50 protein-coding genes (1 of these 50 running past the window's edge) are annotated in these 57671 nt (G+C 69.4%); 28 read left to right on the forward strand and 22 right to left on the reverse strand.

Annotation, left to right across the window (positions count from 1 at the left end):
- Window positions 1-56 precede the first annotated feature (56 nt).
- Entirely contained in the window at window positions 57-1952 is a 1896-nt protein-coding gene (locus ACWGKS_RS22620) for a serine/threonine-protein kinase (protein ID WP_452523977.1), read from the reverse strand.
- Window positions 1953-2214: 262 nt separating this feature from the next.
- Between ACWGKS_RS22620 and ACWGKS_RS22625 the strand changes: the two genes are divergently transcribed.
- From ACWGKS_RS22625 to ACWGKS_RS22645, 5 genes are all read left to right on the forward strand, one after another.
- A complete protein-coding gene (locus ACWGKS_RS22625; protein ID WP_358510455.1) occupies window positions 2215-3162 on the forward strand; it encodes a 4-(cytidine 5'-diphospho)-2-C-methyl-D-erythritol kinase in 948 nt (315 codons plus the stop codon).
- Between the two features lie 83 nt (window positions 3163-3245).
- Entirely contained in the window at window positions 3246-3950 is a 705-nt protein-coding gene (locus tag ACWGKS_RS22630; protein WP_358510452.1) for a thiamine pyrophosphate-dependent enzyme, read from the forward strand.
- Window positions 3951-3970: 20 nt separating this feature from the next.
- Complete coding sequence (locus ACWGKS_RS22635; RefSeq protein ID WP_358510450.1) at window positions 3971-4870, forward strand: transketolase family protein; 900 nt, start codon at window positions 3971-3973, stop codon at window positions 4868-4870.
- A 106-nt stretch (window positions 4871-4976) separates the two neighbouring features.
- Window positions 4977-6764: an ABC-F family ATP-binding cassette domain-containing protein gene (locus ACWGKS_RS22640; protein ID WP_358510447.1), complete on the forward strand. Its 1788-nt coding sequence runs from the start codon at window positions 4977-4979 to the stop codon at window positions 6762-6764.
- A 14-nt stretch (window positions 6765-6778) separates the two neighbouring features.
- On the forward strand, window positions 6779-7264 hold the full coding sequence (locus tag ACWGKS_RS22645; RefSeq protein WP_358510444.1) for a glutathione peroxidase: 486 nt from the start codon (window positions 6779-6781) through the stop codon (window positions 7262-7264).
- Here the strand turns inward: ACWGKS_RS22645 and ACWGKS_RS22650 are convergent, their stop codons facing one another.
- The 5 genes from ACWGKS_RS22650 to ACWGKS_RS22670 form a co-directional block, all read right to left on the reverse strand.
- Window positions 7265-8206, reverse strand: coding sequence for an aldo/keto reductase (locus ACWGKS_RS22650; protein ID WP_358510441.1), 942 nt, complete (start codon window positions 8204-8206; stop codon window positions 7265-7267).
- Window positions 8207-8303: 97 nt separating this feature from the next.
- Window positions 8304-9302 carry an SGNH/GDSL hydrolase family protein gene (locus ACWGKS_RS22655; protein ID WP_358510438.1) on the reverse strand — a complete coding sequence of 333 codons (999 nt, stop codon included), beginning with the start codon at window positions 9300-9302 and terminating at the stop codon, window positions 8304-8306.
- An 88-nt stretch (window positions 9303-9390) separates the two neighbouring features.
- Window positions 9391-9900, reverse strand: a complete 510-nt coding sequence (locus ACWGKS_RS22660; protein WP_358510435.1) for a MarR family winged helix-turn-helix transcriptional regulator — start codon at window positions 9898-9900, stop codon at window positions 9391-9393.
- Window positions 9901-9976: 76 nt separating this feature from the next.
- The gene (locus ACWGKS_RS22665; protein ID WP_358510432.1) at window positions 9977-10633 is read right to left on the reverse strand and encodes a TetR/AcrR family transcriptional regulator; all 657 of its coding nucleotides are present in this window, start codon (window positions 10631-10633) and stop codon (window positions 9977-9979) included.
- A gap of 14 nt (window positions 10634-10647) precedes the next feature.
- Window positions 10648-11628 carry an acyl-CoA desaturase gene (locus tag ACWGKS_RS22670; protein ID WP_358510430.1) on the reverse strand — a complete coding sequence of 327 codons (981 nt, stop codon included), beginning with the start codon at window positions 11626-11628 and terminating at the stop codon, window positions 10648-10650.
- A gap of 549 nt (window positions 11629-12177) precedes the next feature.
- Between ACWGKS_RS22670 and glmU the strand changes: the two genes are divergently transcribed.
- The 4 genes from glmU to pth all read left to right on the forward strand — a co-directional run bounded on the left by glmU (window position 12178) and on the right by pth (window position 16352).
- Entirely contained in the window at window positions 12178-13644 is a 1467-nt protein-coding gene (glmU, locus tag ACWGKS_RS22675) for a bifunctional UDP-N-acetylglucosamine diphosphorylase/glucosamine-1-phosphate N-acetyltransferase GlmU (RefSeq protein WP_358510427.1), read from the forward strand.
- Between the two features lie 17 nt (window positions 13645-13661).
- Window positions 13662-14630, forward strand: a complete 969-nt coding sequence (locus tag ACWGKS_RS22680) for a ribose-phosphate diphosphokinase (RefSeq protein ID WP_358510424.1) — start codon at window positions 13662-13664, stop codon at window positions 14628-14630.
- 393 nt (window positions 14631-15023) lie between these two features.
- Entirely contained in the window at window positions 15024-15611 is a 588-nt protein-coding gene (locus ACWGKS_RS22685; protein ID WP_452523980.1) for a 50S ribosomal protein L25/general stress protein Ctc, read from the forward strand.
- A gap of 105 nt (window positions 15612-15716) precedes the next feature.
- Window positions 15717-16352, forward strand: a complete 636-nt coding sequence (pth, locus tag ACWGKS_RS22690) for an aminoacyl-tRNA hydrolase (RefSeq protein WP_452523982.1) — start codon at window positions 15717-15719, stop codon at window positions 16350-16352.
- A gap of 56 nt (window positions 16353-16408) precedes the next feature.
- On the opposite strand, the gene ACWGKS_RS22695 is transcribed toward pth, so the two are convergent.
- Complete coding sequence (locus ACWGKS_RS22695) at window positions 16409-17542, reverse strand: endo-1,4-beta-xylanase (protein ID WP_358510416.1); 1134 nt, start codon at window positions 17540-17542, stop codon at window positions 16409-16411.
- A 173-nt stretch (window positions 17543-17715) separates the two neighbouring features.
- Here ACWGKS_RS22695 and ACWGKS_RS22700 point away from each other — a divergent pair, with 173 nt between their 5' ends.
- Window positions 17716-18735, forward strand: a complete 1020-nt coding sequence (locus ACWGKS_RS22700) for a LacI family DNA-binding transcriptional regulator (RefSeq protein ID WP_452523984.1) — start codon at window positions 17716-17718, stop codon at window positions 18733-18735.
- 6 nt (window positions 18736-18741) lie between these two features.
- Here the strand turns inward: ACWGKS_RS22700 and ACWGKS_RS22705 are convergent, their stop codons facing one another.
- On the reverse strand, window positions 18742-19293 hold the full coding sequence (locus tag ACWGKS_RS22705; protein ID WP_358510410.1) for a TetR/AcrR family transcriptional regulator: 552 nt from the start codon (window positions 19291-19293) through the stop codon (window positions 18742-18744).
- A gap of 59 nt (window positions 19294-19352) precedes the next feature.
- On the opposite strand from ACWGKS_RS22705, the gene ACWGKS_RS22710 reads away from it, so the two are divergent.
- From ACWGKS_RS22710 to ACWGKS_RS22735, 6 genes are all read left to right on the forward strand, one after another.
- The gene (locus tag ACWGKS_RS22710; RefSeq protein WP_452523986.1) at window positions 19353-20333 is read left to right on the forward strand and encodes a DsbA family protein; all 981 of its coding nucleotides are present in this window, start codon (window positions 19353-19355) and stop codon (window positions 20331-20333) included.
- A gap of 342 nt (window positions 20334-20675) precedes the next feature.
- Entirely contained in the window at window positions 20676-22241 is a 1566-nt protein-coding gene (locus ACWGKS_RS22715; protein ID WP_358510404.1) for a sugar transferase, read from the forward strand.
- 3 nt (window positions 22242-22244) lie between these two features.
- Window positions 22245-23036: a 3'(2'),5'-bisphosphate nucleotidase CysQ gene (locus ACWGKS_RS22720; RefSeq protein WP_358510402.1), complete on the forward strand. Its 792-nt coding sequence runs from the start codon at window positions 22245-22247 to the stop codon at window positions 23034-23036.
- 59 nt (window positions 23037-23095) lie between these two features.
- Window positions 23096-24028: a sulfate adenylyltransferase subunit CysD gene (gene cysD, locus ACWGKS_RS22725; protein ID WP_452523988.1), complete on the forward strand. Its 933-nt coding sequence runs from the start codon at window positions 23096-23098 to the stop codon at window positions 24026-24028.
- A 91-nt stretch (window positions 24029-24119) separates the two neighbouring features.
- Window positions 24120-25388 carry a sulfate adenylyltransferase subunit CysN gene (gene cysN, locus ACWGKS_RS22730; protein ID WP_358510396.1) on the forward strand — a complete coding sequence of 423 codons (1269 nt, stop codon included), beginning with the start codon at window positions 24120-24122 and terminating at the stop codon, window positions 25386-25388.
- Between the two features lie 454 nt (window positions 25389-25842).
- On the forward strand, window positions 25843-27003 hold the full coding sequence (locus ACWGKS_RS22735) for a S8 family peptidase (protein WP_358510393.1): 1161 nt from the start codon (window positions 25843-25845) through the stop codon (window positions 27001-27003).
- 104 nt (window positions 27004-27107) lie between these two features.
- Here ACWGKS_RS22735 and ACWGKS_RS22740 read toward each other — a convergent pair whose 3' ends face one another.
- Complete coding sequence (locus ACWGKS_RS22740; protein ID WP_358510390.1) at window positions 27108-29339, reverse strand: alpha-glucosidase; 2232 nt, start codon at window positions 29337-29339, stop codon at window positions 27108-27110.
- A 148-nt stretch (window positions 29340-29487) separates the two neighbouring features.
- On the opposite strand from ACWGKS_RS22740, the gene ACWGKS_RS22745 reads away from it, so the two are divergent.
- Window positions 29488-30414 (forward strand): sulfotransferase, encoded by a 927-nt coding sequence (locus ACWGKS_RS22745; RefSeq protein ID WP_358510387.1) that lies wholly within the window; start codon window positions 29488-29490, stop codon window positions 30412-30414.
- A gap of 129 nt (window positions 30415-30543) precedes the next feature.
- Entirely contained in the window at window positions 30544-31665 is a 1122-nt protein-coding gene (locus ACWGKS_RS22750) for a glycoside hydrolase family 26 protein (RefSeq protein ID WP_358510476.1), read from the forward strand.
- Here ACWGKS_RS22750 and ACWGKS_RS22755 read toward each other — a convergent pair.
- From ACWGKS_RS22755 to ACWGKS_RS22795, 9 genes are all read right to left on the reverse strand, one after another.
- Window positions 31662-32246 (reverse strand): GNAT family N-acetyltransferase, encoded by a 585-nt coding sequence (locus ACWGKS_RS22755; protein WP_358510473.1) that lies wholly within the window; start codon window positions 32244-32246, stop codon window positions 31662-31664. The genes ACWGKS_RS22750 and ACWGKS_RS22755 overlap by 4 nt on opposite strands.
- 139 nt (window positions 32247-32385) lie before the next feature.
- Entirely contained in the window at window positions 32386-33888 is a 1503-nt protein-coding gene (locus ACWGKS_RS22760) for a glycosyltransferase (protein ID WP_358510384.1), read from the reverse strand.
- Entirely contained in the window at window positions 33885-34343 is a 459-nt protein-coding gene (locus ACWGKS_RS22765; RefSeq protein WP_358510381.1) for a UDP-N-acetylglucosamine--LPS N-acetylglucosamine transferase, read from the reverse strand. Before ACWGKS_RS22765 ends, ACWGKS_RS22760 begins: the two co-directional genes overlap by 4 nt.
- A 70-nt stretch (window positions 34344-34413) precedes the next feature.
- Window positions 34414-35961 carry a lipopolysaccharide biosynthesis protein gene (locus ACWGKS_RS22770; RefSeq protein WP_452523992.1) on the reverse strand — a complete coding sequence of 516 codons (1548 nt, stop codon included), beginning with the start codon at window positions 35959-35961 and terminating at the stop codon, window positions 34414-34416.
- Window positions 35931-36806, reverse strand: a complete 876-nt coding sequence (locus ACWGKS_RS22775) for a sulfotransferase family protein (RefSeq protein WP_358510376.1) — start codon at window positions 36804-36806, stop codon at window positions 35931-35933. The genes ACWGKS_RS22770 and ACWGKS_RS22775 overlap by 31 nt, the downstream gene beginning before the upstream one ends.
- 64 nt (window positions 36807-36870) lie before the next feature.
- On the reverse strand, window positions 36871-38094 hold the full coding sequence (locus ACWGKS_RS22780) for a phosphotransferase (protein ID WP_358510373.1): 1224 nt from the start codon (window positions 38092-38094) through the stop codon (window positions 36871-36873).
- Window positions 38091-39452: a ligase gene (locus ACWGKS_RS22785; RefSeq protein ID WP_452455209.1), complete on the reverse strand. Its 1362-nt coding sequence runs from the start codon at window positions 39450-39452 to the stop codon at window positions 38091-38093. The genes ACWGKS_RS22780 and ACWGKS_RS22785 overlap by 4 nt, the downstream gene beginning before the upstream one ends.
- 41 nt (window positions 39453-39493) lie before the next feature.
- Complete coding sequence (locus ACWGKS_RS22790) at window positions 39494-41158, reverse strand: chain length determinant family protein (RefSeq protein ID WP_452455210.1); 1665 nt, start codon at window positions 41156-41158, stop codon at window positions 39494-39496.
- 257 nt (window positions 41159-41415) lie between these two features.
- A complete protein-coding gene (locus ACWGKS_RS22795) occupies window positions 41416-41808 on the reverse strand; it encodes a DUF4190 domain-containing protein (protein ID WP_358510367.1) in 393 nt (130 codons plus the stop codon).
- Window positions 41809-42104: 296 nt separating this feature from the next.
- Here ACWGKS_RS22795 and purN point away from each other — a divergent pair, with 296 nt between their 5' ends.
- Genes purN through ACWGKS_RS22810 form a run of 3 tightly spaced genes read left to right on the forward strand, consistent with a single transcriptional unit; the run spans window position 42105 to window position 45148 of the window.
- On the forward strand, window positions 42105-42716 hold the full coding sequence (gene purN, locus ACWGKS_RS22800) for a phosphoribosylglycinamide formyltransferase (RefSeq protein ID WP_452455356.1): 612 nt from the start codon (window positions 42105-42107) through the stop codon (window positions 42714-42716).
- Complete coding sequence (gene purH / locus ACWGKS_RS22805; protein ID WP_452455211.1) at window positions 42713-44278, forward strand: bifunctional phosphoribosylaminoimidazolecarboxamide formyltransferase/IMP cyclohydrolase; 1566 nt, start codon at window positions 42713-42715, stop codon at window positions 44276-44278. The genes purN and purH overlap by 4 nt, the downstream gene beginning before the upstream one ends.
- A gap of 9 nt (window positions 44279-44287) precedes the next feature.
- Complete coding sequence (locus ACWGKS_RS22810; protein WP_452455212.1) at window positions 44288-45148, forward strand: bifunctional methylenetetrahydrofolate dehydrogenase/methenyltetrahydrofolate cyclohydrolase; 861 nt, start codon at window positions 44288-44290, stop codon at window positions 45146-45148.
- A gap of 33 nt (window positions 45149-45181) precedes the next feature.
- On the opposite strand, the gene ACWGKS_RS22815 is transcribed toward ACWGKS_RS22810, so the two are convergent.
- Window positions 45182-45784, reverse strand: a complete 603-nt coding sequence (locus ACWGKS_RS22815; RefSeq protein ID WP_452455213.1) for an FHA domain-containing protein — start codon at window positions 45782-45784, stop codon at window positions 45182-45184.
- A gap of 525 nt (window positions 45785-46309) precedes the next feature.
- Between ACWGKS_RS22815 and ACWGKS_RS22820 the strand changes: the two genes are divergently transcribed.
- Window positions 46310-46663 carry a DUF3017 domain-containing protein gene (locus ACWGKS_RS22820; protein ID WP_452455214.1) on the forward strand — a complete coding sequence of 118 codons (354 nt, stop codon included), beginning with the start codon at window positions 46310-46312 and terminating at the stop codon, window positions 46661-46663.
- A gap of 187 nt (window positions 46664-46850) precedes the next feature.
- Window positions 46851-48068, forward strand: coding sequence for an NADP-dependent isocitrate dehydrogenase (locus ACWGKS_RS22825; protein ID WP_358510352.1), 1218 nt, complete (start codon window positions 46851-46853; stop codon window positions 48066-48068).
- Between the two features lie 623 nt (window positions 48069-48691).
- Here the strand turns inward: ACWGKS_RS22825 and ACWGKS_RS22830 are convergent.
- Together ACWGKS_RS22830 and ACWGKS_RS22835 are read right to left on the reverse strand one after the other, a co-directional pair.
- Window positions 48692-49945 carry an LCP family protein gene (locus tag ACWGKS_RS22830; protein WP_452523997.1) on the reverse strand — a complete coding sequence of 418 codons (1254 nt, stop codon included), beginning with the start codon at window positions 49943-49945 and terminating at the stop codon, window positions 48692-48694.
- 136 nt (window positions 49946-50081) lie between these two features.
- On the reverse strand, window positions 50082-51203 hold the full coding sequence (locus tag ACWGKS_RS22835; protein ID WP_452523999.1) for a galactokinase family protein: 1122 nt from the start codon (window positions 51201-51203) through the stop codon (window positions 50082-50084).
- A gap of 196 nt (window positions 51204-51399) precedes the next feature.
- Between ACWGKS_RS22835 and ACWGKS_RS22840 the strand changes: the two genes are divergently transcribed.
- From ACWGKS_RS22840 to ACWGKS_RS22860, 5 genes are all read left to right on the forward strand, one after another.
- The gene (locus ACWGKS_RS22840; protein ID WP_358510343.1) at window positions 51400-52533 is read left to right on the forward strand and encodes a YihY/virulence factor BrkB family protein; all 1134 of its coding nucleotides are present in this window, start codon (window positions 51400-51402) and stop codon (window positions 52531-52533) included.
- A gap of 136 nt (window positions 52534-52669) precedes the next feature.
- Window positions 52670-53842, forward strand: a complete 1173-nt coding sequence (locus ACWGKS_RS22845) for a glutamate--cysteine ligase (RefSeq protein WP_358510340.1) — start codon at window positions 52670-52672, stop codon at window positions 53840-53842.
- Window positions 53843-53872: 30 nt separating this feature from the next.
- The gene (locus tag ACWGKS_RS22850) at window positions 53873-55108 is read left to right on the forward strand and encodes a M20 family metallopeptidase (RefSeq protein ID WP_358510337.1); all 1236 of its coding nucleotides are present in this window, start codon (window positions 53873-53875) and stop codon (window positions 55106-55108) included.
- Window positions 55109-55198: 90 nt separating this feature from the next.
- Window positions 55199-56296 (forward strand): adenosine deaminase, encoded by a 1098-nt coding sequence (locus tag ACWGKS_RS22855; protein WP_358510335.1) that lies wholly within the window; start codon window positions 55199-55201, stop codon window positions 56294-56296.
- Complete coding sequence (locus tag ACWGKS_RS22860; protein ID WP_358510332.1) at window positions 56296-56943, forward strand: PH domain-containing protein; 648 nt, start codon at window positions 56296-56298, stop codon at window positions 56941-56943. The genes ACWGKS_RS22855 and ACWGKS_RS22860 overlap by 1 nt, the downstream gene beginning before the upstream one ends.
- Window positions 56944-57420: 477 nt before the next feature.
- On the opposite strand, the gene ACWGKS_RS22865 is transcribed toward ACWGKS_RS22860, so the two are convergent.
- Window positions 57421-57671: the 3' end of a purine-nucleoside phosphorylase gene (locus tag ACWGKS_RS22865; RefSeq protein WP_358510329.1), read on the reverse strand. 568 nt of this gene lie beyond the right edge of the window; the window shows 251 of its 819 coding nt (coding positions 569-819); its start codon lies off the right edge, out of view; the stop codon is at window positions 57421-57423.

The raw sequence follows: 57671 nt of genomic DNA on the forward strand, positions 1-57671 counted from the left end.
ACCGAGGGGGGGGTCCGGCGCGTGTGCGCCGGACCCCGCCCTCGTTCGCGTGTCCGTTATTCGGTGACGGGAAGCCTGATGCTGGTCGGGTCCTGTTCCGGGTCGTGGAACAGTTCCAGGGTCTCGGGGAGTTCGTCCACGGCCAGGATGAACACCAGCGGACCCACACCGGCCTCACCCGGATCGATCGTCCCCCACAGACTGGACGTGGCCTCGGCGGCGGTCGGCGACTCGGAGGTGAGCCAACGCTTGTCGTCCGTCACCAGCTTCTGGCTGTCGGAACCGAAGTCGATCGGGGTGTCGCCCCTGTTCTCCACGGTCAGGTCGATCACGCAGTAACGGCCGCCGGAGGGGGTCGAACGTCCGGGCAGCTCCTTGTCGCAGGAGAGATCCTCGACCTGGTAGCGGACCGATTCGTCGGCGGAGAACGCAGCGCCGTTCTCGTCGGTGGGCGCGGGTTCGTCCGGGGCCTGCCCGGCCTGGGAGTCCCCTTCCCGTTCCGGGCTCTCCGCCGCGGCCCCGGGATCGTCGGTCCCGCCTTCCTGGTTCCGGTCCGGGGAGAAGGCGCCGTTCATGGCGAGCAGGAACAGCAGGGCGAGGGCCACCGTCAGGGCGATGGCCGCCGCGATGACACCCCAGTAGAAGGTGCCGTGCCTGCCCGGGGCGGTGGGGCGGTGTGGCGGCGGGGGCACCGGCGGAACGTACGGCTGCGGGCCCCGCTGTTGTTCGGGCGGCGGCACCATCGGGATGGGCCCGGTGGAGGCCGGGTGATGCGCGGGCGGAGGTCCCTGTGGCCCAGCGGGCCCTGACGGCGCGGGGTGACCGGTCGACGGGTGCGCCGCGTGCTGCTGCTGAGGAGCCTGCTGCGGCTGTCGGGGCGGCTGGTGGGGCGCCTGCTGCGGCGGGTGGGTGAAGTTGCCGGTCTGGTGCGCGGGCGGGGCCATGGGGGCCGCCGCCTGGTACTGGCCGGGGGCGGGATGGCGCATGCCCGTCGCGCTCTGGTGCGCCGGATGCGGCATGCCCGGAGGCCCGGGCGGCCCCGGCGGCATCGGCGGCAGGTTGGGTCGCCACGACTGGTGCAGGGCGTGCGACACCATGTCGTTGGGGTTGCCGGCCTCCTCACCACCGGCGAGTTCCAGCAGGAGGTCCTGCGCGGTGGGCCTGCGTCCGGGTTCCTTGGCCAGGGCCCGGGCGACCAGCCGGTCCAGCGGCGGGTCCAGGTTGCTGATCTGGGGTTCGGCGAACAGCACCCGCTTGCCCAGCGTCATGGCGTCGCCGTTGCCGAAGGGGTGCGTGCCGTTGCCGGCGAAGGCCACCAGACAACCCCAGGCGAAGATGTCCGCCGAGGTGGTGACCTTCTCCTCCAGCAACTGCTCGGGAGCCATCCAGCCGGGGCTGCCCATGACGATGCCGGTCTGGGTGTGGTTGGTGGCGGTGTTCATCGCCCGCGCGATGCCGAAGTCGATCACCCGGGGACCGGAGATGGACAGCAGCACGTTGGCGGGCTTGAGGTCGCGGTGGACCAGCCCGGTGCGGTGGATGGCCGCCAACGCCGCGGCCACGCCCAGGGCGAAGCCGTGCAGCGTGGAGGAGTCCAGGGGACCGTTCTCCGCTATGTGCTCGGCCAGGGCCGTGCCCGCGATGTACTCGGTCACCATGTAGGGACGGTTCTCGAACGTCCCGTGGTCGAGCACCTTGGCGGTGCAGAAGGAGGCGACCTTGCGGGCGTTCTCCATCTCGTCACGGAAACGCGCCCGGGTCTGCTCGTCGAACGCGAGTTCCGGGCGGATCACCTTGATGGCTACATGGGTGTTCTTCTCGGGCGTGCTGCCCAGGTAGACGGTACCCATGCCGCCGCTGCCCAGCTTCCCGGACAGCACATAGGGACCGATGGTGGCCGGATCTCCGGCGGCCAACGGTTCCAGGTTCTTCGGGAGCCCATCCGACGGCAAGCGACCCTCCCCGACGGTGTCCAAACTCCGCCTTGCCCCAAGGTAGCGGTGTTTGTGCCCGGATTCCCACTCGTAGGCCGGATTGGGCCGCTTCGAGGGCGGGCGGAAACTGACATGACAGTGGTAGCGAGTCCATGGACATGGATTTCGGTCGAACTCCGAGGCGCGGATCTTCGCGCTGATCGAAGCCGGTGAACACCCTGGGCCCCGTTCCGGGGTGTGTGTTCACGCAAGGTGGGGGTTCCTTTACGATTGGGGACTCGTGACCGTTAATACCACCGTAACCGTGCGGGTCCCCGCGAAGGTGAACCTCCAGTTGGCGGTAGGGCCCGGCCGCGAGGACGGATTCCACGACCTCGTCAACGTGTTCCACGCCGTCTCGCTGTTCGACGAGGTTACCGTCAAGGATGCGTACCCGCGTCGGCAGAGTCCCCTCGTAACCCTCACCGCGGGCGGTGAGTTGGGATCTCACCTGGCCAGGGTGCCTTTGGACGAGAGCAACCTCGCCGCCCGCGCCGCCCTTTCGGTGGCGCGGGAGACCGGCAGAGGTGGGCCGGTCGACATCCACCTGGAGAAGAACATCCCCGTGGCGGGCGGCATGGCCGGGGGAAGCGCGGACGCCGCGGCGGCGCTGATCGCCTGCGACCGCCTGTGGGGTTGTGAGCTGCCCCGTGAGCGCCTGTTGGAGCTGGCCGCCCGACTGGGCAGTGACGTCGCGTTCGGCCTGGTCGGAGCCACCGCGGTGGGCACCGGCCGTGGCGAGATCCTGGAGCCGATGGCGAGCCCTGGCCGTTACCGCTGGGTGTTCGCCCTGTCCAAGCGCGGGCTGTCCACCGCGGACGTGTTCGCCGAGTACGACCGGTTGCGACCGGACGCGCCCACCCCCCGAGCGGACCCGGAGTTGGAGAAGGCGCTGGCCGCGGGGGACGCCGTGGCGCTGGGTCGGTCGCTGAGCAACGACCTGGAGCCCGCGGCCCTGTCGTTGCTGCCCGAGCTGGAGCGGACCCTGGCGGCCGGGCGTGGCGTGGGGGCACTCGGTGCCCTGGTGTCCGGTTCCGGCCCGACCTGCGCGTTCCTGGTGGGCGGGGACGAGGATTCGTCGGTGGTCGCCGAACGTGAGGCGGCGGTGGTGGCGGCGTTGCGGAGCACCGGACTGTGCGAGCAGGTCGTGGCGGCCGATGGCGACGTCCCCGGCGCCACGATTCTGTGACGCAAATCATGTGAGGTTTTTCGGGGGTCGGGCCCTTCGTTCGGGTTGACCTCAACCATTGTTGAGGTCGAACACTGGGTCGCATGACGATCACAGCCACGTTCTCCAGGTACGCCGACCTTCCGGCGCTCATCGGGCTGATGGAGGGGGACGAGAAGCACAACGGGGCTTCCTCGTCCACCCTCGACGTCCTGTGGGTGCTCTACGACCGTGTCCTCGACGTCACGCCCGACACCGCCGAGGCACCGGACCGCGATCGCTTCCTGCTCTCCAAGGGGCACGGGCCCGCCGCCTACTACGCGGTGCTCGCCGCCAAGGGCTTCCTCGACGTACCCACCCTGCGGGGTTGGACCACCTTCGACTCCCCGCTGGGTCACCACCCGGACCGCGTCCTGGTGCCCGGGGTCGAGATCGGCAGCGGCTCCCTCGGGCACGGGATGCCGCTGGGACTGGGCATGGCCCTCGGCCTGCGCGCCCAACGGATCCGTCGGGCCGACGGCACCGAACCACGAGTGGTGGTACTGGTCGGCGACGGCGAACTCGACGAGGGCAGCAACCACGAGGCCATCGCCGCCGCGGGCCGACTCGGTGTCGACAACCTCACCGTCGTGGCCATCGACAACGGCTCCGCCACCCACGGCTGGCCCGGCGGGATCGGCCGTCGCTTCGAGGTCGAGGGCTGGGAGACCCGTGAGGTGAACGGGCGCGACCACACCGCCCTGCACGACGCCTTCGTCCCGTCCCGGATCGGTCGGCCCCTGGCCGTCGTCGCACGCGTCCGCAACTGAGAAGCCGAGGAGCCCAAGACATGCGTGAGACCTTCGCCGCCACCGTCAACGAGGCCATGGACGAGGACCCCCGCACCGCGGTCGTCCTCGCCGACATCTCCGCCGGGATGTTCCGCCGTTCGTCGCTCAAGTACCCGGGCCGGGTGATCAACCTGGGCATCCGGGAACAGGCCCTGATCGACGTGGCCGGGGGACTCGCGCTCACCGGCATGCGCCCGATCGCGCACAGCTACGCGCCGTTCCTCATCGAGCGCCCCTTCGAACAGCTCAAGATCGGTCTCGGCCACCAGGACGCGGGCGCGATCCTGGTGAGCATCGGCGGATCCTACGACGCCGCCGAGGAGGGCCGCACCCACCAGGCGCCCGAGGACGTCGCCGTCCTCGACACCCTCCCCGGCTGGACCGTGCGGGTGCCCGGTCACCCCGACGAGGTCCGAGACGCCCTTCAACAGGACATCCCCGGGGACCACCGCGTCTACCTGAGGCTGTCGAACACCTCGAACCGGGCCGCGCTGCCCGTACGGTCTCGACTGCACGTGGTGCGCACAGGATCGCCCCGCTCCGCCGGCGTCGTACTGGCGGTCGGCCCGATGCTCGACCGGACCCTGGAGGCCACCGCCGACCTCGACGTCACGGTCGCCTACACCTCCACCGTGCGCCCCTTCGACCGTGAGGGGCTCGGTGTGCTGGCCGCCACGGCGGGCAACGCCGACGTGCTCCTGGTGGAGCCCTACCTGCGGGGAACGTCCGCGCACGAGGTCTCCGAGGCACTCGCCGACCGGCGACACCGCCAGCTGTCCCTGGGAGTGCCCCGGGACGCCGAGTTGCGCGCCTACGGGACCCCCGCCGAGCACGCCCGCGCCCACGGCTTGGACACCGAGGGAATCGCCAAGTCCGCCAGGGAGTTCTTCTTGGTGTGAGGGGTCCTTCCCCCGTGAACCCGCCCGGGGCCTCGCGTGGTGCGGCCCCGGGCGTTCCCCGGTGCGCGGTCCGCGCACCTTCGCGGGGGCAGCACAATGGAGGGTGATGACGAATCTGGTCAACCTTCAGGACGTGTCCCTGGCCTACGGGCCGCTCGTACTCCTCGACAAGGTGTCCCTTGGCGTGGACGAGGGCGAACGCATCGGCGTGGTCGGCCGCAACGGCGGTGGTAAGTCCACGCTGATCTCCGTGCTGTCCGCGATCACCGAGCCGGACTCCGGCCGGGTCGTGCACAACCGCGGACTACGGGTCGGTTTCCTGCACCAGCGGGACGACTTCCCCGAAAGTACCGTCGGCGAGTTCGTGCTCGGCGGGCTGGCCGAGCACGAGTGGGCGGGCAACGCGCGCATTCGCGACATCCTGAAGGGGCTGCTCGGTGGTTGGGACCTGAACCTGCCGATGTCGGGCCTCTCCGGTGGTGAGCGCCGCCGTTCCGGACTGGCGCGCCTGCTGGTCGACGACCACGACCTCATCGTGCTGGACGAGCCCACCAACCACCTCGACATCGAGGGCATCGCCTGGCTCGCCGCGCACCTGCGCGCACGCCCCGAGGCGCTCGTGGTCGTCACCCACGACCGCTGGTTCCTCGACGCCGTCACCACCCGCACCTGGGAGGTCGGGCGCGGCTCCGTCGAGCGCTACGAGGGCGGGTACGCGGCCTACGTGCTCGCCAAGGCCGAACGCGACCGTCAGGCCGCCGCCGCGGAGGACCGCCGGCAGAACCTGATGCGCAAGGAACTTGCCTGGCTGCGCCGCGGCGCCCCCGCGCGCACGTCCAAGCCCAAGTTCCGCATCGAGGCGGCCAACCAGCTCATCGCGGACGAGCCGCCGGCCCGCGACACCGTCGAACTGACGCGCTTCGCCACCTCCCGGCTGGGCAAGACCGTCATCGACCTCAAGGACGTGTCGTACTCGATCCCCGGCCGCACCCTGCTGGACCACCTCACCTGGCAGCTGGGCCCCGGCGACCGGGTCGGTCTGGTGGGCGTGAACGGCGCGGGCAAGTCCACGTTGCTCAAGATCCTCGCCGAGGAGCGCGACCCCGACTCCGGGACCGTGCGGACCGGTCGCACCGTCAAGCTCGCGCACCTGTCCCAGAACGTCACCGAACTCGACCCCACCGCCCGCCCCCTCCAGACCGTGATGGACGTGCGCGAGCACATCACCATCGGCAAGCGGGACTACACCGCGAGCCAGATGCTGGAGAAGTTCGGTTTCCGAGGCGAACGCCAGTGGACCCCGATCGGTGACCTGTCCGGTGGTGAGCGCCGCCGACTCCAGCTACTCCGTCTGCTCATGGACGAGCCCAACGTGCTGTTGCTGGACGAGCCCACCAACGACCTGGACATCGAGACGCTCACCGAGCTGGAGGACCTGCTCGACGGTTGGCCCGGTTCCCTCGTGCTGGTCAGCCACGACCGGTACTTCCTGGAGCGCATCACCGACCGTGTGCTCGCCCTGATGGGCGACGGTTCCCTGGCGTTCCTGCCCGGCGGGGTCGACGAGTACCTGGACCGCCGCGCCGCCGGCGCCGGTGACGTCACCGTGCCGTTGGGCGCCTCCGAGACGGCCGCCGCCGAGAAGCGGACCGAGGACGAGACACCGGCCGTCTCCGCGGCCGAGCGTCGCGCCGCCCAGAAGGAGATGCAGCGCGTCGAGCGGCGGATGGACAAGATCGCCAAGCAGGAGGCCCGGCTGCACGAGCAGATGGCCGCGGCCGCCGAGGACTACACCAGGCTCGCCGAGCTCGACGCGGAGGCCAAGGCCCTCGCCGGCGAGAAGGACGAGCTGGAGATGGTCTGGCTGGAACAGGCCGAACTCGTGGGCGACTGACGAGAGGGAGCGACATGGCGGAACTGGACGACATCCCGGTGACCTTGATCGACGGGCGCGAGACCACCTTCGGCGAGTGGGCCGGGAAGGTGCGCCTGGTGGTGAACGTCGCTTCCCGGTGCGGTCTCACCCCGCAGTACGGCGCGTTGGAGGAGCTCCAGAAGCGCTACGCCGACCGTGGCTTCACGGTCCTGGGTTTTCCCAGCAACCAGTTCCTCCAGGAGTTCGGTGGTGACGACAAGATCGCCGAGTACTGCTCGATGACCTGGGGCGTGACGTTCCCCATGATGGGCAAGGTCAAGGTGAACGGCCGGGGCCGGCATCCTCTCTACGCCGAGCTCACGGAGGTCCCCGACGCCGAGGGCAAGGCGGGGAAGGTGAAGTGGAACTTCGAGAAGTTCCTGGTGCTGCCGGACAACACCGTCCACCGCTTCCGCCCCACCACGGTCCCCGACGCCCCCGAGGTCGTCGACCTCATCGAGGGCGCGCTGCCTCGCTGATCAGGCGAACGGGCTGGACACCGCGTCGAGGGAGGCGACCTCCGCCTCGGTGAGCTCCAGCGACGTCGAGGCGACCAGGGCGGGCAACTGGTCGACGTTGCTGGCGGAGGCGATCGGGGCGGTGACGCCCTTGGCCGGCAGCCAGGCGAGGGCGACGGTCGCGGGCTCGCAGGAGCGGGCCTCGGCGATCTCCACCAGGGTGTCCACGACCTTGAGGGCGTCGTCGGTCAGCAACCCCTCGGCCATGCCCTTGCGCGCCTTGCCCTCCAGGTCGGCGGCCGTGCGGTACTTGCCGGTCAGCATCCCGGACGCCAGCGCGAAGTAGGGGAGCACCGCGACGTCGTACTCGCGGGCGATCGGGGCGTAGCCCTGCTCGTAGTCCTTGCGGTGGATCAGGTTGTACTGCGGCTGGATCGCCACCGGCAGGGTCAGGCCCTCTCGGGTCGCTACCTCGAACCACTCGCGCGTGCGCTCGGGGGAGTGGTTCGACAGGGCGAAGTGGCGGACGCGCCCGGACTTCACCAGGTCATGGAAGAGGCGGGCCTGGTCCTCGATGGAGACCTTCTCGTCGTCGTAGTGCGCGTAGTAGAGGTCGACGTGGTCGGTCCGAAGACGCGCGAGCGATTCGTTCAGCGCGGCGTCGACGTTCTCGGCCGACAGCCCCGGGCGGGTGGGCAGGCCGCCGACCTTGGTGGCGATGAAGACCTGGTCGCGGTTGCCGCGCGCGGCCGCCCACTCGCCGATGATCTTCTCGGACACGCCGCCCTCGTTGCCCTCGACCCACACCGAGTAGCTGTCGGCGGTGTCGATGAAGTTGCCGCCGGCGGCGACGAACGCGTCGAGCACCGCGAACGAGGTCTCGCGGTCGGAGGTCCAGCCGAAGGTGTTGCCGCCCAGTTGCAGCGGGAAGACGTCGATGTCGGTGCGCGGGATGCGGTTCATGGAAATCCCTTTCAGGAGGTCCCCACGGGAGACCTCGAACCATTGCTTGCGAATACTGCTGTCGCGGACCACGGCGGTGCCGTCGGGCGAAGAGGTACTACCGGACCCGCTCGCGGAAGACCTCGGCGATCTCCTGGGCCCCGGCGAGGTTGGTGTGGATGTCCGGACCCTGGGCGGTGTTGCACATCCAGGTCAGGTCGCAGACGTTCTGCAGGTTGACCGGCATCCCGGTGCCGCTGTCGTCGGGCACGGTGGTGTTGGAGCCGTCGAACACCTCATCGACGTCGGCGACGTCGATCCCGGCCGCCTGATAGGTGGTCGTGAGGGAGTCGTTGACGTCCTCCATGATTTCGACGGTGCCCTCCGCCACACCCGCCTCGGCGTCCTCGGCGACCTCGTCCGCGTTCTCCCGGGGGATGTCCTCGGAGACGTCCTCGGACTCTTCGGCGTCCCCGCCGCTCTCCTCGTTCTCCTCCAGCAGTGAGAGGGCGAGGAAGGGGTTGTAGTAGGTCATCGCGACGATCTGGGTTTGCGGACCGGCCGCGTCGGTGAGCCGTTCGGCGATCACCGGGACCTCGGTCTCCAGCCGTTCGAGGCCGTCGTCGACGCAGTCCCGGTCCAGGCCGACATCGTCGATGTCGAGCTCGGTCCTGCTCCCGGTCTCGGGGGCGATGCCCTCCACGCAGTCGGTGAAGTTGTTGGCGCCGATGGTGAGGGTGACCAGACCGACCCGGCCCTCGTGCTCCTCAAGGAAGTCCACGGCCTCATCCAGCTGGGAGCCCTGCTCGTAGCGGGTGTCGCAGTCGGCGATCCCGCCCTCGATGAACGTGGTGGTGTCCTCACCGCCACAGCCCATCCGCTCGTGCTGGAGCGTGGAGTCGGCGTCCTTCAGCGTGCGGTACAGGACGTCGGTGTACCCCTCCGGGGTCTCACGCTGGATACCGGACTCGTCGGGCTGCACACCGACGGTCAGCGAGTCTCCCAGGGAGAGGTAGTGACTCTGCGTGGAGGTGCTCGTCTCCTCCTCGCCACCCCCTCCGGAACATCCCGCGACCACCAGGACCGCGGCGACCGCGGCCGTCCACCGGATTCTCACAATGCTCTCCAACCAAGACCCTGTAGTGGCAATTGACTCGCGCGCCCAGAGGCGGATCCCCGGTGAGAGGACGGATACCGCCGAGTAACTAGCCTTGCTGGCCCGAGGGCGTCCTGTCGAGGGGGGCCAAGAGGCTTCTCAGTAACGATGCCAACTGCTCGCGTTCGGCGGCGGGCATGGGGGCGAGCAGGGTCTCCTCGTAGCTGAGCAGGGACGCCAGCGCGGCGTCGATGCGTTCGGCGCCCTTGTCGGTGAGCCGCACCAGCACACCGCGTTTGTCGGCGGGGTCGGGGCGGCGGCGCACCAGGTCTGCGGCGGTCAGACGATCGACCCGGTTGGTCATGGTGCCGGAGGTGACCAGGGTGGCGCGCAGCAGTCGGCCGGGGCTGAGTTCGTAGGGTGGCCCGGAGCGGCGTAGTTCGGCGAGGACGTCGAACTCCCAGGGTTCCAGGGCGTGCTCGGTGAACACGGTGCGCCGGGCACGGTCCAGGTGGCGGGCGAGCCGGGACACCCGGCTGAACACCTCTAGCGGTGACACGTCCACGTCCGGCCGTTGGGAGCGCCACGCCTCCAAGAGCCCATCCACCTCATCGCGCATGGGACACAGCCTATCTCTTGACATCAAGATAGTGGGGCGGGTACACGAAACGTACCCGCCCCACCGTCGATGTCCTTCAAACCGAGCGCTTGCGGCGCGTGTCCAACCTCGGCTTGGCCTCCAGCGCGGAGAGCCCGTTCCAGGCCAGGTTGACCAGGTGGGCCGCGACCACCTCGCGCTTGGGCTTGCGCACTTCCAGCCACCACTGGCCGGTCAGCGCCCACATGCCCACGAGTGCCTGCGCGTACATGGGAGCGAGTCCGGGATCGTAACCGCGTTCGTCGAACTCGTCGGCCATGATGTGTTCGACCTGGCTGGCGATGTCGTTGATCAGGCTGGCGAAACTGCCCGTCCCGGAGGCCACGTGGGAGTCGCGGGTGAGTACCCGGAAACCGACGCTGTCCTCCTCGACGTAGCGCAGCAGGGCCAGGGCCGCCTTCTCGATCTTGTTCCGTGCGTTGTCCGCGGTGAGGGCCTCGCCCATCATGTCCAGGAGCGTGCGCATCTCCCGGTCCACGACGACGGCGTAGATGCCCTCCTTGCCGCCGAAGTGCTCGTACACCACGGGTTTGGACACACCGGCCCGCGCGGCGATCTCCTCAACGGAGGTCGCGTCGAACCCTCGTTCGGCGAACAGCTCCCGGCCGATCCCCAACAGCTGTTGCCGACGCTCCTTGCCCGTCATGCGCTTGCGGCGCACGCGGGTCCCCTGTTCGCTGTCGGCTGCTCCCATGATGGTTACCGATCCTAGACCTTGACCCGCTTGGCGGCGAGTCGTTCGTTGTTGGGCCAGCGCACCTTGGTGGCCCAGCCGAACTTCTCGAACGCCCAGATGACCCGGGCGGAGATGTCGATCTGGCCCTTGAGTACACCGTGGCGGGCGCAGGTCGGGTCCGCGTGGTGCAGGTTGTGCCAGGACTCGCCGAACGACGGGATGGCCAGCCACCACACGTTGCGGGAGCGGTCGCGCACCTCGAAGTTCTCCTCGCCGATGGTGTGGCAGATGGAGTTGACCGACCAGGTGACGTGGTGCAGCAGGGCGATGCGGACCAGACTGGCCCAGAAGAAGGCGGTGACGGCGCCCCACCAGGACATGGTGACCAGACCACCGATGGCGGCCGGGGCGAACAGCGAGAACAGCACGATCGGCAGGAACAGCTTGTCGACGAGGACGACGTCCTTGTCCTTGAGCAGGTCCGGGGTGAAGCGGCGCGGTGAGGTCTTCTTCTCGTCCAGGTACATCCACGCCATGTGCGCGTAGTACATGCCCTTGGCCACGGACTTCCAGTCGTCGCCGAAGCGCCACGGCGAGTGCGGGTCGCCCTCGGCGTCCGCGTACTTGTGGTGGCGGCGGTGGTCGGCCACCCACTTGATGACACTGCCCTCGATGGCCAGGCTTCCGGCGACCGCAAGCGCGATGCGCAGCGGGCGATTGGCCTTGAAGGAACCGTGTGTGAAGTGACGGTGGAAGCCGACGGTGATGCCCAGACCGCTGATCACGTAGAAGACCGTCGCGATGACGATGTCGGTGATCGTCAGGCCCCAACCCCAGAAGAACGGCACCGCGGCGAGCAGGGCGAGTAGCGGGACGAACACGAACGCGAAGACGGTGTAGCGCTCGGCCTTGCCCCTCAGTTCGGGCTCGTACTCGGGAATCGGCTCACGTTTGGCGGCGCGTGTCGCGGTGCTCTCGGTCTCTTCGGCGGGAACTTCAGGGGCAGCGGTCATGGTCTTGCACACCTCGTCGCAGGAAACGTCGTCGCTGGTCAGTACGGCGTCACAGGGGTTTGGTGTACCCGGCGGGACGGCCCAACCTATTCCTACGTAACCGTAACCTACGTCCCCGTAGGTTTGGCAAGCCCTCGGTGAAAGGCGCTATGTTGGTGGCGGACGCACGGGCGGACCCGCCCGTCGCGTTCCCGGATGATGTAATCGGCAGCATGTGGGGTTTTGGTCCCCATCGTCCAGGTTCGAGCCCTGGTCCGGGAGCGGCCCGCCGTCAGGCCTGAGACGGTGACCACACGATCGTGTGGATCACACGAGCCGCGGTCCCACTCGGGTGGCCTTTCCCCGCCACATCCGGTGGTTCCGCCGCACGGCGCTCGAAATCGGTGTCACCCTCCACGCGCGCCACCGCAGAAGAGCGCTCATGACGCGCATGTATCCTTCCCATGTCGGCCGCCGGTCATCCGACGGCCGCCCGCTCGGCATGCGGGACGCGCCGCCGAAGGGTGAGCCGACTGTTCAAGTGCCAGCTATCACGAGGGGTCTCCTTCAGTGAGCGTGAAACGCCCGGCTGCCGTCATCGTCCTCTCCGCGGGAGAGGGCACCCGGATGAAGTCCAAGCTCCCCAAGATGCTGCACGAGATCGGCGGCCGCAGCATGCTCGGCCACGTTCTCGAAGCGGCGCGGGCGACCGATCCCGAACACACGGTGGTGGTGCTCGGCCACAAGCGTGAACACTTCACCGAGCACCTCTCGCGGGTCGCCCCAGAGGCGTCCACCGCCATCCAGGAGGAACAGAACGGCACCGGTCACGCGGTGCGCATGGCCCTGGAGGACCTGGCCCGGCAAGGGCTCAAGCTCACCGGGACCGCCGTTCTCACCTGTGGTGACACCCCGCTCCTGCGCGGCCAGACCCTGGTCGGTCTGATCGCCGAACACGAGCGCGAGGGCAACGCCGTCACGGCCCTGTCGGCCCGGGTCCCCGACCCGCACGGCTACGGCCGCATCGTCCGCGACGCCGACGGCGGGTTCACCGAGATCGTCGAGCAGTCCGACGCGACGCCCGATCAGCTCGCCATCGACGAGATCAACTCCGGCATGTACGCCTTCGACGCGGCCCTGCTCACCGAGGTCGTCCAGCGTCTGTCCAGTGACAACGCCAAGGGTGAGGAGTACATCACCGACGTCGTCGGTCTGCTCCGCGGCGACGGTCACCGGGTCGGCGCGTGGGTCGCCGACGACTGGCACGAGGTCCAGGGCGTCAACAACCGCGTCCAGCTCGCCGAGGCCCGTCGACTGCTCAACGACCGTCTCCTGCATGACCTCATGCTCTCCGGCGTCACCATCGTGGACCCCGCGACGACCTGGGTGGAGGCCGAGGTCGTCATCGGTCGCGACACCGTGGTGCACCCCGACACCCGGCTGTACGGCACCACCCGCATCGGCGAGGACGCCGAGATCGGCCCCGGCGCCGACCTGCGCGACACCGTCGTCGGTGACGGCGCCGTGGTGCGACAGACCACCGCGGACGGCGCCGAGATCGGGGCCGAGGCCGGCGTCGGTCCCTACACCTACCTTCGGCCGGGCACCCGCCTGGCCGGGCGGACCAAGGCCGGGGCCTTCGTCGAGGTCAAGAACTCGAACGTGGGCGCCGGATCGAAGATCCCGCACCTGACCTACGTGGGCGACGCCGACATCGGTGTGGGCAGCAACATCGGCTGCTCCTCGGTGTTCGTCAACTACGACGGGGTCGACAAGTCCCGGAGCACCATCGGCGACCACGTGCGCATCGGCAGCGACAACACCATCGTCGCGCCCGTGACCGTGGGCGACGGCGCCTACTCCGGCGCCGGGACCGTGGTCCGCGACGACGTTCCGCCGGGGGCCCTGGCCGTTTCCGAGGGACACCGGCAGCGTAACGTCGAGGGCTGGACGCTTCGCAAGCGTCCGGGAACAGCCTCCGCCGAAGCGGCGGAGCAGGCGGAACGGCGCGCGGGCGCCGACGCCGACGAGCAGTGACTGTGGGGGAGAATCACGTGACCGGGATGAAGGCCACCGGGCAGAAACAACTGATGCTTTTCTCGGGGCGCACGCACCCCGCGCTGGCCGAGGAGGTGGCCAAGGAGCTGGGGATCGACGTGGTCCCCACCCGGTTCGACACCTTCGCCAATGGCGAGATCTTCGTTCGCTACCTGGAGTCGGTGCGAGGGTCCGACGCCTTCGTGATCCAGTGTCACGCGGACCCGATCAACGAGTCGATCATGGAGCAGTTGATCATGGTGGACGCGCTCAAGCGTGCCTCCGCCAAGCGGATCACCGTGGTGACCCCGTTCTTCGGCTACGCGCGCCAGGACAAGAAGCACCGCGGCCGCGAGCCCATCTCCGCCCGCCTCATGACGGACCTGTTCCGTACCGCGGGCGCGGACCGGATGATGGCCGTCGACCTGCACACCGACCAGATCCAGGGTTTCTTCGACGGGCCGGTGGACCACCTGTTCGCGCTGCCGATCCTGGCCGACCACATCGGTGCCCAGGTCGACCACTCCGAGATCACCGTGGTCTCCCCCGACGCCGGCCGCGTGCGCACCGCCGACCGTTGGGCCGACCGTCTGGGCGCGCCGCTGGCCATCATCCACAAGCGTCGTGACCCGGACATCGCCAACGAGGTGAAGGTGCACGAGGTCGTCGGTGAGGTCAAGGACCGCGTCTGCGTCCTGGTCGACGACATGATCGACACCGGTGGCACCATCGTGAAGGCCGCCGACGCCCTCTTCGAGCAGGGCGCCAAGAAGGTCCTGGTCGCGGCCACCCACGGGGTCCTCTCGGGGCCGGCCGCCGAGCGTCTGCAGAACTCGCGCATCTCCGAGGTCGTCATCACCAACACGCTCCCCATCCCGGATGAGCGTTGCTTCGACAAGCTGACCACGCTGTCGATCGCCCCGCTGATCGCCCGTGCGGTCAACGAGGTGTTCACCGACGGTTCGGTGACCAGTCTGTTCGACTGAGTGAGAGAACGGCCTCACGTCAGAGGCCCTCTCAGGCGCTGAAACGCCCGTCCCCCACCGGGGTCCACCGCTTCGCGGGTGGGCCCCGGTGGGGGATGTACGGAGTCGTCACCAGAAGCAGTAGACTTGGCCGAGTGTCCCCGTGCCCGGATGGATGCGCGCGCTTCCCGCGTGTGTTCCCCATCTGGTAAACCCACACGGGCAGGGGTGCGCGACGAGCGTTCCCGGGCCGGGCGGGTCCGGTGGCGGCTCGCCGGGCACGCCTGGAACCTGGGTGGTCGAGTCCCCAACCAGATGGGCGACCCCGCCGTATTCCCCGCCGAGGGCGGGAATCGTTCGTACTACTGGAGTCGTGTTCCCCGTGCTGCGGGGTTGAACCCGAGGAGTTTTGTCGTGTCCGAGGTACGTATCGCTGCCGAGCCCCGCACGGAATTCGGCAAGGGCGCCTCTCGTCGCGCCCGCCGCGCGGGTAAGGTGCCGGCCGTCCTCTACGGCCACGGCACCGAGCCCCGCCACCTGAACCTGCCGGGCCACGAGCTCATGCTCGCCCTGAAGACCCCGAACGTCCTGATCCGCATCGAGGGTCTGGACAAGGACAACCTCGCCCTGCCCAAGAGCATCCAGCGCGATGCCATCAAGGGCTTCCTGGAGCACGTCGACCTGCTCGTCGTGACCAAGGGCGAGCGGGTCGAGGTCGAGGTGCCCCTGGTCCTGACCGGCGAGGTCAAGGCCCCGGGTGTTCTCAACCAGGAGCTGGTGACCGTTCGCGTTCTGGTCGAGGCCAACAACATCCCCGACCAGGTCGTGTTCGACATCCAGGGCATGGAGATCGGTGCCGTTCCCACCGCCGGAGAGGTCGAGCTTCCCCAGGGCGCAACCCTGGTGGACGACGCTGAGACCACCGTGCTCACCGTTTCCGCGCCTCGCGTGGACGAGGAGCCGGAGACCAGCACCGAGGCCGCTGGTGATGCCGCCGAGTAAGTCGGCGACTCGTCATCACGAGTTTCACACCGAACGCGCGGGCCCCCAGGGGTCCGCGCGTTCGGCGTTTCGGAGCCCGGACGCGTCTCGATAGGGTCATTCGACATGTGGGGCTTTTTGAGCAGGCTGGGTGTCAGGAAGAGCAGGGACGACGAGGACATGGCCGAGACCGAGCGATGGTTGGTCGTGGGGTTGGGCAACCCCGGCCCCAAGTACGCGGGGAACCGGCACAACGCCGGCTTCATGGTGGTGGACGCGCTGGCGGCCGACAAGGGTGAGCGCTGGAAGGCCCACAAGGCGCACGCCGAGGTCGTGGAGACCCGAATCGACGGCGCCGCCGTGGTCCTGGCCAAGCCCCGTACCTTCATGAACGTGTCCGGGGGCCCGGTCGCCGGGCTCGCGAAGTTCTACAAGGTCCCCATGGAGCGGATCATCGTCGTGCACGACGAGATGGACATCGACTACGGGGCCCTGAAGCTGAAGAAGGGCGGGGGCTCCGGCGGCCACAACGGGCTGAAGTCGACCACCGCCTCCCTGGGCGGCCCCGACTACCTTCGGGTGCGTTTCGGCGTGGGCCGTCCCCCCGGACGGATGGACCCGGCGGCGTACGTCCTGCGCGATTTCTCCACCACCGAGAGCCGTGAGCTGGACCTGAACGTGGATCGGGCGGCCGACGCGGTCCGTACCATCCTGACCGATGGTCTGGGCAAGGCGCAGAACGTCTTCCACACCGCCGCTTGACCGATGGCCCCGGGCGGGCACGGGATCCGGGGTCGTCGCCCCGCCCGGGTGCCGGCTCAGGAGGCGTCGAGCAGGGCTTCCAAGAGCGCGTCGTAGGCGGGCTTGGTGGTCAGGTCGTCCCAGTAGATGGTGGCGGCGCCCTCACCTTCGAAGGTCACCGGGACCCAGGAGTACTTGTCCGGCAGTCCCCAGACCGTGTAGGAGCCGCAGGAGTCCAGGTTGAGACAGGCCTCCAGGGTTCGCGCGTAGTAGTCGGCCTGTTGCCGCAGCTGCTCCTCGGTGGGCTCCGCGCCCTCGGCGAGGGGCATACGCACGTCCACCTCGGTCAGGGCGGTGCCCAGTCCGAGCTCCTCGAAGCGACGCAGGTTGTCCTCCAGGTCGGCGGGGAAGCCGTACTGCAGGCTCAGGTGTCCCTGGGCGGAGAACCCGTGCAGGGGCACACCGTCGGCGAGCAGTTCCCGACTGAGCGCGAGGTAGGCGTCGCTCTTGGCGTTGACGCTCTCCACGCTGTAGTCGTTCAGGTACAGCTCGGCCCCGGGGTCGGCCTCGTGCGCCCAACGGAAGGCGTCGGCGATGATCTCCGGGCCGAGTTCGCGGATCCAGACGTTCTCCTGGGTCCGCAGGTTCCCGTTGTCGTCGAAGATCTCGTTGGCCACGTCCCACTGCTGGATCTGTCCGGCGTAGCGTCCGACGACGGTCTCGATGTGGTCCCGCAGGATGTCGCGGAGCTCTTCGTCGGTGAAGTCGCCGTTCTCCAGCCATTCGGGGTTCTGGCTGTGCCACAGGAGGGTGTGGCCGCGCACGACCTGCCCGTTCGCCCGGGCGAATTCGACGATGGCGTCGGCTTCGTCGAAGGCGTAGGTGTCCCGGTCCGGGCGAAGGTGGTCCCACTTCATCTGGTTCTCCGCCGACAGAGAGGTGAACTCGGTGGCGAGCAGGTTCCGGTAGGGGGCGTCACCGGTGAAGGGGTCGGGGTAGTCCTGGTCACCGTGGTGTCCGCCACCGGCCACGGCGCTGCCGATGACCAGGCCGTCGGGGGCGGCGTCTCCCAGAGTCACCTGTTGTGCGTCGCCGACCGTTTCGGCCGGTCGGGCGTTGGAGTTCGAAAGGGCGGGGGAGAGGGTCAGAGGTACGGCCAGGGCGGCGACCGCGGCTCCGACCAGGAGCGTCGACGTTCGTACTTGTCTCATTGCGGGGGCACTCCAGAGGGTCGGGTTCCGAAACTTTTCGGCAATATTCCGAAACATGAGTGGAAATGGACAGTAGATCGGGGCCCGGTGAGCGTCAAGACCCCTACGGGGGAGGAATTCCGGGGCCGGTGGTCCCGGGGGCTCGTACTCTGGGTGAGCACCAAGGAGGATCAGTGGTCGGTACCCCATCCCGAGACGTCACCATCTCCGCCATCGCCGCGGAGGCCGGAGTCTCGGCCCCCACGGTCTCTCGTGTCCTCAACGGGCGCGAAGACGTCGCCCCCGCCACCAGGGAGCGGATCGAGAAGCTGTTGCGCACGCACGGCTACCGACGTCGTGGGCAGCGGTCGAAGGAACGTGTCGGCCTGATCGACCTGGTCTTCAACGACCTGGACAGCCCGTGGGCGGTGGAGATCATCCGTGGGGTGGAGGACGTCGCCCACCAGTCGGGCGCCGGGGTGGTCGTCTCGGCGATACATCGCAGGGCGACCTCGGCCCGACAATGGTTGGACAACGTTCGGGCCCGGGTCAGCGACGGCGTCATCCTGGTCACGACCGACCTGGACCCCTCGCTGAACGAGGAGCTGCGGGAGCTGAAGGTGCCGGCCGTGGTCATCGACGCCGTGGGCGTCCCGGACCTGGCCACCCCCACCATCGGTGCCACCAACTGGTCGGGCGGGTTGAGCGCCACCGAGTACCTCATCGAACTGGGTCACCGACGCGTCGGCTTCGTCGAGGGGCGCCCGGAGCTGTGGTGCAGCCGGGCCCGGATGGACGGGTACCGGGCCGCGCTGGAGATGGCCGGGATCGCCGTGGAGGACGGCCTCATCGCCTCGGGGAAGTACACCTACGAGTCGGGTTTCCGGGCCGGTCAGAAACTGTTCGAGGGGGAGAACCTGCCCACCGCGGTGTTCGTCTCCAGCGACCAGATGGCCCTTGGTGTGTACGAGGCGCTGCGACAGCGCGGGCTCCGGGTGCCCGACGACGTCAGCGTGGTCGGGTTCGACGACCTGCCCGAGGCGCGCTGGTCGTCGCCGCCCCTGACCACGGTCCGCCAGCCCTTGGCGGACATGGGTCGGATGGCGGTGCGCACCATCCAGCGGATCGTCCGGGACGAGAACATCGAGAGCTCGCGCATCGAACTGGCCACGCGGCTCGTGGTCCGCGACAGCACCACGCCCCCGAACCGCTGACCCGGGTCAGCGGGTGAGCAGGAGCCAGGTGTCGCGGGCGTCGATGTCGGGGGAGCGGCCACCCTCGGCCGTGACGGCGATCGCGCCCACCAGTGCGCCGGCAACGAACGAGGCGTGCAGTTCCGGGGGGACCCGCGAATGCGTCGCGGGGCGCCGTCCCTCGGAGAACCCCGACACCAGTGCGCCGGCGACACGTTCGCGCAGGAGTTCGGCGAAGCGGGCGCTGCCGCGTTCGGCGAACATCCGTCGGTAGAGCACGGCGTTCTCCACCACGTGGGCGAACAGGTCGACCAGGGGCTCGGGGGTCGCGTCGCCGGGGGTGTCGAGCGGGCACAGCACCGCGCAACGGGCCACGTGCGCCACCGCGTCCTCCATGGCGTCGGCGACCAGCCCGTCCAGGTCGGCGTAGTGCTGGTAGGCGGTGGCCCGGTTGACCTCGGCCCTGCGGGCGACGGCGGCCATGGTGACGGTGGCGAGTTCCTGTTCCGCGGCCAGGGACAACAGTGCCGCGCGCAGGCGTTGGCGGGTCCGGCGTACCCGGGGATCGTCGGGGTTCATGACCCACAGCATAAACAACAGGTGTTGCTTTAGCAACGAGTGTCGTTTATCTTGGCGACATGAGAATCGAGATCTGGGCGGACCCGGTCTGCCCCTGGGCGTACATCGGCAAGCGCCGTCTGGAGAGGGCGCTCAAGGGCTGGACCGGAGAGTCGGCCGAGGTCGTGTGGCGTCCCTACCGAATCGACCCCACCGCTCCCGCCGTGTCCGAGCCGATCGACGAGGTCATGCGCGACCCCTTCGTCGAGGAGGCCCTCCGGTCCTGTGGTCCGGAATCCGGGGACGCCGCCGACGGCGAGCTGTTCCAGGTGTCCGAACTGGCCGCGGCCGAGGGCATCGAGGGTGAGTGGGGCGCCGCCTGGCGAGCGAACACCCACGACGCCCACCGTCTGCTGGCCCTGGCCGAGGAGGAGGGCGGCCCCGCGCTCCAGGACGTGGTGGTGGAGCGGCTGTTGCGCGCCCACTTCGTGGAGGGCCGTGACATCGCCGACCACGCCGTGCTGGCCGCGATCGCCGCCGACGCCGGTTCTGACCGGGGCGGTGAGCTCTCGGCCGAGGCCGGTGACCGTAGGGTGCGTGAACTCCTGCTCATCGGCAAGGCCGAGGGGGTGCGCACCTCCCCGACCTTCGTCGTCAACGGGATGTCCCTGTCCGGGGCCCAGGACCCGGCGCTGATCGTGGACTTCCTGACCGAGGCCGCCGCCCGGCGACCTCGGGAGCTGCCCGAGGAGGTGGAACGCATGCGACGGGCCGAGGCCCTGCTCGCCCTGCGGGACCCGCTGGGCGCCCTCGAACTGCTCGGCCCGCTCATGGACGAACACGGTTCGGACCCGGCGCTCCGCCTGCTGGTGGCGCGCTCCTACTTCCACTCGGCTCAGCTGGGTCGGGCCCGCCGCACGCTGGAGCAACTCGTCTCCGAGGGGGCCGACGACGCTTACGCCCACCTGCTGTTGGGGCGCACGCTCCAGCGTCAGGGGGAGCGGGAGTCGGCCCGACCGCACCTGCGGTTGGCCGCGGTGATGAACCCGGCCCTGGCCTAGCCTCCGAACTGTCTCATCGACGCCCCGCCCGGTACCACCGGGCGGGGCGTCGCGCTGTGTGACGGGTTTCGGTCCTGGTGGGCTCGGCCTCCGAGATGTCCCCTTCGGTGGGGCCGGTCCCGGTCTCAAGACAGCCACATTCTTGCCGGGAACGGGACTTCTTCCGCCTCGCGTGGCAACTCCAAGCGACTTTTCCACTACTTTTGGTTACTGTTCGGGTTGGCGGTACGTACTTTGCGCCCGACGGCACGCCCCGCTCATACCCTCCGCGTGAGTCCCATGGCGCCAGGGGCGATTACCCATCGTGAGTAACCGAAGCCTTACGTGGTCTTGGGAGAGTGCGTGATCACAGGTAGTGGGACCATCCAGGAAGAGCCCACGGTCGTGGCGGGACCATCCGCCGACGTCCGTGCGACCGTAGGACCAGAGGGACCGCCGGTATGGGGCGCCGGCCCGAGACCGCGCCGAATTCGGGTCGTCGATCGACCCGGACCCGTACCCCGGGCCGACGGCTGGCTGCGCCGCTACGTCGTCGATCTGATCGGACTCGATCTCCTCGCCGCGCTCCTGGCCTGCTTCGCGGGGGTCGCCGTGAGGTTCCACGGCTCCCTGGGCACCGACGCCACCGCGCCCTATCTGCTCCTTGGACTCGTCTTCCCGCCGGTGTGGGTGCTCTTCGTGCTTCTCGGCGGCGGATACGAACGTCGCTTCCTCGGAGTCGGCACGGAGGAATATCGTCGGGTCGCCATGGCCGGGGCGGTGCTCGCCGCGACCGTCGCGATCGGCGCCTACGCCGTCAAGTTCGACCTGGCCCGCGGCTACGTGCTCATCACCCTGCCGCTCATCGTCCTGCTCGGCCTCGGCCTGCGCTACGCGCGCCGTAAGGCCCTGCACCGCAGCCGCCGCGCCGGACGGTGCGTCAGCGGCGTGGTGGTCGTCGGCCACCGCAGCGCCGCTGGCGAGCTCATCACCCGTTTTCGCGACGAGATCTACCACGGCATGGTGGTCGTCGGCGTGTGCCTGCCCGAACACGAGGCCGGTGTCACCGAGGTGGAGGGATGCCCGGTCCTGGGCACCTTCTCCGAAGCCGCCGACGCCGCCGCACTGGTCCGGGCGGACGTCGTCGCGGTACTGGCCTGTCCGGAGATGGACGGGGTGGAGCTGCGCCGGCTCGCCTGGCGGCTGGAGAAGACGGGGACGGACCTCACCGTCGCCTCCGCCCTCATGGAGGTCGCCGGTCCGCGCACCACGATCCGTCCGGTCGCGGGGCTGCCGCTGCTACACGTGGAGCACCCCGAACTCGTCGGTGCCCGACGGTTGTTCAAGGGGGCCTTCGACCGTTGCGCCGCGATCCTCGCCCTCGTCCTGCTCTCGCCCGTGTACATCGTGTTGTTCGTCCTGATCCGTGCCGAGGACGGCGGTCCCGTCCTGTTCCGCCAGACACGCGTAGGACGGGACGGGACCGAGTTCACTGTTTACAAGTTCCGTACGATGGTGGTCGGGGCCGAAGCGCTGAAGACGGTGCTCCAATCCCGAAACGAGCACGACGGTGTGCTCTTCAAGATGCGGCGGGACCCCAGGGTCACGTCCGTGGGGACGTGGCTGCGCCGCTACTCCCTCGATGAGCTTCCGCAGCTCCTCAACGTGGTACGCGGAGAGATGTCGCTCGTCGGTCCCAGGCCGCCGCTGCCGGAGGAGGTCGCCCGGTACGGGCACGACGTTCGACGGAGGTTGGTGGTCAAACCGGGGTTGACGGGCCTGTGGCAGGTCAGCGGTCGTTCCGACCTCTCTTGGGAGGAATCGGTCCGTCTGGACTTGCGGTACGTGGAAAACTGGTCGCTGACGTTGGACATCCAGATCCTGTGGAAGACGTGGTCAGCGGTGATCCGTGGGGCGGGAGCATACTAGCCGGTGAAGAGCATCCGAAACGATCATGAGGTGGCCCGAGACCTGGCGAGCGAGGCCGGACAGCTGCTGCTGCGCCTACGAGCCCGCCACGGATTCGACGAGCCCGAGGTCCTGCGCACACTGGGCGACCGGACCTCGCACGAGTTCCTCTTCTCCACGCTCGGTCGCCTGCGACCCAGCGACGCGGTGTTGTCGGAGGAGGGCGCCGACGACCCGGCGCGACTGAACGCGCATCGCGTGTGGATCATCGATCCCCTCGACGGCACTCGGGAGTTCTCCGAGCCAGGTCGCACCGACTGGGCCGTGCACGTGGCGCTGTGGGAGAACGGCGACCTGGTCGCCGGGGCGGTCGCCCTGCCCGCGCAGGGCAGCTGCCTGTCCACGGTCGACCCACCGTGGTTGCCGGAGGAACGTCCGGAGGGGCAACGGCTGCGCATCACCGCCAGCCGGACCCGACCACCTGCCTTCGTGCAGCGCATGGCGACCCAGTTGGGCGCCGAGGTCATCCCGATGGGGTCGGCGGGGGCGAAGATCTGCGCCGTGCTGCTCGGCATGGCCGACATCTACGTGCACGCGGGGGGCCAGTACGAGTGGGACAGCGCGGCCCCGGTCGCGGTCGCGCGCGCCGCCGGGCTGCACACCTCCCGGATCGACGGCTCCGAACTTCGCTATAACGTAGCCGATCCACTACTCCCCGATGTCCTTGTATGTCGATCGGAATTGTCGGGTATGTTGTTGGCTAGCATCCGCGACGGCGCGGACCTTGACAGCGCCGGCCCTCACGCGGGGGGCTGACCGAACGACCCTCCGCGGTGGGGCCGGCCATGTGTGTCGGTACTTCTAAGGCGGGTTTCATGGGTCAGGCCAGTCAGCAGACCCTCGGGCGTTACCAGCTCTCCCAGCTGGACGTGCTCGAGGCAGAGTCCATCTTCATCATGCGCGAGGTGGCCGCGGAGTTCGAGCGGCCCGTGCTGCTCTTCTCCGGTGGCAAGGACTCTCTCGTCATGCTGCGTCTGGCGGAGAAGGCGTTCTGGCCGGGAGCGATCCCGTTCCCCGTGATGCACGTGGACACCGGCCACAACTTCGAGGAGGTCATCGACTTCCGCGACCGCCGTGTGGCCGAGGCGGGGGTGCGCCTGGTCATCGCCTCGGTGCAGGAGCAGATCGACGCGGGCAAGGTGGTGGAGCCCACCGGGCGCTGGGCCGGCCGCAACCGGCTCCAGACCTCAGCCCTGTTGGAGGCCATCGAGGAGAACGGCTTCGACGCGGCCTTCGGTGGTGCCCGTCGAGACGAGGAGAAGGCCCGGGCCAAGGAACGGGTCTTCTCCTTCCGGGACGAGTTCGGCCAGTGGGACCCCAAGAACCAGCGTCCCGAGCTGTGGGACGTGTACAACACCCGGATCAACCGGGACGAGCACATCCGGGTCTTCCCCATCTCCAACTGGACCGAGCTGGACGTGTGGGAGTACATCAAGCGCGAACGGCTGGAGCTGCCCTCCATCTACTACGCGCACGAGCGCAGCGTGTTCGAGCGCGACGGCATCCTCCTCGCCGACTCCCCGCTCATCCAGCGCGACGAGACCGAGGTCCCCTTCAACGAGACCGTCCGCTACCGCACCGTCGGCGACCTGACCTGCACGGGCGCGGTCAAGTCCAACGCCGTGGAGTTGGAGGACATCATCGCCGAGATCGCGGCGACCCGGATCACCGAGCGTGGTCAGACGCGGGCGGACGACCGGGCCAGTGAGAGCGCCATGGAGGACCGCAAGCGCGAGGGCTACTTCTAGTCGTGTTCGGGCGCCCTAAAAGTCCTAAAAGTCAGGAACCTTCGGTGTCTACGCTTCGACCTTCTCACTCCTCGCACATTGGACCAGGTACATGACCAACGACATCCTGCGGTTCGCCACGGCGGGCTCCGTCGACGACGGCAAGAGCACCCTCATCGGCCGACTGCTGTACGACTCCAAGTCGATCTTCGAGGACCAACTCGACGCCGTGGAGCGCACCAGCGTCGCCCGCGGTGAGGAACAGACCAACCTGGCGCTGCTCACCGACGGTCTACGAGCCGAGCGGGAGCAGGGCATCACCATCGACGTGGCCTACCGCTACTTCGCCACGCCCAAGCGCACGTTCATCATCGCCGACACCCCCGGGCACCTCCAGTACACCCGGAACATGGTCACCGGCGCCTCCACCGCGGACCTGGCGATCATCCTGGTGGACGCCCGCAAGGGTCTTCAGGAACAGAGCCGTCGCCACGCCTTCCTCACCACCCTCCTCCAGGTGCCGCACCTGGTGCTGGCGGTGAACAAGATGGACCTGGTCGACTACTCCCAGGACCGCTTCGAGGAGATCAAGGCCGAGTTCACCGAGTTCGCCGCCAAGCTGGACACGCGCGACCTGACGTTCGTGCCGATCTCGGCGCTGCACGGCGACAACGTGGTGAGCAGGTCCGAGAACACGCCCTGGTACGCGGGCCCCTCGCTGCTGCACCACCTGGAGAACGTGCACATCGCCTCGGACCGCAACCTCATCGACGCGCGCTTCCCGGTGCAGTACGTCATCCGTCCGCACAGGTCGGACGATCCCGAACTGCACGACTACCGCGGCTACGCCGGCCGGCTCGCCGGTGGTGTGCTCAAGCCGGGCGACGAGGTCACCCACCTGCCCTCGGGGCTGTCCACGCGGGTGTCGCGGATCCTCACCGCCGACGGCGAGGTCTCCGAGGCCTTCTCACCCATGTCGGTCACCCTCCTGTTGGAGGACGACATCGACATCTCCCGGGGCGACATGATCTGCCGCCCCAACAACACCCCGACCGTCTCCCAGGACATCGAGGCGATGGTGTGCTGGATGACGGACACCCGAAAGCTCACCCCGCGCTCCAAGCTCATCGTCAAGCACACGACCCGTACCGCGAAGGTGATGGTCAAGGATCTGCGCTATCGGTTGGACGTCAACTCGCTGCACCGTGACGAGCGGGCCGACCACCTGGCGCTCAACGAGATCGGTCGGGTCCGACTGCGCTCCACCCAGCCGTTGTTCGTGGACGAGTACACGAAGAACCGGCAGACCGGCGGGTTCATCCTCATCGACGAGGCCACCAACGTCACGGTGGGCGCCGGGATGGTGGTCAAGGCCGAGTAGCGTTCGGCCGTCCAGACACGCTTCGTGAACGGGATCGTCCTCGGACGGTCCCGTTCTCGTGTTCCGGTCGGGAAGGATGATCCGATCGCGTCGAACAAAGGTGAAATGTTACGTCTGGATTTCCGAACGTAAAGGTTTAGGATGCGGTTTTCCGGTTCGCGGTACCGAATTGATCCGTGTGAATGGTGTCCACCATGGGGTCGAAGTTACCGGGCGTTAGGGCCGGTTATGAGGGTGGCGGTCTGGCGGTTTGTCAGGCCGGGGCGGCGGTTTCGGCGCCCTTTGTCAGACATGGGATGAATGAGACTCGAAGAAAAAATCTCCACAAGTATGGAAATCGAGGTTCAAGTCTGCCTAAAGTGTCCAAATCACAGGCAGTTCGCAATCGAGCGAATACGCACGGTGAGAACGGTCTGTGTTGGAACCCCCATCACCCCCGCAAGGAGGAAACCGCGTGAAGAAGCACCCCACCCGCAGGGTTGCCATCGGCGCCGTCGCGGTCGGCGCGCTCACCATCCCCATGGCCCTCACCGGGGCCACCGCCGCCGGCGCCGACGACCTCGCGCCGGTCTACACCACCTCCTCCGCCACGGGCAGCGACTGGTTCGTCGTCCTGGAGGACTCGATCACCACTTCCTCGGTCTCCCCTTCGTCCCTGGGGATCTCCTCCGACCAGGTGAACCACACCTATGAAGAGGTCATCAACGGCTACTCGGCTTCGCTGAGCGGCTCCGAGGTCCAGGACCTGCGGGCCCAGGACGGCGTCGCCTACATCGAGCAGGTCGGCGAGGCCGAGATCAACCTCACCTGGGGTCTCGACCGGATCGACCAGGAGGACCTGCCCCTGGACGACTCCTACACCACCGAGGCCGACGGCTCCGGCAGCACGGTCTACGTCATCGACACCGGCATCGACCCGGAGCACCCCGAGTTCGGTGGCCGCGCCTCGGTCGGCTTCGACGCCAGCGGTGGCGACGGCATGGACGGACAGGGCCACGGCACCCACGTCGCCGGTACGGTCGGTTCCGAGACCTACGGTGTCGCCCCCGGCGCCGACCTGGTCGGCGTGAAGGTCCTGGGCGACGACGGCTCCGGTTCCTACGACGACGTCATCGCCGGTATCGACTGGGTGGCCGAGAACGCCGAGGCCGGCGCCGTGGCCAACATGTCGCTGGGCGGCCCCGCCTCCCAGGCCGTCGACGACGCCGTCAACAACCTGTCGGCCTCCGGTGTGTTCGTGGCCGTGGCCGCGGGCAACGAGAGCCAGGACACCGACAACGTCTCCCCGGGCGGTGCCGAGGGTGTCGTCTCCGTCGGTGCCTCCGACGAGAGCGACGCCGCCGCGTCCTTCTCCAACTACGGCCCCGCCGTCGACATCTACGCCCCGGGCGTGGACGTCGAGTCGACCATCCCCGGTGGCGGGACCGACACCTACAGCGGCACCTCGATGGCCAGCCCGCACGTCGCCGGCGCCGCCGCTCTGTACAAGAGCGGACAGGGTGACGACGACCAGGACACCATCCTGGACTGGATGACCACCAACGGTGGCGACGACAAGCTGAGCGGCGTGCCCAGCGACACCGTCAACCTTCTGCTGAACGTCGAGGGTCTGTAGGACCCACCGCGTTGTGGAGACCCCGCGCGTCCGCAACACGGACTGATCGACAGCCGACGGGACGGCCCCGGGCCAGAGGTTCCATCCTCCGGCCCGGGGCCGCGTCAGTCCACGAGGTCACCGAGGCGTTCTCGTAGTTCCTCACCCCGGGCGTCGCCCTCCGGGAAGAACACGGCCGGTCGGCCCGGCGGCGCGGGCACGGTCACCTCCTCGTCGCCCTCGTGTCGATCGCCGCTCCACAGGTGTCGCCAGGTGCCGGGCGGCAACGTCACCGTCACCTCCGACTCTCCGGCTCCGAGCACCGGCGCGACCAGGAACGAGTCGCCGAAGAGGAACACCTCGTCCGAACGGGCCGCCGCGCTGTCGGGGTGACGCAGCCACACGTGCCGCAGTACCGGCATACCGGTCTCCACCGCCTCGGCGACCACCCCACGGCGATACTCGGCCAGGGCCTCGAAGACCCGGGTCTGTTCGGCGAAGGCCTCGCGAGAGTCGGCGTCGTACACCTGGGCGTTGCTTCCCGGCAGGTTCCCCTCGTGCGTGCGCAGCACCGGCCCCCACACGTTGGTCTCCACCCAACGCAGGAGCAGTTCTCGGTCCCGCGACACCCCCACGAGCGGTTGGTCCAGGCCGGTGTACCCGCCCGTGTCGCTGTGGTTCAGGGTCATCCCCGACACCCCGGCCGACAACAGGCCCCGAATCGCCGAACCGAACCCGTCGTGCCGATCGAAGGTGACCAACTGGTCCCCGGCCCAGAACAGGCCCGCGTGCGCGGCCGAACCCGCTCCGGCGGAGCGGTGGAACACCAGGGCGTCGGGGATCCCGGCAGTTTCACGGGCCTCCTGGTTGAGCCGTGCCCACTCCACCGGCCAACGGTTGTGCCACTCCTTGGGATCCCCGTCGTGCAGCACCGCGTCCAGCGGCAGCCCTTCGGCGAAGTCCGCCATCCACCCCGAAGCCCCGGCCCCGGCGACCTCGTCGACGATCACGTCGCGGAACCACTCCCACGCGTCCGGATGGGTCAGGTCCACCAGGGCCGCCTCGAACCCGCCCTGGTCCAGAAGGTAGGGGCCGCCGTCGGGACGGGCCACGAGGAAGCCCGCGGCCAACGCCTCGTGGAACAGGTCGCGCCGGGCGGGATCGGGTTTGTCGGAGGTGTCCACCACGAACGGGTTGACGTAGGTGAGCATCCGGATGCCGTCCGCGTCCAGCTCGGCGACCAGCTCCTCCCACCCCGGATAGCGTTCGCGGTCCAGGACCCAGTTCCACCACAGGCGCTCACCGAACCCGGTCCGCCGCTGCCCGGACCAGTCCTGTACCCACACACCGGTGATCCGGGCCCCGGCCGCGCGCAGGTCGGCCACGGCGGCGCGTACGGCCTCGGTGCCGCCCTGGACCCCGACGACGGCGCCCTCGCCGGACCACTCGGCGAGGGGTTCGGGTCGCCCGGTGTCCTCGGTGTGCGCCCGTAGCAGGTCGGCGGGTGTGTCCCCCGAGTACAGGGTCGCTCGGACCGAGGGGCGCCACACCTCCACGTCGAAGCGGTCGTTCGGACGTAGGTCGAAGGCGCTCGGGTGGTGGGTGTCCACCGACACCGCGCGCAGGGCGTCGGTGACGGCGAAGGGGATGGCGGCGTAGGTGGTCTCCGGCGCGCCACCGCCGCCCTGGGTGAGTTCGGCGAGGGTGGTGAGGGGTTCGCGACCGCGCCCCACCCCCTGCTCGCGCACCACGACGGGCACGTAGCGGCCGGTGAGGTCGAAGTCGGTGAACTGGGCGCCGAGTCCGTGTATCCCCTCCTCGGCCGCGCGGTCGAAACGCAGCAGTACAAGGTCGCCGCCGAGGACCTCCACCTCGACCCCCAGACGCTCTCGGTCCACCGAGCGCAGGGTGAGCGTGTACTCGGAACCCTCGACGGATCCGGGGCCGGCGAGCCGGCCGCGCAGGGTCACGTTCCGGGTGTCGTGGGCCAGTTCGGTGACGGTCTGGTCCGTCCCGGCGAAGTCGAGGACGCGTTCGGAGGAGAAGTGGCCCACGTGTTCGTGCCAGGTGAGCGAGCCGTGGACCACTGCGAGGAAGGCGCTTCCGGAAGCCCACAGGGAGCGATCACGGTGGTCGCGCAGGTCCAGGCCGTTCTTCGTCAGGGTGATCCGGTGGTCACCGAAGGAAATGGTGGCGGGTACGTCGTCGGCCACGGTCAGGACCCCGGTGGCGAGTGGGATCGGGGGAGCGTAGCGGGCGCGGGCCGTGTGGTGGGCGACGACCGCCCCGACCCCGGCGGCTCCGACCACCGCGGCCAGGGTGAGGAACGCACGACGTGTCCAGGGGGATCGGGCCATAGGGGGTCTCTCCAGGTGCGTGAGCGTCGGGAGTGGCCCGGGTCACGTTATGACGCCCGGAGTCGCTTTGGGAAGGATGTGCTCCGAGAGCCGAGGGAATGGTGACCTTTCGCTCCGATGAAGTGACCGAAAGTAATACCCTGGGGATGTGGATGGATATCGACTGGTCTTCGTCGGGGGGATGGGCCGTTCCGGCTCGACCCTGATCGAGCGTCTCCTCGGAGAGCTGCCCGGGTTCTGTTCCGTCGGAGAGGTCGTGCACCTGTGGCGCCGCGGCCTGTTGGAGAACGAGCGCTGTGGCTGTGGCGCGACGTTCGCCGACTGCGGGTTCTGGGTGGAGGTCGGCAAGCGCGCCTTCGGTGGGTGGGAACGACTGGACCTGCCCCGGGTCCTGAGCCTGAAGGACAGCGTGGACCGCACCCGGTTCCTGCCGCTCCTGCTCAACGAGGCCGCCGACGAGAGTTCCGTCGCCGCGCGGGGCATGCGCTACACCGACCTGTACCACCGGCTCTACGCCGCCGTCGCCGAGATCTCCGGGGCGCGGGTGATCGTCGACGCCAGCAAGCACGCCTCCCTGGCGGCCTGTCTGCGGCGCCGCTACGGCGGTCGGATGCGACTGCTGCACGTGGTGCGCGACCCTCGCGCCGTGGCCCACTCCTGGAGCAAGAGGGTGGTTCGCCCCGACGCCACCGCCGCCAGCGAGGAACAGGAGATGGCGCGGTACACCGCGGGGCGCGCCGCGGTGCAGTGGATGACGCAGAACGCCTCGATGGACGCCCTGGCGCGGCTGGGGGTCCCCACCCTGAGGGTCCGTTACGAGGACTTCGTCGCCGATCCGGAGGCCGAGTTCGGGCGGATCGCGGAGTTCGCGGGTCACGACGGGCCGTCGCTCGCCCTGGGGGAGGGGGGAGTGCGCTTGTCCGTGGGGCACGCGATCTCGGGCAATCCGATGCGTTTTCGGAGCGGGCCCGTCGGTGTTCGGGCCGACCACCGTTGGCGAGAGGACCTGCCCTCCTGGCGGCGCCGTCTGGTCGCCGCGGTCACCACACCACTCCGCGGGCGCTATGGGTACTGATGTCCGCTGTGCGGCCGCGAGGGATGTTGTATATACGAAAAATAACGTATCGTCACTGATAGAACACTCTGAGTTGTGGTCAGGGAAATCAGGGGGCGATGCGCCGTGGGCGGCGGACCGGTACGAGGCATGGCGGCGACGGGGGCACTGCTCTTCGTCCTGGGACTGACCGGGACGGGCGACGAGCCGACGATCGCGGACACCCCGAGAGACGAACCGCTGCCGGGGGAGAGGTCCGCGTCCAACGCGTCGACCCTCCTGGGGCGGCCGCCCATCGTCGAGTCCGACTGCACCGTCTCCGACATCCTCGAACCCTCCTGCGGGGTCTGGTGGGGCGCCAGCCCCTACCAGGACGACATCACGCAGCTGGAGGAGGCGGCCGGTCGGGGCATGGACATCGTCTACACCTGGCGGGGTATCGACCAACCGCACGTGCCGAACCAGAGGGAACTCGACATGATCGCCGAGGGCCGGTACGTCCACACCAACATCGAGGCGCGGCGTTTCACCCGGGAGGGTCACCCCGACATCGACTACGCGGACATCCTCGCCGGGGAATTCGACTCGTCCCTGCGCTCCCAGGCCCGCACCATCGCCGACACCGAGGTCCCCTACTTCGTCACCTTCGACCACGAGGCCGACGCGAACAAGCGCTACAACAGCCGCGGTACCCCCGAGGAGTTCGTGAGCTCTTGGCGGCACATCGTCGACCTCTACCGGGAGGAGGGCGCCGACAACGTCATCTGGGTGTGGAACGTGACCGGCTGGGAGGGCAACCTCGACCGGCTCCCCGGCCTGTGGCCCGGCAACGACTACGTCGACTGGATCAGCTGGGAGGCGTACAACATGACCGGCTGCGACATCCAGCCGCACTGGACCGAGGTGTACTCCTTCGAGGAGGCCCTGGCCCCCGCCTACGAGTGGATCCAGGAGGAAGGGCCCGAACACGGGATCGACCCGGACAAGCCGGTGATGATCGGCGAGATGGGCACCACCGACATCGGCGCTCGTGAGACCTTCCAGTGGTACGCGGACATCCCCGAGGTCCTCAAGCGCTACGAACGCGTCCGCGCCGTCAAGGTTTGGGACAACAAGGTCTCCGATGGCTGCGACTTCCGCGTCAACGCCAACGAGCACGCCCGTCGCGGATTCGAACTGGCCGGCGAGGACCCCTATGTGAACCTGCCCGAACGCGTTCGCCGCCTCGCCGAGTTCGCCGAGTCCCGTAAGAACGACGAAGCCCGCGACTAGCCGCCGACGGGGCGGGACATGGCCCAGGTGCGGGGGCCGTCGTCGGGCAGGTCGTACTCGGCGGTCACCGTGAACCCGAGTGATTCGTAAAGACGGACGTTGGTGTCGGTCGAGGTCTCCAGGAAGGCGGGGACGCCCGCGTGGTCCGCCTCGCGCAGACCGACCTCGATGACACGACGGCCCAGCCCGCGTCCACGGGCTTCGGGGCGCACACCGACGCTGCCCAGGAACCAGGCTGTTCCGGCGGGGCGGTGTCGCTCCATGGTCCCCTCGGCCGACGCGTACGCCTCGGCGCGGTCCCCGGCCAGCTCGGCCAGGGTCGGCAGCAGCCGTTCCATGACCACGTCGGCCCCGCCGGAGTCCGGTGTGGACCACACGGCGACCGCGGCCAGGTCCTCGCTGACCCACACACGTCCGTGCGGCAGGCCGACCTCGGCGAGGAAGATCCGTTGGAACTCCCGGAGCCGGGTGAGGTGGTCGTCGGCGGAGATGGTGTGCCTGGTGAAGGGATAGTCCGCGAACGCCGCGGCCAACGTGTCCGCCGCCGCCGCGACGTCCTCGTCGGTGGCCTCTCTGATCATGTGCGCCCCCTCGCTCTCGTCCGGCCGTGTGCCGGACCCCATGAGCGGAGACTATCCGTCCACCTTCGGCGGAGACCACGTCTTTTCCCCAGTGGGTGACGCCGCCGGGGCGCGGTGCGGGAGCGCGCCCCGGCGGTGCTCAGACCCCCTTGCCGCGCAGGTGCAGTAGACGCAGGATCCATCCCGGCGGCACTCCGCAGACCACCAGGAACGCCACATGGGCGCGTCCTTCGAGTGGGCGGGTGCGCAGGGTGGTGCCGATCCACCTCAGCGCAGCCCCACGGTGCCCGGCCGAGGCCTCGGCGAAGGCGATCTGACCGGCGACGCGGGCGTATCCGCGCGGCACCACCCGGAACTCGGGGTACTTCTCCAGCAGCCAGCGCAGCGCGGTGGAGATGGTCTGCCACCGCTCGGAGAAGAACGACTTGCGGTGCCACAGCACCCGCACCCCCGCCTCGGGGACGTTGCGGATCGGTGCCCGCTTGGCCAGCCGCAGCAACAGCTCGTAGTCCTCGGCGTAGCTGCCCGGGATCTCCTCGCTCACCGTGCCGCAGCCGTCCACCATGGCGGACCGGCGGATGAGGAAGGAGGAGGGATGCAGCTCGGTCAGGCGCGACGCCAACAGGTCCCGATAGGTGACGTGGGTGCGGTCCAGGACCCGTTCGGTCTCGACCTTGTCGTAGACCACCCGGATTCCGCAGCACACCATCTCGGTCTCCGGCTCGGCCCGCAGGACCTCCACCTGGGTGCGCAGCTTGCCGGGCATCCAGGTGTCGTCGTCGTCGCAGAACGCCACGAGTTCGGTGTCGGCGGCCAGGACCCCGGTGTTCCGCGCCCCCGCCAGCCCCGGGGTGAGCGAGTTGGTCACCACCCGGACGGGTCGTTCGCCCTCGTCCCGGGCCAACGAGTCGTCGGGTCGGCTGTTGTCGAAGACCACGATGGCCGTGATCCGCCCCGGGTAATCCTGCTCGGCCACCGCCCGGAGCGTACGGCGCAGCAGCTCGGGGCGGTCCCGGGTGGGCACCACCACGGTCACCCGCGGCCACTCCTCGTCGGCGCCCGTCGGGTTGGTCCGGGGTTCGGGAGCCTCCTGTTCGCTGAGCAGGTCGATGAGCGTCCCGGCGCGTTCGGCCGCGTCGCCCGGGCCACTGTCGGCGGCCGGGTCCACCCGGAAGTCCGCCGGCGAGGACAACGCCTTGTCGATGAGGGCGTGCAACTGCTGGGCGGTCGAGCAGACGCGGGCCCGCCCGGCCCCCTCCAACCGGTCGGCGAACAGGAGCTGGTGGGCGTCGACGTGTTCGTCCAGCTCCGGATCGCGCGCCACCACGATCGGTAGGCGGCCCGCGGTCCGGGCCTGGATGATGGTGCCGGGCCCGCCGTGGCACACCACCACCCCGGCGCGCCCCATGGCCTCGGACAGCTCGTTCCCGGGCAGGAACGGCGATCCCGTGGCTCGGGACGGGGCCGCGCTGTGTCCGTGCTGGACGAGCACGCGCAGGTCGGGGTGGCGGCGGGCGTAGTCGTCGACCCAGCGCACGAGCCGGTCGAACGCGTGGTGGTCGGTTCCGACACTGACGACCACGTCGGGATGGGCGTCGTCGCCCCCGCGGCGGGGACGGTGGGATGTGGTCTGTTCGGTCACAGGAGCGGTCCTACGGTGATCGCGGTCGGCATGAACGAGCGCTGTTCCTCCCACTGGGCGAGGAACAGACGGGTGAACGGCCTGCAGAGCCGTGCGGTGAGCGTGGGGGTGTCGATGCGGTCGTAGACCTCGATGTAGACGGTCGGGATCCGCAGCAGCCACGCCAGGACGAAGAACGGCAGGGCCACCCCGGCCCCGGTGCTGACCACCACCGACGGGCGCCGTTCGCGCATCGTTCGCAGGGCGAGCCCGGTGTTGCGCAGCAGGTTGCCGACGTTGCGGGTGGTGGGGTGGTGGGCCCAACGGACCGACTCGTCACCGAGTACGGACTCGGCGTCGGGGGTGCGGAAGGTGACCCACACCCGCTCCTTCCCCCGCCACCAGGGGCGTAGCGAGCACAACTGGGTGAGGTGGCCGCCGCTGGAGGCCACTAGGAGAACCGGACGCGCGGACAATTCGTACTCCATTCATTGCTGTGGGTGATGAACGAAGAGGGGGGTCGGGGGAGGCTCGCAGGAGCGCGGATCACTTCCGTAGGTGGAGTTCGAGATGGTCGCGCGCCCACCAGAGCGAGGCCAGATGGCCGAGCGCGCCCACGCCCACGGCCAGGACCAGGGTGGGCAGCCCGCCACCGAGACCCGCCTCGGCCAGGAGCGGCAGCACGCCGAACCACACCAGGGTCCCGCCGACGGCCACCGACACCGGCCCGCTCACCGGGTGCAGTGCCACCGTGGTCCGTAGCTGCCACAGCGGCAGGACCTTACGCAGCAGGACGGCCGACACCAGGGCCACGGCGGCACCGGGTGCTCCGTGGGAGGGCACCAGCAGCACGCACACACCCACGTTGACCAGGAGGGAGAGCAGGTTGTTCAGCAGGTTCAGCCCGGTGCGTCCGGTCATGGTGAGGACCAGGTCGCCCATCCCCAGGACGGACGCGGCGAGTTGCCCGGCGCAGACGATCACCAGCACGGTCGCGCCGGTGTCGTACTCGGCGCCGAACAGCCGCATCACCTCGGGCGCGAACACCAGTGCCGACAGGTAGAGCGGCCAGGTCAGGCACACCAGCCAGGCCGTTCCCGCCTGGTACAGCGAACGGACCCCGGTGTGGTCGCGCGAGGCCAACAGTTCGGCGAAGCGCGGTTGGGCGGCGTTCAGCACCGCCTGGGTCCCGAACTGTCCCACCACCATGATCCGCGTGGCGGCGGTGAAGATCGCGGCGCCGGTCAACCCGCTCAACAACGCCACCATCACCACGCCGCCGCGCTGCACGCCCATCTGGGCCACCCCGCCCAGGGCCCGGGGCAGGGCGAAGGACCAGAACGCCGCCGGGGTGACCCGTTCGGCCTGCGTCCGCGCCCGATCCGACGCGCCGTCCGGATCGGGAGCCGTCCTATCGGGGCCCGCCCGGTGGACGATCCTGCCCAACCAGAACCAGGCCAGCACCGCCGCCGGCAGATACGGCCCGGCCCACGCCAGGGCGAGCAGCCCCGCCGAGCCGCTCAACACGATCAACCCCACCAGAACCAACTGCGCGGAGGGCCGACCGACCTTGTCCACCAGCGCCGTCGTCACCATGTCGTGGTGGGCGCGGGTGGCGGCCAGCGCGGAGTCCGTGAGCACGGCGAACGGCAGGAACACGGCGAGCAGGCGCAGGTACGCGGCCGCCTCCTCCGGGCCCAGGGCCTGGGCCAGGGGCCGGGCGAACACGAACAGGAGCAGCGCCACCACCAGCGACAGCACCACCGCCGGTCCCATGGCCGTCCTTAACAGCGCCGGAACACCCCCGGCCCGGCCGAACAGCCGCATTCGGGCGATGAAGTACACCAGCCCGTCCGGGGCGCCCAGGCCGGCCACCGCCGCCATGATGAGGAACACCGAGGTGGCGGAGAACAGCAACCCCGCGGTCTCCTGTGAGAAGGCCCGGGTGATCGCCACGATCAACGCGAGGTTGAGCGCGGCGCCCACCACCGCGCCGGCCATGTTCACCACACCGCCGCGCAGAACGCGCCGCAGCCCGCCGTCGGACCGGCGCTCGGAAGTCCTCACCGGCACCACGAGGGGGTTCGCCCCCACCAATGGGCCAACCGGGCGTCGTTCTCGGCGAACCTGGAGGTGAGCTCCGCTCGCAGGGACTCGGGCATCATCGCCCTCTTGCGGGCGTTGTGCCGCCCGGGTGGTTCCATCGAGACCGATGGCAGCTCCAGGAAACGGATGATCTCCGCCACCGTCCGGGAGGTGCCGTCGAACAGGTCGGCGTAGTCCACCACGTGCATCCGCTCGCGGCCGAGGTGACGTTCCATTCGGATCAACTGGTCCACGTAGTTCCCCCGTGCCACGTAGCCGTGGTGCTGGTGCGAGCGGGAGTAGTGGGTCGGGTCGGCGATCAGCCGTTCCTCCGCCCCGGACAGCCGCCGATCCTCCAACTCGATGGCGCGCGCGAACGGTTCGGTCTCGAAGCCCCGCGCGGTCTCGTGGGCGTGCGCCGAATACGCCCGCTCCACCGGGTCGCGCAGGATCACCACCACCTTCGTCTCCGGCAGTTCACGAGAGATCCGCTCCGCCGCGAGGGGGTGGAACAGGTAGTAGGGGCTGGACTCGAACACCCGGATCCGGGGGCGGCCCCATCGGGCGCGCAGGACGTTGCGCAGGGGAAAGTGCGACCGGTACCAGTCCAGGCCGTTGTGGTGTCCGGTGTCGAAGTAGTGGACACCCTTGCGCAGGACCGGGCCGGTGGCCGCGGGGTGCAGGTTCAACGTCTTGAACAGGGAGGTGGTCCCCGAACGTTGGGCACCACAGATGAGGAAGTCCGGCAGCGCCCTGGCGTGGCGGGTCATGCCGCCCAGCCCGTCGGCGATGGGCAGCAGAGCACGCTTGGCCGGCACGGCCAGGCGGATCAACATGGAGGTGGCCCGAGGCATCACGATTTCCTTCGATGAGAGGCGGATGGCGAAGAGGGTGTGAACGGGGTGGGACCACGCCGGATCAGCCGGCGTGGGCGGCTTCATGCGCGGCTCTCTCCTGGAGGCCCTCCAACGCGGGGAGCAGCCAGTCGTCGACCGCGGCGAGGTGGCCACCGCTCTCCGCCTGCCGGTCGTGCAGGTAGCGGGTGGCCAGGTCGATCAGGTACAGCGCCATCACCGTGGACACCGTGTGCGGACGCAGTCCGAGCTCGGCCATGAGGGGGTCGCGCAGCAGTCGTGAACCGCTGTCCAACCAGCGGTGGACCCCCGGATGGACCCCCGCCTGGACGCACTCGTTGAGGTTGTAGTGCAGCGCGTCGAACCCGGCGGGCGCGTCCATGGCCAGGCGTTCCCAGTCCCATACGAACGCGCGCCGCGCCGTACCGGCGATGTTCCACCGGGTCAGGTCGCCGTGCCAGGCACCGAAGGGCAGCAGTACGTCGGGCAGCCGGCGCAGCGCGGCGCGCAGGGGCGCGACCTCCGGGCGCGAACCCAGCTTGGCGATGCGTTCGTCCAGGGAACGCCGGTAGGGGCTCGCCGACAGGTGGCGCTCTCGGATCGGGGCGAGGGAGACGATCTGGGTGACGCAGCGCAGCAGCTGGCGGCGGGTGGGTCGGTCGGTCTGGTCGCCGACGGGCAGGGCCTCCTGCACCAGCAGGGGTTGGCCGTTCCACTCGCCGTCGTAGAGCAGACGGGGGACGGTCACGTCCCGCATCGGTCTCTCTGCCAGGTGACGCAGCGCCCGGGTCTCGGCCCGCACCAGCCGCGCGGTGAGTTCGTTGATGGCGACCTTGGCGTATCCGATGGTCCGCCCGCCCGGGGTGAGCAGCAGCAGGACCGGTTTGCGGTTGGCGCGCGGTGGTCCCACGTGGATGGCGATGGCGAGTTCGCGGTCGAGCGCGGTGGTGAGCGCGTGCTCGATGCCCGGACCCGCGCCCACGTAGAGGCGGTCGCGCAGCAGCAGCGGCGCCATCCCGGTGGCGAAGGCGCCCGCCAACACCAGGGTGCGCAGCCGTTCCTTGAGGGAGTGGCCCTGCGCGAACGAGGTGATGCCCCGGGTCGCCACCGAGCGGTTGCCCGCGGGCAGGATCACCCGCGGGTTGTGCGCGTTGGGTACCGGAAGGTACTGGTTGCCCCGGTCGCGGGGCGCCATGCGCAGCACACTGCCGTCTCCCTGCCCGAGTAGCCCGCCGCATGGCCACAGTACGGCGGCCAGATCGGTCAGGTAGGTGGTCTCGGTCCTCACCAGGCACCCCCGGCCCGCGCTGTCCGACGCCCGGCCACCAGGGGTTCCTCGACCCGCCACAGCAGGGCGACGGAGATCATGGTGACGGCGAGCGGGGACATGAGCGCGACGTAGAAGAACATGTACCAGAACAGAAGCAGCACGGTGAGCAGGGCGGCCTGCCCGACCAGGGTCGTCGCGGCCCGATACCGCCAGGCCACCAGTGCGAAGAACGCCACGAACAGGGCCGTGCCCACCCACCCGGAGGCGATGAGCGTCATCCACAGCTGACCGGCGTTGCCGATCACGTGCTGGCCACAGCCCGGGCACTCGGGGCTGGGGCCGATGGCGATCGAGTCGGAGCTGCCCAACCCCTCACGGGTGGTGCCCCAGCCCACGATCGGCGACAGGTCGGCGGCCTCCACCGACGCGGCGTTGGTGGCCGCGCGCCCGTCGTCGCTGTGCGGGTTCTCGGCCCGCTCGCGTACCACGTCCGCCAGCGGGGACACCGCCAGCGCGAGCAACAGCGTGATGGTGGCGACCACGCCGGCGCCCACCAACACCACCCGACCCCGACGCAGCGCCTGAGCGGCGCCGAAGGCCATTGAGAGCACCAGGCCGGCCCACAGGGCGCGGTTCAGCGAGTACACGATCGGGGCCACCGACACCGCGGCCGCGAGGAGCGCGCCCCAACGTGCCCAGCCGGTCCCCTGGGCCACCCAGGCCACCATGAGCCATACCAACAGCAGGGAGAGCATGTAGCCCCAGATGTTGGTGTACTCCCAGGGGGCCTTCGGACGGGCCGACTCATATCCGAAGATGTCCATGACCTGCGCCGACGCGGGATGGATCAGCGTTTGCATGTAAGGGTCGGACACCAGGGCGCCCGGCAACAGGTATTCCAGTGGAGCGGTGAACTCGAACGTCGGCGCGAGCATCCCCAGGTAACCGCCGGCGATGGTGACCAGGCACAGTACCGCCAACGACCCCGCCACCAGACGGACCGGCAGTTCACGTTCGGTGAGGTTGCCGACGTAGAGCATCACCACGGTGAGCACCAGGTAGTTGATCACCCGCAGCATCGCGCCGGGGTAGCCGCCGCTGTCCGGCACCGTCCCGGGCATCTCCACCGACACCAACGCCGAACCGAGCATCGTCCACACCAGGAACAGCGCCCACAACCAGAACCAGGGTGGTACCCGCAGGCCCACCGCGCGGTGTCGGCGCACCAGTTCGGCGAGCATCGGCACCGCGAACAGCCAGTAGGCGAACTGGCCCATCCCGAGCGCCCACCACAGCGGATACCCGGCCAACAACCAGATGAGCGGCCACCCGGTCGCCGGGGTGGCTCCGGCTCGCGCGGTGACCTGCCAGGTCACGCCCGCCGAACGCGTCCCCCCAGAGGCCGCGCCCAGGGCCGTCAACGCCGGGATCCGACGGACGCGGACCCACCGGCGGCCGGCAGCGCCGCCTCACACGACCGGTCGGTGGTGGTCCTGGACTCACTGGGCGGACGCGGCGCGGGCGGCACCGGCATGCGCGGTGTCGGGACGGGTCCGGGGCCGGGCTGGCGCGGAACCGTGATCGACCCGGGGACGGTCACCCCGAACCGGGCTCCCGCGGTGACCAGGTCGGTCAGGTCCGAACGCAGGCTCAGGCCCAGTTCCACCACCGGTAGCAGTAGGTCGGCGGAGGCGGCGAGGGCGTGGACGTCGGCGCGCTCCCCGGCGGAGGCGGTGGCCACGACCACGAAGCCCGCGCGCGAACGCAGCAGGTCGACGAGTTCGGCGGCGCCGCCCTGGAGGGGCGCCTCGGCGCCGGTGGACCCATGCCGCAGTACTCGCAGCCTGGGCGTGTGGGCGGGGTGCGTCGCCAACTCGGCGGGGTCCTCCCCGTCGATGAGGACGTCGGCCAGGCCGGGGCCATCGGGCAGCCCGAGGAGTTCTCGGGCGGAGTCGGTGCGCGGGTCCGCGCAGACCAGCAGGGTGTCGGCGCCGCCGCGGGCCAGCGCGGCGGCCAGGTTCACCGCGGCGGCGATACCGGCGCGCCCGGGGGTGGTTCCGGTGACCACGATCACCCGCCCCTGAGCGGTTTCGTCGGCCTCGGTGCCGCCGTCGTCGGTCCCGGCCGTTCGGGCCCGGACCAGGTGCGCGAACTCGTTGGCCCGCTGCCCGGTCGGGGTGGTGTCGTCGAGCAGTCCGGGTGAACGGCCGGAGTGCTTCCCGGGGGCGGACAGGTCGAGCAGGACGGGCAGGGCGCCGATCCGCTCGGTCTCCTCGACGTCCCGCAGGCGCGGGTCCATCCGGTCGCGGATCACGGCGGCCAGGAGTCCGACCAGTAGACCGAGCGCGGCGCCCGCGACGGTCCACAAGGTCAGGATGGGGGAGGAGGGCGACTCGGGAAGCGAAGCAGGGGTGATGACCTGGCCGGGGGAGACCGTCTCGCGCAGGGCGCTCAGGGGGGTGATGCCGTTGCCGATGTCGGCGATCTCCTGGCGAAGGGCCTCGGCGTCGGCGTCCGTACCGGCGGTCCCCGGGCCCGCCCCGGTCGATTCGGCCAGTTCGTCGTAACGGTCCTGCTGTTCGGCGCGCAGGGCCTCCAACCGCCCCTCGATGATGGTGTGGGCCTGGGCCTCCCGCTGCGCCAGGTACGCGTCGGCGAGGGAATCGGCGCCCTCGCGTGCCAGTTCCGGGCTGCCCGCGGAGTAGCTCAGTTTCAGGATGTTGCTGTTGGGCGGAACGGTCACCTCGATGTTCTCGCTCACGTCCTCCGAGGTGAGTGAACCGGGGAGCTCCTCGGCGGTGGTTCCGGTCACCCGCTCCGAGAACACGATCTGGGCCTCGCTGTCGAGGTTGACCTCGCCGGTCAGCCGGCCGGACCGTTCTCCGGTGAACTCCGCCATCTCGGTGGGATGGACCTGGACCGACGCGACCGAGGTGTAGGTGGAGGGCACGGCGAGAGCCCCGGCGGTGGCGAGGACCAGGCCGCCGAGCACGCCGACGCACACGAGGCGCCGGCGGCGCCTCAACAGTGCGGTGTACTCCTTCAGTTCCGGTCCGGACGAGCCGGGGACGTCGGTGTCCATCGGGTCCTCTCCACGCAGACATGGCAGCACTTTTAGTGAACGATTGAATACTAAGTGTAATCCCTTTGGGTGTGCTTGGTGGTTTCAGAAACAACCCTTTTTCTTGTCGAAGGTGTCCGGAAACTGCTCCGACCAGGGGTGCTCTGTGGGGAGAAGTCGGATGTTCGGCCTATGGGCACACGAAAGGGGCGGCGGGATCATCCCGCCGCCCCTCACCGAACGTGAACGGGCACCCCGCGCGGTGCGGGAGGTCGGAGCTACCCTCCGACGACGACCGGGGGGAGGCCGGTGTCGGACTCCCAGGCCTCGTCGCACGCCTTCTGCGAGGAGACCGTGTGCGCTCGCGCCGCGCAGTCCCGGTACTCGGTGACCTGGTCGTTGTAGATGAACAGGACGGAGAGCATCGACGCGGAGATGACCACACCGACCACGCCGAGGACCATGCTCGACAGGGCCCCCGGGGCCTCGGAACCGTTGGTCCGCGCGGCCCGACGGGCCCGCAGGCCCTGCACCACGCCCATCGCGGACAGCACACCGCTATAGGGCGGGAACAACAGGCCCGCAAGGCCCAGGAACAGACCCCACAGGCCGCCTCGCTCGACCTTCGGAGAACGGTCGTCGGCCTGGGTCTCCGGGCTGTTGTCGGTCACAGGTTCACTCCTTCGGTGGCGCCGATGCAGGTGGGGCGCCGTGGACCACCTCCGCCGGGACGGAGGCGGGGCTCTTCGTGCGCGCGGGGAACTCAAGGTCCGCGTGGGGTAGACGCTACCCGGCCCGATAGGGTGGGAGCGCGGACGGGCCGACTGTGCCCATGCCAGTCGATCATGCCCGGCGTACGCGATTTTTCCGGATGCTGCGCCGTCCCCCGGCGCCCCCGGACGTGGGGACCCGGTGTTCCCACACCGTTCTTCTACACATGAGGGAGAAGCACGCTTTGTCCGCGCGAGTGTTGGTTCTCATATCGGGGACGGGCAGCAACATGGCCGCCCTGATGGAAGCCGCGAAGGACCCCGCCTACGGGGTGGAGATCGTCGCCGTGGGCGCCGACCGTGAAGGAACCCGCGGGGTGGAGGTGGCCGAGGCCGCCGGCGTACCCACGTTCGTGGTGCCCTTCCGTGCCTACGGAGACCGTGCCGAGTGGGACGCTGCCATGTCCGACCGGATCGCCGAGTACGAGCCCGACCTGGTCGTCTCCGCCGGATTCATGCGCATCCTCGGCCCCGCCGTGGTGGGCCGCCACCAAGCGGTCAACATCCACCCGGCCCTGCTCCCCTCCTTCCCCGGCGCGCACGCGGTACGCGACGCGCTCGCGCACGGTGTCCGCGTCACCGGCACCACCATCCACTTCCTCGACGAGGGCGTCGACTCCGGTCCGATCATCGACCAGGTCACGGTGCCCGTCGAGGACGGTGACGACGAGTCCGCCCTCCACGAACGGATCAAGGTCGTGGAGCGGCACATGCTGGTCGACACGGTCGGCCGGCTCGCCCGCGAGGGCTGGACCATCGACGGTAGGCACGTGCGGTTCGGCCGCACCGACACAGAGGAGAACCGGTGACCCGACAGGCCATCAGGCGCGCGTTGATCAGTGTGTACGACAAGACCGGCCTGACGGAGCTGGGCGCCGGCCTGGCCGCTGCCGGGGTGGAGATCGTCTCCACCGGTTCGACCGCGGCCAAGCTCATCGAGGCGGGCGTGGCCGTCACCCCGGTCGAGAACGTCACGGGCTTCCCCGAGATCATGGAGGGGAGGGTCAAGACCCTCCACCCCGCCGTCCACGCCGGACTGCTCGCCGACCAGGGCAACCCCGAGCACGTCGCCAAGATCGACGAGCTGGGCATCGCCCCCTTCGACCTGGTCGTGGTCAACCTCTATCCCTTCTCCGACACGGTCGCCTCGGGCGCCTCCGCGGCCGACTGCATCGAGAAGATCGACATCGGCGGTCCCGCCATGGTCCGCGCCTCCGCCAAGAACCACGGCAGTGTGGCGATCGTGGTCGACCCGACCGCCTACGACACGGTGCTGGAGGCCGTGCGCGACGGCGGGTTCACCCTCGACCGGCGCAAGGCCCTGGCCGGGAAGGCCTTCCAGCACACCGCCGCCTACGACGCGGCGGTCGCCGATTGGTTCGCCTCCACCTACGCCCCCGACGGCCAGGCGACGGAGACCGGCTGGTCGGACTTTCGCGCTTCGGTGTACACCCGCCAGGACACCCTGCGCTACGGGGAGAACCCGCACCAGAAGGCCGCGCTCTACACCGAGGCCGGTGCGAGCGGTGGTCTGGCCGGCGCGGAGCAGTTGCACGGCAAGGCGATGTCGTACAACAACTACGTCGACTCCGACGCCGCCCTGCGCGCCGCCTATGACTTCGAACAGCCGTGCGTGGCCATCATCAAGCACGCCAACCCCTGCGGGATCGCCGTGGGCGTCGACAACGTCGAGGCCCACCGCAAGGCGCACGCCTGCGACCCGGTGTCCGCGTTCGGCGGGGTGATCGCCACCAACCGCGAGGTCGGCGCCGAGCTGGCCGCGCAGATCTCCGAGATCTTCACCGAGGTGGTGGTCGCCCCCGCGTTCACCGACGAGGCCGTCGCCACCCTCTCCAAGAAGAAGAACATCCGCCTGCTGGTCGTCGCCGATCCGGCGCGGGGCCCCCGTCAGGAGACCCGTCAGATCAGCGGTGGCCTGCTGGTCCAGGACACCGACGTCATCGACGCCGAGGGCGATGACCCCTTCACCTGGACCCTGGCCACCGGCACCCCCGCCGACGAGGCCACCCTCGCCGACCTCGCCTTCGCCTGGAAGGCCGTGCGGGCGGTCAAGTCCAACGCGATCCTCCTCGCCGCCGATGGTGCGACCATCGGTGTGGGCATGGGTCAGGTCAACCGGGTCGACTCCGCGCGTTTGGCGGTCACCCGCGCCGCCGACCGGGTCAAGGGTTCGGTCGCGGCCAGTGACGCGTTCTTCCCGTTCGCGGATGGTCTGGAGATCCTCACCGAGGCCGGGGTGAGCGCCGTCGTCCAGCCGGGCGGTTCCGTGCGCGACGCCGAGGTCATCGCCGCCGCCGAGGCCGTGGGGGTCACCATGTACCTCACCGGCACCCGCCACTTCTTCCACTAGGGGAAACACATGAGCGCGATCGTTCTGGACGGAAAGGCCACCGCGAAGGCCATTCGCGAGGAGCTGACGGAGCGGGTGGCGAAGCTGCACGCCAAGGGCGTCACCCCCGGGCTGGGCACCGTCCTGGTCGGCGACGACCCGGGCAGCCACTCCTACGTGCGCGGCAAGCACCGCGACTGCGCGCAGGTGGGCATCGCGAGCATCCGCCGCGACCTGCCCGCCGACGCCACCCAGGAGCAGGTGGAGCAGGCCGTCCACGAGCTCAACGAGGACCCGGCCTGTACCGGTTACATCGTGCAGTTGCCGCTGCCCAAGGGCCTGGACGAGAACCGGGTGCTGGGACTGATCGACCCGGTCAAGGACGCCGACGGCCTCCAACCGGTCAACCTGGGCAAGCTCGTCCTGATGGAGAAGGCCCCGCTGCCGTGCACCCCGCGCGGCATCGTGGAGCTGCTACGCCGCTACGAGGTGCCGATCAAGGGCGCCGAGGTCGTCGTGGTGGGCCGTGGCGTGACCGTGGGCCGCCCCCTCGGCCTGCTGCTGACCCGTCGCTCGGAGAACGCCACCGTCACCCTGTGCCACACCGGCACCCGTGACCTGGGCGAGCACACCCGCAAGGCCGACATCGTCGTCGCCGGCGCGGGTGTGCCCGGGCTCATCACCGCGGACATGGTCAAGCCGGGCGCCGCGGTGCTGGACGTGGGTGTTTCACGCACCGACTCGGGCCTGGTCGGCGACGTGGCCGCGGGCGTGGACGAGGTCGCCGGGCACGTGTCCCCGAACCCGGGCGGCGTGGGCCCGATGACCCGCGCGATGCTGCTGGTCAACGTGGTCGAGGCCGCCGAACGCCAAGCCGTTACCACCGTTTAGCGCCGCCGCCGGCGCTTTGGCCCACCCGTCGCGTCAGCCGGCGCGGCGGGCGTGGCCGACGGGCATCGGTCGGACCAGGCCCAGAGCCACCACCTCGTTGGCCAGGCGGGTGCGTCGGTTCTGTCCCTCCGGGATGCGGAACTTCTGGTAGAGCCGCAGCAGGTGCTGTTTGACCGCGGCCTCGGTGACCACCAGGGCCTCGGCGATGTCGCGCGCGGTGGCCGGGGCCACGAACGCCTCCTCCGAGAGCGCCGGCCTGCACAGGGCGGTGAGCACGTCCAGTTCGCGGCGGGTGAGTTCGGGGGCCGCGCCACGGCGCAGCACCTTGTCGGGGCTCAGCTGTTCCTTGGGCAGACCGCCGATCCGGCAGCGGGCGGTGCCGAAGGTCACCACGTCTCCTTCCTCAAGGACGCGGCGGGCGATGGGGCGCCCGTTGACCCGGGTGCCGTTGCGGGAGAGCCCGAGGTCCACCACGTAGACGTAGGGCCCGCGACGGATCAGTTCGGCGTGCAGCTGGGAGACGCTGCGGTCGTCCAGGCGGATGTCCGCCCCCTCGCCACGGCCGACGGTGGTGACCTCACCGGAGAGCGGACACACCTCTGCGCTCTCCTCGACCCGTAGGTAGGGACCCTCCACGGTGACTCCTCCAGTACCGGCCGTGCGCGGTCGATGCGGATACGAGCGTCGGTGCGGGAGGGGTGATTGTCGGGGGGCGACGGTTCCGTCTACACGTGGTGTGGGCTTCATGGGGGTCCTCGCTCACCGGTGCGCTCATCTCTGGCTGGGTTACCCGACTGGTACGTGTTCTACGCGCTTACTTCGGAGTTAGAGGGATAAGGCCTGGAAATACGGTCTTGTGTCCCCCTCGGAAGTGGGAAACGGTCGTGGTGACTCTCCGAGTGCGCCATGTCCGTATCCGTGAGCCCTGAGGTGTCGGCGGGGACGGAGACTACAATGGGCGCGGTCCCTCCCGGTGCCGGAACCCGTATCTCAACGGGGCCGATCGAAAACGCCAGGAACATGAGCCACGGGGGAGCGTCTTTCCGTTTCGGACAGCGTTCGTCCCGTCTGGTGGCCGGTCCGTGCCAGACACCGGGGGAGGCCGTGAGGACGAGCCGCGCGGCGGCCAGGAAACCCGGAAAGCGAACAGGTCGGAACGCGGTGAACGACGCGGAGCAGGCTGAGGTTGCGGGATCGGACGGGAACGTCCCCGATGACGGAGGTGAGGACACACCAAGGGGGGAGGTGCCGTATTGGCTCTCCCAGGTGCCCTACGCCCTCGTGTTGTCCGCCTTGGCGGCGGGGATCGTGGTCGTCGCCGCGGCCTACTTCAAACGTGGGCCGGCCATCATCGCCGGAGCCCTGTTGCTCGCGGCGACCTTCCGCCTGTTCCTGCCCAAGGACTGGATCGGCCTGCTGGCGGTGCGCCGCCGTTGGGTCGATCTGGCCACATTGGTGGCCCTCGCGGTCCTGCTGATCGTGTTGGCCTGGGTGGCGCCGCAACTCTCCTCATGAGCGTCTAATAAGCTTGATGTCGAGATACCTCGACACCGAAAAAGCACCGCCTCCCCGGGTGGCACGGACACCCGGCGGGATCAGGGGATCGCCGTGTGCGTGTCGGCCCGAACGTCGGTCACGAACCGACGGAGGGCCTCGCGCGACAAGAGGCGGTAGCGAAGACTGAAGGGACAGCCACACAGCCATGGCCAAGATCAAGGTCGAGAACCCCGTAGTCGAGCTCGACGGCGACGAGATGACCCGGATCATCTGGTCCTTCATCAAGGACCGTCTGATCCTGCCGTACCTCGACGTCGACCTGAAGTACTACGACCTGGGCATCGAGGAGCGCGACCGCACCGACGACCAGATCACCGTCGACGCGGCCAACGCGATCAAGGAGCACGGTGTCGGCGTCAAGTGCGCCACCATCACGCCGGACGAGGCCCGGGTCGAGGAGTTCGGCCTGAAGAAGATGTGGCGGTCGCCGAACGGCACCATCCGCAACATCCTCGGCGGCGTCGTCTTCCGCGAGCCCATCATCTGTGAGAACGTGCCGCGGCTGGTGCCGGGCTGGACCAAGCCGGTCATCATCGGCCGTCACGCCCACGGCGACCAGTACAAGGCCACCGACTTCAAGGTGCCCGGCCCCGGCACGGTCACCATGACCTACACCCCGGCCGACGGCAGCCAGCCGGTCGAGTTCGACGTCGCGAACTTCCCCGAGGCGGGCGGTGTCGCGATGGGCATGTACAACTACCGCAAGTCCATCGAGGACTTCGCGCGCGCCAGCCTCAACTACGGCCTGGACCGCAACTACCCGGTCTACATGTCCACCAAGAACACGATCCTCAAGGCCTACGACGGCATGTTCAAGGACGTGTTCGAGGAGATCTTCGAGACGGAGTTCAAGGACAAGTTCGCCGCCGCCGGCCTGACCTATGAGCACCGTTTGATCGACGACATGGTCGCGGCCGCGCTCAAGTGGGAGGGCGGCTACGTCTGGGCGTGCAAGAACTACGACGGTGACGTCCAGTCCGACACCGTCGCCCAGGGCTACGGCTCGCTCGGCCTGATGACCTCGGTGCTGCGCACCGCGGACGGCCGTACCGTCGAGGCCGAGGCCGCCCACGGCACCGTGACCCGGCACTACCGCCAGCACCAGCAGGGCAAGCCCACCTCGACCAACCCGATCGCCTCCATCTTCGCGTGGACCCGTGGTCTGGAGCACCGGGGCAAGCTGGACAACACCCCGAAGGTCATCGAGTTCGCCAACACCCTTGAGGACGTCGTCATCAAGACCGTCGAGGGCGGCCAGATGACCAAGGACCTCGCTCTGCTGGTCGGTTCCGAGCAGGAGTGGCTGACCACCGAGCAGTTCCTCGCCGCGCTGGACGAGAACCTGAGCAAGCGTCTCGGCTAGGCAGGAGCGGAGGGTTCCTCACCAGGGCGTCTTGAGCCGGCGCCCACGCTGAGACACCGCTCACGCCCGGGTGTCCCCAAGGGGGCACCCGGGCTTCGTCGTCTCCGGGGTCGATGCGCGGTGAAATGCCGTTTCCATGGGGTTTCGAGTTCACGCGATCGACGAACTCACCCGGCGTGTTTCCTCTGTTCGGGCCCCATGGAAGTGCCGGTGGTGGGAAGATGGTGGTGTCGAGAGGGAGTTCCCGGCCCTAGTGCGATGTATGACACGTGCATACGATTCGCACCTTTGGCGAACTTTGACTTATGGTGGAGACACGCCGGTGAGAACCGGCAGGCCAGAGCGGGTTTCGAGCCCCTCGGCCACCACGAGCCGACGTGCCGGCCGTGCGCCCGCTGGGGGGTAGGCGCGCACAGTACGGAACGTCACGAAGAAGGGCCCGTCACTCCGGTGACGGGCCCTTCGACTTTCTCCGAAATCCCCCGAACCCCGAAACCCGGAACGGGTTTTCCCCCGAACGGCCCCGGACGCGCACCGGCCCCCGTACCGGCCGTGGAATCGGGGGATTCCCACGACGGTGACGGGAGCCGGGCGCGAGGACGCGACGGTGCCGCCGATCCGGATCAGTCCTGCATGGCCTCCTCGGGGATCGGCTCGCCCTCGTTCATGGCGTCGAACATCAGCTGCGACCGGCCCTCGTCCCACAGCACGACCGAACCCACGCCGTCCAGGGTGGGGGTCTCACCGACCGGCACCGCCGTGGTCTGGGTGCCGCCGCGCATAGCCAGCAGCATCGTCGCCAGGTGACGCAGCTTGTCGCCCTCGTCGACCATGAACGTGTCGGTGCCGGCGAGCACCAGGGGGACGGACTGGAAGGGGTTGAAGAGTGTGGAGGGGGCACTGGCCTCCTGGATCAGCGCGGAGAAGAACTCGCGCTGACGCTGGATCCGGTCCAGGTCGGCGCGGGGGGTGGCTCGGGTACGGACGTAACCCAGCGCGGTACCGCCGTCCATCTCCTGGCAGCCCGCCTCGATGTCCAGGCCCGCCTTCGGGTCCGCCATCGGTTCCTCGGGGCACAGCTCCACGCCGCCGACGGCGTCGACCAGGTCGACGAAGCCGCCCATGCCGATCTCGACGTAGTGGTCGATCCGCACGTTCGAGGCCTGTTCGAAGGCCTGGACCAGGGGAGCGGGACCACCGCAGACCTCCTCACCCTCCTCGTCGGCGCCGCACACCGAGTCGGCGAAGGCCGTGTTGATCTTGTTGTCCGCGTAGCCGGGGATGGGCATCGGGACGTAGGAGTCGCGGGGCACGCTCACGATCGTGGGTTCGCCGTCGCGCGGCACGTACAGGATCATGATGGTGTCGGTGCGGCGGCCCTCGGCGTTGCCGGTGGCCAACTCCTGCATCTGTTCCTCGTCCATGCCCTCGCGGCTGTCGGAGCCCACGATCATGTACGTGGTGCCGCGAGCGCTGTCCGGACGGCCCTCGTAGTCCTGCAGGGCCTCCACGCGTTCCAGCCGCGAGTTCGCCCACAGGTAGAAGCCTCCGGGCACCACCAGCAGCAGGACCAACAGGACGACCAGGGTGTTGCGGAAGCGCTTCTTGCGCTGCTCCTTCGCGCGACGCTGGATGCCGCGGCCGTCGTACTCGCGTCCGCTGCTGTGGGTGCGTCTCTTGCGGGGGCGGTGCGGGGGCACCTGGTCGGCGGGGGGAAGGCGACGGGTCTCGCCCACCACACGCTGCTCGGACTCGCGCGAGCGGTAGAGCTTCTCGAAAGCGTCCGGCTTCTCGGGGTCGCCGGAACGTCGGAACACGCCACCTCTGTTGTGTTCGCCGGTCGAGCCGGGTTCCCCCCGATGTCGTCGGTCAGCCATGGGTTCGCCTATCTGGTCCGCGCCGTGTGTCGCTCTTGATGTCCTATGTCCCTTGTGATCGCTGACAGAGTATTCCGGTTCGCTTCGATCCCGGTTAAGAGTGGAAAGAGGGGGCGACCTCTCCCGGAGATCGGGATCAGGCCACCCTGCGAGCGCCCTCCGAAGGCACGGCCACCCGTACACGGGGTTCGGGACGGCCTCTGCGGCGGAACGCTTCGATCACCCCGTGGGTGACGTCCGCCACCCGATCGGACGGGACCAGGGCGAAGCAGGTTCCCGCCCAGCCGGTCATCCGGGCACCGCGGGCGCCCGCGAGCGCGGCGGCCTCCACGGCCACCTCCACCGCCGGCAGCGGCAGCTCGAACTTGCGCAGGGACAGGTGGGACGAGGACAGGATCGGACCGACCTCGCCGAACCGGTCGGTCCGCAGCAGTCCGACCGCCGCGTTGAGCCGGTGGGTCTCGGTGACGGCGAACTCCACCCGGTCGCGCAGCACGGGGTTCTGGATCCTGCGCAGGGTCGCCCGCAGGTCCTGGATCGCCCGAAGCGGACCCAGGAGTTCCTGGGCCCGGGACAGTTCGGCGGCACGGACCGGCCTGAGGTCGCGCCGGGGGAGTGCGCCGGTGTCGACGACGACCAGGCGCAGGTCGGCCGCGGCCAGGTCGAAGGGGAAGAGCGCGGTGCGGCCGCTGCCCTGGTTCACCCGGACGACCCGACCGGCCTCGGCGTCCAGGCACACGCGCCTGGACACCGGTACCTCCTCGGTCGGGTCGGACCCGGACAGGTCCGCCAGCGCCAGGGTCACGGCGGCGCCCAGCGCCGCGGAGTGTCCGAGGGAGGCGTGCGCGGGTAGATCCGCGCCGAACATCACCCGGATCCCCTGACCGTCGCCCAGCCGGCCACAGGCGCGCGCGGAGGCCGCGACGGCCGCCACCTCACGCGTGGCCCGGTGCCGATCGCTCAGCGGGCCGTTGGGCGTCGCCGTTCGCGTGCGACCGTCGTCGGAAACGTCGATCGCCGCGGTGATCCCCCACGGAAGGGCGACGAACAGGGCGGGCCCTCCGACGGCGGCGTTGTGCTCGCCCATCAACGCCACACGTCCCGGCGCGCGCCAGAGCCCGGAGGGTTCGACACCGAACCACTTCACGAACCCGGCCGTCAGCGCGGTGGGCCCGGGCGCGGCCTCCGGCCACGTCCCGACCGGGCCGCCCTCGCCCGCGCCCAACACCGCGCGCAACCGCGCCCCGGTGACACCCACGTCCCGACCTCCGTCGCCTCCGCTGATCCAGGGTCCAAGTCTGCCGTGCGTTCGGTACCGCCCGGGCGGGGGGTTTTCCCTTGTCGGCCGGGGCAAGGCTAGGGTTGCGAATCCACCGGGGATCACGGGGTCTTCCGTTCGGGCGCCCGAACACGCCAAAGCGCCGGCGGAGGCCCGGCAGGACACAGGGAGGACGATGGCCGGCGTCTTGGATCGGGCCAAGGACATGGCCGGTCGCTACCGGAACATGGCGATGGACGCCTACTGGGGGTTGCGGCACCGATCTCCGGCCTTCGACCACCTGGTGCGGGCCGGCGAGCGTTACACGGACCGCAACGGCAACCAGTTGGCCGGCGCTGTCACCTACTTCGCGTTCCTGTCCTTCTTCCCGCTGTTGGCGTTGGCCTTCGCGGTCGTGGGTTTCCTGGCGGCTCGCCAGGTGGAGCTCACCCACTACCTGGAGGGCGCGCTCGACGAGGTGCTGCCGGGGTTGTCCCGGCAGCTGCCCATGGATCAGATCGCGGACGCCCGTGTGGGCGCGAGTGTGATCGGGGCGCTCGGTCTGCTGTACGCGGGGCTGAACTCGGTCGCGGCGTTGCGCGAGGCGCTGCACTCGATCTGGCTGAAGAGCGTCAAACAGGGCCCCAACGCCGTGCTGCGCAAGCTGGGCGATCTGCTGGTGATGCTCGGGCTCGGCATGGCGTTGCTGTTCACCGTGGCCTTCACCAGCGTCATGCAGACCGCGACGGTCTGGTTGTTGTCCCTGGTGGACCTGGACGAGTCGTTGCCGGCCAACCTCCTGTTGCGGGCCCTGGCGTTGGTGATCGCCATCGCCGTGAACACCTGCCTGTTCCTGCTGGTGTTCACGCTGTTGTCGGGGACGGGGCGGCCGACCCGGATGATGTGGCGGGGCGCTCTGCTGGGCGCGGTCGGGTTCGAGGTGCTCAAGACCCTGGCGGCGACGCTGCTGGCCGGAACGCTCGCCAACCCGGTGTACGCGTCCTTCGCGGTCCTGGTGGGGTTGCTGGTCTGGATCAACCTGGTCATGCGCGTGGTGATGTTCAGCGCGGCGTGGACGGCGACCTGGCTGCCGATACCGCCGCCGTACACGGGTTCGCTGCCGAGCCCGGACGAGACCGGGGTGGATTGGACACGACCGACCCCGGTGCTGCGCCCGAGCGAGAAGGCACTGGCCGAGCGTCGATGGGCCCGTCGGACCCTCGCCTACGGATTGTCGCTGATGGGGGCGGGCGCCACCGCGATCGGAGTGGCTTCGGTAATGCGACGCGGGCGGGATGGGAAGCCCGTGAAAAAGGGTTCCGGCGGGTGATTTCCTCCGTTTATTGGCCCTGAAGTCCGTATGCGCGACGCTTACGGTGGGTAGTCCTCCCGTGTCCCGGTCGAATCGGTGCGCCGGGCTGAGCGGTGAGACGGCCGAAGGGTCGTCCACACCTTGCGGAGGGCAGATGGGAATCGCATTCAAGTCATCCGAACGTGCGACGTTAGGCGTGGAGTGGGAACTCCAGATCGTCGATCGGAACAGTCGCCACCTGCGTCAGGAGGCGCGGGAACTCCTCGCGGAACTCCCGGACCTCAGTGCCGACGCGGCGGTACCCCCGCTGCGCCACGAACTCATGCAGTCCCAGATCGAGGTGGTGACGGGGATCTGCGAGACGGTGGAGGAGGCCAAGCGCGACCTCGCCCGCAACGTCGGCCGGATGCGTGAGGTGCTGGAGCCCCGTGGCGCCGTCCTGACGTGTTCGGGCACGCATCCGATGGACCACTGGCAGGACCAGTCGCTCAGTCCGGGCGAGCGCTACGGCGAGCTGGTGGAGCAGATGCAGTGGTTGGCCCGGCGCATCCTCACCTGTGGCGTTCATGTGCACGTCGGGGTGCGCGGCCAGGAGAAGGCCATTCCGATCGTGAACGCGCTCACGAAGTACATCCCTCATTTTCTTGCTTTGAGTGCTTCGTCCCCATTCTGGGGTGGATATGACACGGGACTGGCCTCCGCGCGGTCCATTGTCTTCGGTGCCCTCCCCACCTCCGGTCCGCCGCCCAACCTCCCTGGTTGGCCGGCTTTCGAGGAATACCTCGAAACCCTTCTCAAGGCAGGTACCATCGCCTCTATCAAGGAAGTGTGGTGGGACATCCGTCCGCACCCGGACTTCGGCACCATCGAGATCCGGATGTTCGACGGGATTCCCACCTTGCGCGAGGTGGGAATGGCCGCCGCTCTCTCCCAGAGCCTGGTGGAGTTGTTCGATCACCAGCTCGACCGCGGGTACGGCTTGCCCAGCCCGCCGTCCTGGGTGGTGAACGACAACAAGTGGCGGGCCACCCGTTACGGACTCGACGCTCGTGTCATCACGGACTCGTACGGAACCACCGTCCCGATCCGGGACGACCTGTACGAGCTGGTCCGCGAGTTGACCCCGGTCGCCGCCCGCCTGGGCTGCGCGGAGGACCTGGACCTGATCTCCGAGATCCTGGACAAGGGCGCCTCCTACGAACGCCAGCGTGCGGTCGTCTCCCAGGGAGGCTCGCTCCAGGACGTCGTGGACCTGCTGGCCGGCGAGTTCGACGCGGACCCCACCCGTGCCACGGTCGGCGTCGGTGACGGAGCCGGCGCACGATAACGACGTGTGAAGTAATAGAGGGGACCCTCCATGCGGGGACGTGACCTGCCGGAACAGTTGACCGCTTTTCTGGCGCGCCATGAACGGGAGCTCACGGGCTTCCGCCGGGACCTGCACATGCACCCGGAGCTCGCGTTCGCCGAGCACCGCACCACGGGTCGTCTCGCCGAACGTCTTCGCGCGGTCGGTCTGGAACCCAAGGAACTGCCCCAGGGCACCGGTCTGATCTGTGACGTCGGTGAGGGCCCCGGCCCCCTGGTCGCCCTTCGCGCCGACATCGACGCCCTCCCCCTGGCGGACGAGAAGGACGTCCCCTACCGCTCCACCGTCCCGGGCGCCGCGCACGCCTGCGGACACGACGTGCACACCACGGTCCTGCTGGCCACGGGGATCTTCCTCGCCCAGCAGGCCCGTGCGGGTGCGCTGCCCGGCCGAGTGCGGCTCCTCTTCCAGCCCGCCGAGGAGCTGCCCGGCGGGGCGGTGGAGGTGGTCAACGCCGGCGGGATGGAGGACGTACAGCGCGTCTTCGCCCTGCACTGCGACCCCCGGCTGATGGTCGGCAGGGTGGGGCTGCGCACGGGTGGCATCACCGCCGCCTGTGACCAACTCCTGGTCCGCCTGTCCGGACCGGGCGGCCACACCGCCCGTCCGCACCTGACCTCCGACCTGGTCTACGCCCTGGGCAAGGTGGTCACCGAACTTCCCGCGGTGCTGTCCCGACGCATCGACCCACGGGCCGGGTTCAGCCTGGTCTGGGGCCGCATCAGCGCCGGTTCGGCCCCCAACGTCATCCCCGACGACGCCGTGGCCGAGGGCACCGTGCGCTGCCTGGACGACGAGGCCTGGCACCAGGCCCCCGACATCGTCAAGGGGCTGGTGGAGTCGGTGGCGTCCGCCTACGGAGCCGACACCGAGGTCACCTACCGTCGTGGAGTGCCGCCCACCATCAACGAGGCCACCAGCGTCGACATCATGCGCGAGGCCGTCACCCTGGCACTGGGCCCCGACGCGGTCGCCCCCACCGCGCAGAGCCTGGGCGGGGAGGACTTCGCCTGGTACCTGGAGCACGCTCCCGGTGCGTTGGCCCGGCTGGGCACCCACTCCCCGGACTGGGACGGTCCCATGCTCGATCTGCATCGGGGCACCTTCGACGTCGACGAGCGCGCCATCGGCGTGGGCACCCGCTTCATGGTCACCACCGCGCTCACCGCGCTGTGGGACATCACCCGCGAGGGCGTGCACGCGGACCGAGAGGCGCTCGCCTGACCAGTACCCGACCGGTGGCTTCTGCCGGATTCTCGGCAACTTCGTGCCGCCCCGTCGGGTGCGCTCACCTCCCAGTGGCATCCTGATGAGATGAATCAGCCACTGACTGTCGAACAGATCCGGAGGGCGCCGAAGGTGCTCCTCCACGACCACCTCGATGGCGGTCTTCGTCCGTCCACGGTGGTGGAACTCGCCCGCGAGACGGGCTACAAGGGACTGCCCACCTACGACGCGGAGGAACTGGGCCACTGGTTCCGGGAGGCCTCCGACTCCGGTTCGCTGGAGCGGTACCTGGAGACCTTCGCCCACACCACGGCGGTCATGCAGACCCGTGAGTCCCTGGTGCGGGTCGCCGCGGAGGCGGCCGAGGACCTGGCCGCCGACGGCGTGGTCTACGCCGAGCAGCGCTACGCTCCCGAACAGCACCTGGAGGCCGGGCTCAGCCTGGAGGAGGTCGTCGAGGCCGTCCAGGAGGGGCTGGACCTGGGGCGCAAGCGTGCGGCCGACGCCGGGAACGACATCCGCACCGGGCAGCTGGTGACCGCGATGCGGCACGCGGCGCGCTCCTCGGAGATCGCCGAGTTGGCGGTCCGCTACCGCGACCAGGGCGTGTCCGGTTTCGACATCGCGGGGGCGGAGGCCGGCAACCCGCCCACCCGACACCTGGACGCGTTCGAGTACCTGCGTCGGGAGAACTTCCACTTCACCATCCACGCCGGTGAGGCGTTCGGGTTGCCCTCCATCTGGGAGGCGCTCCAGTGGTGCGGCTGTGACCGTCTCGGCCATGGCGTGCGCATCATCGACGACATCACCGTCGAGGAGAACGGTGCCCCGCGCCTGGGCCGGTTGGCCCAGTACGTGCGGGACAAGCGGGTGCCGCTGGAGATGTGCCCGAGCTCCAACATCCAGACCGGTGCCGCCGATTCCATCGCCGAACACCCGATCGGGCTGCTGCGCGACCTGCGCTTCCGGGTCACCGTCAACACCGACAACCGGCTCCAGAGCGGCGTCACCCTGTCGGAGGAGTTCGCCAAGCTCAGCGAGGCGTTCGGCTACGGCTGGGACGACTTGCAGTGGTTCACGGTCAACGCCATGAAGTCGGCGTTCCTGCCCTTCGACGAGCGGTTGTCGCTGATCAACGGGATCATCAAGCCGGGGTTCGCGCAGTTGAAGTGGGCGACGAACTGATGACATCGGGTAGAGACGGCGCCCGGGGCGCCACCGTCACCCACGCCTCCACCTCCTCTCGGGTGATGGCGATCGTGTGGATCGTCATCGCGGCCCTGCTGTTGGTGGACCTGGTGCTGCGGGGCAGCGACCGGATGGCCTGGATCGCCGGTTCGGTCCTGCTGCTGACCGTCGCGTGCGTCTACCTGGCCTGGCTGCGCCCTCGGGTGGTCTCCACCCCACGGGGGATCAGGATGGTCAACCCGTTGCGGGAGACGTTCGTGCCCTGGGCGTCCGTGGTGTGGGTGGACGTCGTGGACGTGCTGCGGGTGCACACGCCCGAGGGCGAGTTCCGTTCCTGGCCGCTGCGGGAGACCAAGCGGGCCAAGGTCCGGGAGAACCTGCGCCGGGACTCCGGCTACCTGGATTCGGGCGAGGACGAGGATCCCACCAAGATGCGCCCGGTGGAACTGATCGCGCGGGACCTGCGCCAGGACGCCGAGCGGTACAAGGCGCGTCCGCTGCCCGGACCCATCAAGGTGGTCGCCGAGGAGGGCCCCGCCGCGTTGGGCGCCGAGGACCGACCGCAGACGATGGTCCCCTTGGAGGTGATCGTGGTCGGGGTGGCCGCCGTGGTGCAGCTCGTGGCGGTCCTGCTGCTGACCTGAGTCACGCTTTCCCCGGATCGAACCCGGTCCCCGCACGGCGGGCGGCCGGGTTCCGTCTTCGCCGAATTCGGGGTTGACGCGCACCTGGAAGTTCTGGTTAGGTTAGGCATGCCTAAGGGAGAGTGTTCCGGGTGGGCGGGCTTCGCGCGGATGGCCACCCACCCGGACCTTCTTTCCAAGGCACGCGCGCGGTTCAACCGAATAATGGGAAGTAAGAGGTGTCGCTCGTCGCGAGTCCAACGGGGTCTGCGGGGATCCCGCGCGGCGGCACACCGGGGAAAGCACCACCTCCGACCGGAACCAAGGTCGGTACCGTCCACCCCATGGCCTCGGGGTGTACGCTCGCCACGCCGGTACCGACCACGTCGGTTCCGGTCGGAGGTGCCCTGAATCCCACCTCTGGTATGAGGCGCGAAACGAGAGGGCCCGGTCACGACCGGGCCTTTCCCATGTTCGGCGTCTCGTGTTCGGCGGGGTTCAGAAGGAGGTCAGGACGCGGTTGATGAGTTCGCCGAGGCGGTGGGAGCGCCGCTCGACGATCTCCAGCGCCCTCCCCTCCTCGAACGGCTCGAACACCGCGCCGGCCGCGTCGTTGCTGACGATGGTCAACCCGAGGACCTCGGCGCCCATCTCCACGGCCGCGACGGTCTCCAGGGCGATCGACCGCCCCACCACGTCCGCGCCCGCCTGACGCAGGATCTTGAGTTCGGCCGGGGTCTGTAGCTGCG

This window comes from Nocardiopsis sp. NPDC055879 (assembly GCF_053615935.1).

What these genes read in the sequence shown, in the direction of transcription:
- ACWGKS_RS22830 (WP_452523997.1), bottom strand. Translation starts at nt 49,945, where the DNA reads ATGGCTGACCGACGACATCGGGGGGAACCCGGCTCGACCGGCGAACAC.
- cysD (WP_452523988.1), top strand. Translation starts at nt 23,096, where the DNA reads ATGGGTCAGGCCAGTCAGCAGACCCTCGGGCGTTACCAGCTCTCCCAG.
- ACWGKS_RS22705 (WP_358510410.1), bottom strand. Translation starts at nt 19,293, where the DNA reads ATGAACCCCGACGATCCCCGGGTACGCCGGACCCGCCAACGCCTGCGC.
- ACWGKS_RS22630 (WP_358510452.1), top strand. Translation starts at nt 3,246, where the DNA reads ATGACGATCACAGCCACGTTCTCCAGGTACGCCGACCTTCCGGCGCTC.
- ACWGKS_RS22695 (WP_358510416.1), bottom strand. Translation starts at nt 17,542, where the DNA reads ATGAGACAAGTACGAACGTCGACGCTCCTGGTCGGAGCCGCGGTCGCC.
- ACWGKS_RS22840 (WP_358510343.1), top strand. Translation starts at nt 51,400, where the DNA reads ATGGCCGGCGTCTTGGATCGGGCCAAGGACATGGCCGGTCGCTACCGG.
- ACWGKS_RS22645 (WP_358510444.1), top strand. Translation starts at nt 6,779, where the DNA reads ATGGCGGAACTGGACGACATCCCGGTGACCTTGATCGACGGGCGCGAG.
- ACWGKS_RS22640 (WP_358510447.1), top strand. Translation starts at nt 4,977, where the DNA reads ATGACGAATCTGGTCAACCTTCAGGACGTGTCCCTGGCCTACGGGCCG.
- ACWGKS_RS22775 (WP_358510376.1), bottom strand. Translation starts at nt 36,806, where the DNA reads ATGCCTCGGGCCACCTCCATGTTGATCCGCCTGGCCGTGCCGGCCAAG.
- ACWGKS_RS22790 (WP_452455210.1), bottom strand. Translation starts at nt 41,158, where the DNA reads ATGGACACCGACGTCCCCGGCTCGTCCGGACCGGAACTGAAGGAGTAC.
- ACWGKS_RS22850 (WP_358510337.1), top strand. Translation starts at nt 53,873, where the DNA reads ATGCGGGGACGTGACCTGCCGGAACAGTTGACCGCTTTTCTGGCGCGC.
- ACWGKS_RS22845 (WP_358510340.1), top strand. Translation starts at nt 52,670, where the DNA reads ATGGGAATCGCATTCAAGTCATCCGAACGTGCGACGTTAGGCGTGGAG.
- cysN (WP_358510396.1), top strand. Translation starts at nt 24,120, where the DNA reads ATGACCAACGACATCCTGCGGTTCGCCACGGCGGGCTCCGTCGACGAC.
- ACWGKS_RS22660 (WP_358510435.1), bottom strand. Translation starts at nt 9,900, where the DNA reads ATGCGCGATGAGGTGGATGGGCTCTTGGAGGCGTGGCGCTCCCAACGG.
- ACWGKS_RS22650 (WP_358510441.1), bottom strand. Translation starts at nt 8,206, where the DNA reads ATGAACCGCATCCCGCGCACCGACATCGACGTCTTCCCGCTGCAACTG.
- pth (WP_452523982.1), top strand. Translation starts at nt 15,717, where the DNA reads ATGTGGGGCTTTTTGAGCAGGCTGGGTGTCAGGAAGAGCAGGGACGAC.
- ACWGKS_RS22860 (WP_358510332.1), top strand. Translation starts at nt 56,296, where the DNA reads ATGACATCGGGTAGAGACGGCGCCCGGGGCGCCACCGTCACCCACGCC.
- ACWGKS_RS22755 (WP_358510473.1), bottom strand. Translation starts at nt 32,246, where the DNA reads ATGATCAGAGAGGCCACCGACGAGGACGTCGCGGCGGCGGCGGACACG.
- ACWGKS_RS22635 (WP_358510450.1), top strand. Translation starts at nt 3,971, where the DNA reads ATGCGTGAGACCTTCGCCGCCACCGTCAACGAGGCCATGGACGAGGAC.
- ACWGKS_RS22810 (WP_452455212.1), top strand. Translation starts at nt 44,288, where the DNA reads ATGAGCGCGATCGTTCTGGACGGAAAGGCCACCGCGAAGGCCATTCGC.
- ACWGKS_RS22710 (WP_452523986.1), top strand. Translation starts at nt 19,353, where the DNA reads ATGAGAATCGAGATCTGGGCGGACCCGGTCTGCCCCTGGGCGTACATC.
- ACWGKS_RS22665 (WP_358510432.1), bottom strand. Translation starts at nt 10,633, where the DNA reads ATGGGAGCAGCCGACAGCGAACAGGGGACCCGCGTGCGCCGCAAGCGC.
- ACWGKS_RS22670 (WP_358510430.1), bottom strand. Translation starts at nt 11,628, where the DNA reads ATGACCGCTGCCCCTGAAGTTCCCGCCGAAGAGACCGAGAGCACCGCG.
- ACWGKS_RS22825 (WP_358510352.1), top strand. Translation starts at nt 46,851, where the DNA reads ATGGCCAAGATCAAGGTCGAGAACCCCGTAGTCGAGCTCGACGGCGAC.
- ACWGKS_RS22750 (WP_358510476.1), top strand. Translation starts at nt 30,544, where the DNA reads ATGGCGGCGACGGGGGCACTGCTCTTCGTCCTGGGACTGACCGGGACG.
- ACWGKS_RS22855 (WP_358510335.1), top strand. Translation starts at nt 55,199, where the DNA reads ATGAATCAGCCACTGACTGTCGAACAGATCCGGAGGGCGCCGAAGGTG.
- ACWGKS_RS22740 (WP_358510390.1), bottom strand. Translation starts at nt 29,339, where the DNA reads ATGGCCCGATCCCCCTGGACACGTCGTGCGTTCCTCACCCTGGCCGCG.